We start from the raw sequence: 57,671 nt of genomic DNA, 5'->3' as shown, positions 1-57,671 counted from the left end.
GTCCAGCACGGAGAAGATCCCCACCCACTGGGTTTCGATGATCAAGCACACCCTGGCCAACCTCGGTCCTGCTGTCTCCGCCGAACGCATGCTCCACGACTACGTCAACAACCTCTACTGCCCGGCAGCCGTGTCCGGGCGGAGGGCCTCCGCAGACTCCTACCGGGAGGCGAAGGAACTCGCCGCCTGGACCACCAAGGTCCGGAACGCCTGGCCCGAGGTTGTAGTGGAACACGTCGATTCGGTGGGCCTCTCCGAGGAACCCCAAGTAGGCGACACCCTCCAGGTCAACGCGTACATCGCCCTGAACAACCTCGCACCCGAAGACGTCGCCGTGGAGGTGGCCTTCGGACGGGCCGAGGAAAGCGATGAACTCGAAGACATTGTGGTTGCCGAACTGGACCCGAAGGAAGACCTCGGCCACGGTCGGCATCTCTTCCACGGTTCACTGGTCATCAACCGCTCGGGTTCCTTCGGCTACACCGTCCGGGTGTTCCCGAAGCACGCGGCGTTGGCTTCCAAGGCTGAACTTGGGTTGATCGCGAACGCTTAGTCTTGGTTCAGCCGCCGCTGGGCGGCCGCAATCCTCGGCGCACTGGCTGGTTCCTCGCCTTTGACGTGCGCTGCCGGATCACGGCCGCCCAGTGGGCTTTAAACGATGACCAAGGTTAGGATCCACCAGGCCGTTTGCGCTTTAGTGCTGGAAGACGGCGATCACTGCCAGGTCGCGGCCGGCGTAGCGCTCTGCGTCTTGGAGGATTTCGCAGACCACCCCGAATGAGCGGTCCGTCCGGTAAGCCGCGGGGACCTGCCAGATCATGGTGACCGGAGCATCGCCATCCTCCGACAGGGAATCGGCGAAGTCATGCAGGGAGTCATTGAGGGCATCCAGGTTCACGCCGTAGTACTCAGGGAAATCCAGGACCTGGCCGAAGACCTCGAGGACGGCCTTCTTGGTGTCCGCGGGGGGCACCAGGATAGTGCGGCGGCCTGCGTCGGAAACCTGCTCCTGCAGTTCTTCGAGCGTCCAGGTGTCAGCTGAGTAGATCTTCATGGGCTCCTACTTATCCTCGACGATGAACTTGAACGATTCGTAGTGGTCCGCGGTGTAGTACTTGGCTGCGTCCCTGCCCACCACTATGCGCCGTTCTCCGCGGTTGGACTTGCCCGGCGTCGGCACCGTGTACTCCTTATAGAAGCCGCTTCCCTTCTTGGGCAGGAGTCCTTCGAAGTTACCGAAGTTTCCGTCATCTTCCCGGTATGGGTAGGGACCGCCCTTCGCGATGAGGACAAGGGTCTGCCGTGCTTCCTTGGGCAACTGGGAGGCGTTGACGGCCGGCAGTCCGGAAGGATTCTCCGGTCCCCGGCCAGCAGCAGGCGGCGCCGACGTCGTACTTACCGCGGTGCCGGGTGACTCCCCAGGTGCCGTTGGCGCCTGCTGGCCGCTCACCATTGCGACAACCAGCACGACGACGGCGATCACCAAACCTGCGAACGCCGCCAGCCTGCTGCGTTTCATGCCGGGAACTCCTCAGGTTTCAGGTGCGGTAAACGTTGATGGTGTTGGCATGCAGGATATCCCGTTCACCGGACGCTACCAGCGCACCCTTACGGCGTTCATGGAGCACTGACGTGGTGAAACGGAGCTCGAACATACGTTTCCCGACGCCCGTCTCGCTCAAAATCTCCGGCAGGACCATCCGAACGTCATGGTTGCTGCCGTTGATCACGATCAAGCCGCGCACTTGGCTGTCCTCGTCACCCATCAGAAGTTGGACACACCGGACGCCGGGATCGTTCCAGCGGGCCGGGGTCATGCGTTTGCCGTTGTCATCAAACCACTGAAGGCTGGAGTCGTCGGCCATCGCCGGGAAGCTCTCAGGCTGCTGGCTCAGGAACCATCTCCGAAGGCGGACCAACTCGCGGGTGGTCCGGAACAGTGAGTGGGCCTCGTGGGTGCGGCTCCAGTCCAACCAGGCAGTGGGGTTGTCCTGGCAGTAGGCGTTGTTGTTCCCATGCTGCGTCCGCCCTAGTTCATCACCGGCTGTGATCATCGGAACGCCAATGGACAGCAAAAGGGTAGCCATGAGGTTGCGGACTGACAGGGCGCGGGCAGCAACGATCGCCTCGTTCTCGCTGCGGCCTTCGAAGCCATGGTTGTAGCTGCGGTTATCGCCGTGGCCGTCCCTGTTTTGCTCGCCGTTGTCTTCGTTGTGCTTACGGTCGTAGCTGACGAGGTCCGCAAGGGTGAAGCCGTCGTGGGCCGTGACGAAATTTACCGACGCCAGACGCGTCCTGCCTGAAGCGGCAAACAGCTCCTGGGAACCGGCCATGATCTGCGCGAGCTTCGCCACTGACCCGCCGTGGCCGCCGGCCTCGATGGCTGCGCGATCGGAAAGCCAGAAGTTGCGGACGCCGTCGCGGAAATGGTCATTCCAGTCAGCCCAGCCGCGGGGGAACCGTCCAGTCTGCCAACCGCCGAAACCGACGTCCCACGGCTCGGCAATCAGCTTGACCGAGGACAGCACGGGATCTTCCGCGATCGCGCGCAGGAACGGGTGGTTCGGGTCGTATTCGTTTCCGGAATCGCGGCAAAGCGTCACAGCGAGGTCGAAACGGAAGCCGTCCACGTGGAAGTCGTTGACCCAGTAGCGCAACGAGTCCAAAGCCAGGTCCACCACAACGGGATCACTGAAGTCCAGTGTGTTGCCGCAGCCGGTGGTGTCCAAGTAGCGGCCGTGGGCATCGTGGCGGTAGTACCGTTTCTCCGCCAGTCCGCGGAAGCTGATGGGAGGCCCGTCCGGTCCGGCCTCGGCTGTGTGGTTGTAGACCACATCCAGGAGCACCTCGATCCCGGCAGCGTGGAGCAGCTTGACCATGCCCTTGATCTCGTCCTGGACCGCATGAGGCCCTGCGTTCCGCGCAGCTTCGGTGGCGTAGGAGGACTGCGGTGCGAAGAAAGCTATGGTGTTGTAGCCCCAGTAGTTGGTCAGGCCAAGGTCCTGAAGGTGCGACTCATCCAGGTGGAAGTGGATCGGAAGCAGCTGCACGGCCGTCACACCCAGTTCCGTCAGGTGCTGGATCATCACGGGATGGGCCATGCCTGCATATGTTCCACGCAGGTGCTCGGGGATGTCCGGGTGCAACATCGTCTGGCCGCGGACATGGGCCTCGTAGATGACCGTGTTCCGCAGCGGAGTCCGCGGCGTGGCGTCATCTCCCCAGTCAAAGTCACGGTCCATATGCACGCTCGTCAGGAATTCGCCCCGCTGGTCCACGGCGCGGCCGTAAGGGTCAAGCAACAGGGGCTGTCCGCCGTCGTCGTCAAAATCCACCGAGGGCACGGACACCGGAAGTCCGCCGCCTTCAGGAGCGGCGCGGAAACCGTAGCGGGTGCCGGGCGGAACCCCGTCCACGATGCCGAAGTGGATGCCGTCGGCCTTGTTCGGCAGAGTGTGGACGCGCCATCCCTCGCCTGGCGCCTGGTACGCCATCTCCACACGCTCCAGATCCGGGGCGAACACTGCCACGTTGACGTGACCGATGGGTGCGGAGGCAGCATTAGTCTCCCCGGACTGCGGCGAGCTCAGTCCGAGCGGCGCGGGACGGGAGGCGTCCACGGCGGCTGCTGTTTCCAAAATAGGCATGACCATTGATTGCAAGTTTAGTTCCACGCCAACTATGTGCCGCTTCCTCCTTCCATGTGACGACATACGCGGCACTTCCTTGCAGCACTGCCATACTGGGAGGTACGGAACTGGAGGTACACATCGTGCGCGTGGCACTTGCCCAAGTCATCACAGGCCGGGATCTGGACGGGAACCTGCAGATCCTGGAGGAGTATGCCCGACGAGCCAAGGAAGGCGGCGCCGGCCTTGTGGTCTTTCCGGAAGCCATGATGCGTGCGTTCGGCAACTCGCTGCTGGACATTGCCGAGCCCCTCGACGGCCCTTGGGCAGCCCGGGTCCGCGAACTCGCCAAGGAGCTGGAGCTGGTGATCGTTGCCGGGATGTTCACGCCCGGCACCCCCTCGGAGTCCGGAAAAGCCCGCGTACGGAATACCCTTGTGGCCACCGGCCCGGGCGTAGAGGCCAGCTACGACAAGATCCATCTGTTCGACGCGTTCGGTTTTGCGGAGTCGGATACCGTCGAGCCCGGTACAGACCCCGTGACGTTCGTCGCCGGTGGCCTCACCTTTGGTCTGGCCACGTGCTACGACATCCGTTTCCCCGCCCTGTTCACCGAGAACGCCCGGCGCGGCGCGGTGGTCAATATCGTCTCAGCATCCTGGGGATCCGGCCCCGGCAAAGCTGAGCAATGGCAGCTCCTTGCCCGCGCCCGGGCCGTGGATACCACCACGTTCGTCCTTGCCTGCGGCCAGGGTGATCCCGCTACCCAGGGAGTGGAAACCAAAGGCGCGGCACCCACGGGAGTGGGGTACTCCGCCGTCGTTTCCCCGTTCGGCCAAGTGCTTGAATCACTCGAAGGCGAGCCGGGACTGATTTTTGCCGACCTCGACGGGACCGTAGTACAGGAAGCCCGCCAAAAGCTCCCGGTGCTGGCCAACCGCCGCGACTTCTAGCGTTCCTCTGCCACATCCCACCCGCTTCCGCCGGTTGCTCTGGCACATCCCACCCGCTTCCGCCGGTTGCTCTGCCACATCCCACCCGCTTCCGCCGGTTGCTCTGCCACATCCCACCCGCGGCGGACGTACTGCGGGTGTCCGGGAGGCGCCGTCGTGGGCTGATCCACGCAGAACGGCAAACGCTCCCCCACCGCTTGAGGTGAGAGAGCGTGAGCCAAAACGCGTCGGGATGTGAGAGAGGAACGGGGCTAGTTTGCCGAGCGCTGCCGGGAGACCTCGTAGAGGGAGATGCCGACGGCCATGGAAGCGTTCAGGGACTCCATGGCGGAGTCGATCGGGATGGAGACGATCTGGTCGCAGTTCTCGCGCACGAGCCGGCTGAGGCCCTTGCCTTCGGAACCCACCACGATGCACACCGGTTCGGTAGCGACGGTGAGGTCCGGAAGCGAGACGTCGCCGCCACCGTCCAGGCCCAGAACGTAGATGCCCATCTCCTTGAACTGCTTGAGGGCGTTGTTCAAGTTGGATGCCCGTGCCACGGGGACACGGACGGCAGCTCCCGCGCTGGTCTTCCACGCGGAAGCGGTCACACCTACGGAGCGACGCTCGGGCACGATGACGCCGTGACCGCTGAAGGCGGAAACCGAACGAATGATGGCGCCAAGGTTGCGGGGGTCAGTGATGCCGTCCAGTGCGACGAAGAGCGGAGCGTTGGAGATGTGCCCCTTCTTCCACTTGGCTACCGTTTCTTCGGCGAGATCGTAAGCGTCCTCGTACTCGTACGGCGGAATCTGCAGGACGAGGCCCTGGTGCACGGCGTCCTCGGTCATCCGGTCGAGCTCGGACTTGCCGGCCTCCAGCAGCGGGATATTCCGTTCAGCAGCAATCTTGAGGGATTCCTTGACGCGGTCGTCCATCTCGATCCGGATGGCCACGTGCAGCGCCTTGGCCGGGATGCCGGCGCGCAGGGCTTCCACAACGGAGTTGCGGCCAGTCACCAGCTCTTCAGTGGCGCGGCCCTTGGGACCAGTGCTCCGGCGTGCGCCGGCGCCGCGGGGACCTGCACCGCGCTTGGCAGCCGAACGCTCGGCCAACTGCTTGTTCTTGTAGGCCTTGTGGTAGACGCGGTCCTCCGCCTTGGGCGTGGGGCCTTTGCCTTCGAGTGCCTTGCGGCCGTGGCCACCGGTTCCGACGGTGGGGCCCTTCTTCTTCTTGACCGACCGGTTACCGTTGTTGGCCATGGGATTCCATCCTTGATGTTGTAATGAGTCTGGAATCAAGTCTACTGACCCAATGCAATTCGGCGGACGAGCCTTCTTGTCAGCCGCGCTTGAGGCTCCACGTTGCGCCGTCGGGCCCGTCCTCAACCACGATGCCGGCTGCGGCGAGCGTGTCGCGAATCGCGTCCGACGCGGCCCAGTCCTTCGCCGCACGCGCGGCTGCCCGGGCTTCGAGCTGCGCCTCGACCAGCACCTCGAGGGCGGCGTGTTCACGGCCTTGCACGGCTTCGGGGCGTTTCACGGCGTCCAGTCCCAGGACCGAGGTCATGGCATTGACGCTGTAGAGGGCCTGCTTGGCCCCCTCAAGATCCCCGGCGGCCAGCGCCGTGTTGCCTGCACGAACCGTCTCGTGAAGGACGCCCAGTGCCTGCGGGACGTTCAGGTCATCGTCCATCGCGGCGGCAAAGGCGGCCGGCATGTTGGCCTGCGGCGCTACGGCATAAGCGTTCGGTCCGCCCATGTCGTGGTGAACCTTGGCAGACGCTTTCGCGATGAAACCGTCAATGCGTTCGACGGCGGCAGCCGCCTCCTGGAGCGACGTCGGCCGGTAGTCCAGGACAGAGCGGTAGTGGGCCTGCCCGAGGTAGTACCGGACCACCCTGGGCGAGGCCACGTCCAGCATCTCGGCCGGGCTGATGGTGTTGCCTATGGACTTGGACATTTTTTCGCCCTCGTAGGTCACCAAGCCGTTGTGCATCCAGAAGTTGGCGAAATCATCGCCCGCAGCCTGGGACTGCGCCATCTCGTTCTCATGGTGCGGGAAACGGAGGTCGAGTCCCCCGCCGTGGATATCGAAGCGCTTGCCGAGGTACTTGGTGACCATGGCGGAGCATTCGAGGTGCCACCCGGGACGGCCGGCTCCCCAGGGCGAAGCCCAGCTGGCGGTTTCCGGTTCGCCTTCCTTGAAACCCTTCCACAGCGCAAAGTCGCGGGGATCACGCTTTCCGCGGGGGTCGGCGTCGGCGGCTCCCTGCATGTCATCTACGTTCTGACGCGTGAGCGAACCGTACTTGCTCCAGGAACGGACATCGAAGTAGACGTCTCCGGAGTCATCGAGGGCAGGGTAGGCGTGGCCACGGTCGATGAGCCGCTGAATCAGAGCGTGCATCTCAGGGATGTGTCCGGTGGCGCGGGGTTCGTAGGTGGGGCGCTGGACACCAAGTGTCTCGTAGGCCTGCTCGAATTCCAGCTCGTAACGGTAGGCCAGCGCCCACCATTCCTCGTCCTGCTTGGCTGTTGGTTCGGCGTCCCAGTCAGGCCCGAAGGACCGTTCGGACTTTGCCAGGATCTTGTCATCAATATCCGTGACGTTGCGCACGACTGTGACCCGCAGGCCGCGGAATTCCAGCCATCGGGTCAGTTGGTCGAATGCGATCGCCGAACGGACGTGGCCCACATGCGGCATGCCCTGAACGGTGGCCCCACAGTAGTAGACACTCGCCTTGCCGGGTTCGAGGGGAACGAAGTCGCGGACTTCGGCGGAGGCAGTGTCATAGAAGCGCAGGGTCACCGCTCCAGATTAGCCGATGCCGGACCGTGCCCGGCTTACTTGCAGAACTCGCCGATCTTGTTGAACTGGACCGTAAGCTGCTGCTGTTGCTCCTGGGTAGCCGCTCCGAGCGACGAGGACGCGGCCTTGTCCATAATGGCCGCCATCTCCTTGATGGGGTCCGCGATCTCCGGGGCGAGTTTTTCCGAGACTTGGTGATAGTGCTCGGCCAGCTGTTTGGACTGCTGCTGCTGGTTGCCGTCCGGCTTGAAGGAATCGTTGTTCAGGAACTCGCAACTGGCTTTCACGTCCATCTTTGGAGTTCCGCCGCAGCCGGCCAGCATCAGTGCCGTCCCGAGGGCTGCTATTGCTGCAGCGGCCGGAAAACGTACGACGCCGGAACGCGGCTTACGCATCCTGCCCGCCGTTCGCGGTAGTCGGCTGCCCGGGCTCCGGCAGTTGGTAAACCAGGGCCGTGGCGATGGCCGAGATCCCTTCACCGCGCCCCGTGAATCCGAGGCCGTCACTGGTGGTCGCCGTGACGCTCACGGGTGCACCGGCGGCTTCGCTGAGGACCCGCTGTGATTCTTCCCGCCGAGGGCCGAACTTGGGACGGTTGGCAACGAACTGCACGGCCACGTTTCCGATCCCGAATCCTGCGGCACGGACAATGCGCGCGGCTTCGCCCAGGAGCTTCACTCCGGAAGCGCCTGCAAACTCGGGGCGGTCCGTGCCGAAGTGCGTGCCGAGGTCGCCGATTCCGCAGGCGGAGAAGAGCGCATCCGCGGCCGCATGGGCGATGCAATCGCCGTCGGAATGGCCTGAGAGCCCCTGCTCGCCCTCCCAGAACAATCCTCCCAACCACAGCGGCTGGGGGTCGTCGGCGGGTGCGAAGGCGTGCACGTCAATGCCGATTCCGGTGCGAGGCAGGATCGGTTCAGCTTGGTTCATCAGCCCTCCACCCAGCGCATTCCCAGGGGGCCTTCCAACAAGCCTTCGGCGATGATGAGGTCCAGCGGTGTGGTGATTTTCAAGGACTGGCTGGCTCCCCGGACCGCATGCACCGGAACTCCGAGGAGTTCCACCAACATGGCGTCGTCGGTAACCGACGCAGACTGTTGGTCATCGAAATCTGCTGCGGCCCCGTGGGCACGGCGCAGCGTTGCCAGCTCAAAACCTTGAGGCGTCTGGACTGCGCGCAATTGCTCCCGGTTGGCGGTTCCGGTGACCACTTCCGGCGCGATCTCCGTCCCTGCCCCGCTTGTAGCCGCCACCGTCTTAATGGTGTCAACCACCGGCATCGCCGGAATGACCGACTTCGCCCCGGCAGCAAGGGCATCGGCAACGCGCTGGAAGACACGCTCGGGCGCAAGGGCCCGGGCGGCGTCGTGCACCAGCACAAATTCAGTGCCTTCCTCCAATGCGGCGAGGGCGGCGCGCACGGAGTCCGCGCGGGTAGACCCTCCGTCGACGACCGACACTTCAGGTCCGCCGTCCACCAGTTCCACGGTGAAATCAGCGATCAGCTCACGCATCTCCGTATCCCCCTTGGGCACGGCAACGCAGATCTGGCGTGCAACGTCTGCCGCCACCACGCCGCGGAGGGCATGCATGAGGATGGACTCACCACCCAAAGGAACCAGGGCTTTAGGCATGCCGTAGCCCAGGCGCTCCCCTGAACCGGCTGCAACTACGATGACGGCCGTAACCGAGCGCATTGAAGGATTACTCATGCGCCAAGGTTACTGGAAGACAAAAAAGAAACCCGGCGGCGCTTTCGCACCACCGGGCATCAATTCTTAGGAAGCCAAGACCTCGTCGAGAACGCTTGCTGCCTTCTCTTCGTCTGTCTTCTCAGCCAGCGCCAGTTCTGAAATCAGAATCTGCCGCGCCTTGGCCAGCATGCGCTTCTCACCTGCGGAAAGGCCGCGATCGTGATCACGACGCCAAAGATCGCGGACGACCTCTGCCACCTTGATGACATCACCCGAAGCAAGCTTCTCCAGGTTTGCCTTGTAACGACGTGACCAGTTGGTGGGCTCTTCAGTGAACTCGGCGCGGAGGACGTCAAATACGTGCTCCAAACCATCCTTGCCCACTACGTCCCGGACCCCAACAAGGTCAACATTCTCTGCTGGAACTTCAATGGTCAGATCACCCTGAGCCACCTTGAGCTTGAGATACATCTTCTCTTCGCCCTTGATGGTGCGCATCTTGATTTCCTCAATTTTTGCTGCACCGTGGTGAGGGTAAACTACTGTCTCGCCGACCTCAAAAACCATGTGGACTTTCCCCTTTCCCGCAGACTAGTCTATCACGATTAAGGCATACGACTGGCATCGGACGGCCCCTCCTCCCGCGCAAATAAAGGGAAAAAGGCCCGAAAGGGCCCTAAAGAACCCCTTGACGAAAACTGTGAAAGATGCATTAGTCAATCGAAGTGAATGCCCGGGCTCTCACGCGTGCGCGCCAGCGGGCACGCGGTCGCACGCGGTTGTATCCGCCGTCGTGGGCGCCACAAAGGCTTCCCGAATCCTCGTTTCGCCCGATTTGCCGATAGGCTATGGCTGAAAACTTTCCAATGACTCTTGAGGAGTAGGTGTCGTGCGCATTTCTGCGATGAACACTGTCCAGCGCGGCAAGCTGGCAATTGCGGCCGCTGCAATCGGCGTCGGTCTTCTGTCCGTCACCGGCTGCGGCTTCGTCAACGCCCAGCAGACTTCGCACCAGTACTCGGCATCCGACGGGGTCAAGGCTGACCTCGGCCAGCTGCAGTTGCGCAACATCCTGATCGTGGCTTCCGGCGAGAAGGAGCCCGGACGCGTCATCGGCGCTGTCTTCAACCAGGGCACCTCGGACGCTACCCTGACCATCAGCGGCGCAAACGGCTCCCAGACCGAAATCCCGGTCAAGGCAAACTCCGAGACGTACCTGAACACCGGCTCCGACTCCGCGATCCTCAGCAGCGCCGGCGTTATCCCCGGCGGCCTGACCCCGGTGACCATCCGCAGCGGTTCCGACTCCGCCACGATCAACGTGCCTGTTGTGGACGGCACCCTTCCTGAGTACAAGGAATACCTGCCCACCCCCAGCGGTTCGGCATCGCCCACCTCTACGGAGTCCGGTTCGGCCTCGCCCTCCGCTACCTCCACCGAGTCGGCTGGAGCCGGCCACTAGGACCGCGCTCTTACAAGCAACTGCAAGGGAGGGGTTCCGCTACGGCGGAACCCCTCCCTTGTTTGTTTCTTCATGGACTTAGGGCCCATGCCCTCGGCCTACGGCTCGAACTTGTACCCCAGTCCGCGGACGGTGACCAAATAGCGGGGGGCCGAAGGATCCGGCTCAATCTTGCTCCTAAGCCTCTTGACGTGGACATCCAGGGTCTTGGTATCCCCTACATAGTCCGAACCCCACACCCGGTCGATCAACTGCCCGCGGGTCAACACCCGCCCGGAGTTGCGCAGGAGCATCTCCAGCAGTTCGAATTCCTTGAGGGGCAGGGAGACTTGCTGCCCGTTAACGCTGACCACGTGCCGTTCTATGTCCATGCGGACAGGCCCGGCCTGCACGGTGGAAGAGATGAGCTCCTCGGGCTCGCCTTGGCGGCGAAGGACGGCCCGGACACGCGCCACCAATTCACGTGAAGAGTACGGCTTGGTGACGTAGTCGTCGGCACCGAGTTCCAGGCCCACTACTTTGTCGATCTCCGAGTCCTTGGCGGTCAGCATGATCACCGGCACGCTGGAGCGTTGCCGCAATTGCCTGCACACTTCAGTTCCTGGTGTTCCCGGCAACTGCAGGTCAAGCAGGACGAGGTCTGCCCCGTTGCGATCGAACTCCACCAAGGCATCACTGCCGTTGTCCACTACTTCAACGTCGAAACCCTCCTTGCCCAATAGGTAGGACAGTGGGTCGCTGAAGGACTCTTCGTCCTCCACGATCAAAATCCGGCTCAAGCGCTGGCTCCTTGCTCTTGGGCGCCGCTGGCGCCCTCTTGTTGACTTTCATTGCGAGCGTGGCCCGCTCGTTGGGGTTCGACGGCGGCGCTCCCCTGGTGCTGTCCGGGAAGCGGAACCGGGTTGGCAGTGGAAGGCGGGAGTCCGCCGTCGTCCTGGCTTTCCAACTCGGGCAAGCGGATGGTGAACGTGGAGCCGTGGCCGGGCTGGGACCATACCGTCACTTCGCCGCCGTGGTTGGAGACAATGTGTTTGACGATGCTCAGCCCCAAGCCCGTGCCGCCGGTGTGGCGGGAGCGGGCGGCGTCCACGCGGTAGAAGCGCTCGAACACGCGCTCCTGGTCTTCGGGAGTCAGCCCTTCGCCCTGGTCCGTCACTGACACCGCGACCACGCCTTCGCGGGTCCGGACGCCCACTCCCACCTGGCTGTTTTCGGGCGAGTAGCGGATGGCGTTGTCGATGAGGTTGCGCAGTGCGGTCACCAGCAAGTCCCGGTCGCCGAAGACTTCGGTGTCCGCATGGCCTCCCACCACTATCCGTATGTTCTTGCTCTCTGCCGGCAGCTGGGAGCGGTCCACGGCCTCCAGGATCACGGCGTTGACGTCCACGGCGTTGCCCTGCTGGGCGACGTTGGCGCCTTGCAGGCGTGACAATTCGATGATGTCCTGCACCAGGGCTGCGAGGCGGCCCGATTCCTTGTGCATGCGCTTGGCGAAACGGCGCACGGCCTCCTCGTCATCCGCGGACGCTTCGAGGGCTTCGGCCAAAAGGGAGATGGCCCCTACCGGGGTCTTGAGTTCGTGGGAAACGTTGGCCACGAAGTCGTTGCGGATTTCCTCCGTGCGGGTGATCTCGGTGCGGTCGTCGGCAAGCAGCAGTATGTATTCCTGCCCGAGCATCGCTGCCCGGACCTGCACGACAATCGCGCCCTTGCCCATCGGTCCCCGCGGCAGCTCGTACTGTTCTTCCAGGATCACGCCGTCGCGGCGGACCTTGGCGGTCATTTCCAGAAGCTGCTTGTGGACCACCGTGTGCCCGCGGACCAAGCCATAGGCATAGGCGCCGGGGCTGGCCCGGACGACGCCGTCGATCGCATCCACCACCACGAAAGCACGGCCCACCACGGACAGTACTTCCGCTGCCCCTTCGGGAAGCACGGGCTCGGAGATGCCTAAGTCCTCGATCTTCCGTTGCCGCTCACTGATGCCGAAAGCGAGCATGCCGAACACGCCCAAGGACAGGCCAACCAGGCCGGCAATGACGCCTACGAGCAACGGATCCACTCGACCAGCTTATGCTGTGCAAACGTGGCGATGCATGGTTCCGGAGGCAAACCCGAACGGTTCAACTAACGTTCACCTAAAGGTGCGGAACCGTTCACGGGCTACTGTCAATGTTGCTTGTTGGACTACCCGTGGTTTTTGCGATCCCGGCCGCCGCCTGTGCCGGGTCTCGAAGGAAAGGACGCCTTAGTGCGCAAGGTTTTTCAGTCGGAGCTCACCCAGGTTGGCGACGACCTCATCGAGATCTCCAAACTCGTTCACGAAGCTATCACCAAGGCCACCACTGCTTTTGAAGGTGCCGACGTTGACCTTGCCCAAGACGTCATCGCGGCCGATGCGCGCATCGATTTCCTGCAGAACAGCCTGGACGAGCGTGCCATCGACATCCTTGCCCTCCAGGGTCCGGTGGCCAGCGACCTGCGCATGATTGTTGGCTCCCTTCGCATGAGTGCCTCGTTGGAACGGATGGGCGACCTCGCCCGGCACGTCGCCCAGCTGGCCCGGCTCCGTTACCCGGCCAACGTCATCCCCTCTTCGCTCACTGAGACTTTCCAGGCCATGGCCCGGTACGACATTGAGATCGTCGCCAAGGTCATCGAGCTCCTGGAGACCCGCGACCTCGAAGTTGCCCGCGACATCCTCAAGATCAACATCGCGGTGGACGACCTCCACCTGAGCGTCTTCAAGGCGATCGCTGCTCCCGAGTGGAAGGAATCCGCTGCCACCACGGTGGATGTTGCCCTTGCGAGCCGCTACTTCGAGCGCTTCGCCGACCATGGGGTCTCGGTTGCCCGCAAGGTCACCTACCTGGTCACCGGAGAGTGGCAGCCTGAGGGCTTCTAATACAGGGCAGTTAAATCACGACGGCGGTCCGGTCACCCAAGGTGACCGGACCGCCGTCGTATGTCCAGCGTTCTTCAGCCGGGGCGGCGAAGCCTTACTTCTTGCCCTGGTTGGCCACTGCGAGGATAGCCTCGGCTGCGGCGTCGGGGTCCAGGTAGGTGCCGCCCGGGGTGACGGGCTTGAAGTCTTCGTCCAGTTCGTAGACCAGCGGGATGCCGGTCGGGATGTTCAGCGAGGCAATGGCGTCATCGCTGATGCCGTTCAGGTGCTTCACGAGTGCACGCAGGGAGTTGCCGTGGGCCGTCACCAGGACGGTCTTGCCGGCCTTGAGGTCTTCCTTGATGTCCGATTCCCAGTAGGGAAGCAGGCGGACAAGGACATCCTTGAGGCACTCCGTGCGGGGAAGGGCATCGCCGAGGTCCTTGTAACGGACATCGTTGGCCTGCGAGAACTCGCTGTTGTCGTCCAGGGGCGGCGGCGGGGTGTCGTAGCTGCGGCGCCATTCCATGAACTGCTCTTCGCCAAACTCGGCGAGGGTCTGGGCTTTGTCCTTACCCTGGAGGGCACCGTAGTGACGCTCATTCAGACGCCAGTCACGCTTGACCGGGATCCAGCCGCGGTCGGCCTTGTCCAGGGCGATGTTCGCCGTGTTGATGGCACGCTTCAGCAGCGAGGTGTAGAGGACGTCCGGGAGAACGTTGTTCTCGACCAGGAGTTCCCCGCCGCGCGCTGCTTCCTTGCGGCCTTGGTCGTTCAGGTCAACGTCCACCCATCCGGTGAACAGGTTCTTGGCGTTCCATTCGCTGTGGCCATGGCGCAGCAGAATCAGCTTGTAAGTCATGGTTTTCATCCTAGCCGAGGCGTGTTCCCTCCCGCCGGGCATTACGCCGTGCACCGGGCCCTGGGCTCCGGGGCTGGGCTCCGGGCTCTGGGCTCCGGGCTCTGGGCTCTGGGCGGCGGTGTGGTCCGTTGGGCGCCCGGGGAGCACGGGTTCTTCGTGGGCGGCCGCACCCGTTTCCGCCTGGCGCACCCCTACTTCGGCGCCATCGCACCCGTTCACGCACAGCGCCCCCATAACCACGGGAGCGGAAGGCGGCAAAGGGGGGCGCCCAAGACAAGCCCACCCCAGCCCCAAGCCCGCAGCCCCCAGCGGCCACCCCGGACCACCCTTAACCACGACGCCGCGGCGCCCCACTCCCCCTGCCCCGCGCACCGCCAGGGCCGCACCGATACAGTGGAGCCGTGGTGCAAAAAGCTGAACGGGTAGCCTCTCCCCGGAGCCGGGGCGGGAAGCCGGTGGGCAACGTGACCCGGGGCACCACGAATCCCAACAGGATGCGTCGGTTGGACAGGTGGTTGGCCGGCCCGCAGGCGTGGCGGCTCCGCACCGCCGTCGAGCCCCTTGTCATCGACCTGGGCTACGGCGCCTCCCCGACCACCGCCGTCGAACTTTTTGAACGGCTGCAAGCAGTGCGGCCGGACGTTCGCGTCTGCGGAATCGAGATCGAACCTGAGCGGGTGCGCACCGCGAAGCCGTTGGAACGGCGGGGCCTGAGCTTCCATGTGGGAGGATTCGAGATCCCTGTCCCCGGCAAGCCGGTCATTGTCCGGGCCTTCAATGTGCTCCGGCAGTACGAGGAAGCCGACGTTCCGGAGATCTGGCACCTGGTTCAGTCGCGGCTGGCGCCGGGTGGTTTGTTCATTGATGGAACATGTGACGAAATCGGCCGTCGGGTCACGTGGGTGGCTTTGGACCCGGCCCGACCCCTGAGCCTGAGCTTCTCCGTGCGTTTCGGCAGCTTCGAGCAACCATCGGACGTGGCGGAGCGGTTACCAAAGGCCCTCATCCACAGGAACGTGCCGGGCGAGCCGATCCACACGTTCCTGCAGGCCATGGACCGGGCGTGGCTGGAGGCCGCGCCGCTGGCGTCGTTCGGGAACCGGCAACGTTGGACGCAGATGTGCCGGACATTGCGCGACGCCGGTTGGCCGCTGTTGGACGGACCGTCGCGGTGGCGGCTGGGTGAATTAACAGTGGCGTGGGATGCCGTGGCGCCCCGCCGGGAGGATGCTTACCAGGGTCCGTAAGGTCCGACGTTCCGGCTGCCTCCGCTGCCTGCCTCGCGGACAGCAGGACGCACGTCGGCGAGGTACACGCAAGCCGCGGTCACGGCGGCGATGCCGAAGAGTCCCAGTCCCCCTCCACCACCGAGCAAGCTCAGCGCGCCGATAGCGAACGCGATGCCGGTGAGGGCGGTCCAGAACGTCTTGGTGCGCTTGGAGGCAGCGACAAAGAGGGTGGGGCGGTGGCGCAAGCAGTCCACGAATGCCCAGACCTCAAGAGCCAAGGCCACCAATCCCAAGATGAAGTAGACCCCGCTGGTGACAATGCCAATCAAGTATTTTCCGTCCACGCCTTTTAGCCTAGCTGCCCAGCGACTTCAGCGCTTGCTCGAGGTCGGCCCAGAGGTCCTCGACGTTCTCGATGCCGACGCTCAGGCGCACCAGGTTCTCCGGAACGCTGAGTGGCTCTGCCGTGTGCCGGCGTCGACGTTCAATGAGGGATTCAACTCCGCCCAAGGATGTAGCAGGGAGCCACAGTTCAAGGGCCCGGACCAGTTCATCGGCCGCATCGGCCCCGCTGCGGGCGGCGTCACTTGCGATCTGGATACACAGGATAGAGCCGAAGCCCTGCATCTGGTCCTTGGCACGTTGGTGGCCGGGATCGGACGGGAGGCCCGGGAACCGGATTGCCTCAACACGGGGGTGAAGGCTTAGCCGCTCGGCCAGGACCGCCGCCGAGGCCTGCGACCGCTCAATGCGAAGCGCCAGTGTCCGCAGGCCCCGCAGGGCAAGCCACGCCTCGAACGGACCGGCGATTCCGCCGTGGATGATGCGGTGGTGCAGAAGGGCGGCGCGCAGTTCCGGATTGGACGTCACCAAGGCGCCGAGGACGACGTCGGAGTGCCCGGCCAGGTACTTGGTCACCGAATGGAGTACGACGTCGGACCCCAGGCTGAGAGGCTTCTGCACCAACGGCGTCGAGAAAGTATTGTCCGTAACCACGATCGCGCCCACCGCGTGGGCAGCCTCGGTCAGGGCCCGGATGTCGGCGATGCCGAGCATGGGGTTGGTGGGGCTTTCGAGCCACAGCAGGTCGGCGGGTTTGCCGTCTGCAGGATCGATCAACGCTTTGACGGCCTCGGTATCCGCGATGTCCACGGTCCGCAGTTCAAGGACGCCTTTTTCTGCCAGCTCCGTGGCCATGACCAGCGAACCCGCGTAACTGTGCGAGGGCATGACCACGACGCCGCCGGCCGGCACCAAGGAGAGTGCGGAGCTGACTGCAGCGAGGCCGGAAGCGTACAGCAGGCCGGGGAGCTCCGCGCCTTCGAGCTTGGCAAGGGCTTCCTCGAACGGATCCCAGGTGGGGTTCGCGTAACGTCCGTAGCCGCGGTCCCCGTCGCCGAGCGAACCAGTTCCGAAGTATGTGGAGGACAGGACGATGGGTGGATTGACCGGTTCATCGTGCTTGCGTTCAGGCCGCCCGGCAGCAACCACAAGGGTTTCCGGGGACAAATCGGCAGCATGGTGATCGGAAAGGCTCATGGATTCAGGGTACGGCTGCCGAACCCTGTGGATGAAAGGCATTACGCATCTTTATGTCAGGGAAGCTCGGTAGGCTAGACGGGTGAGTATCCAGAGCCCAGGTCTTTTCATCGCGTTCGAAGGCGGGGACGGAGCGGGCAAGTCCACGCAGGCCGCCCGGCTCTTCGACGCCCTCGAATCCAAGGGCCTCACGGTGCTGCGGACACGCGAACCCGGCGGAACTCCCATTGGCGAGAAGCTGCGTTCCCTGGTGCTGGACCACGGCCACGGGACCATAGATGCCCGCACGGAGGCGTTAATGTTCGCCGCTGCCCGTGCTGCACACGCCAGCCAGGTGATCCGTCCGGCCCTGGCGTTGGGCCACGTGGTCATTACCGACCGCTACATCGACTCCTCCGTCGCCTACCAGGGCGCTGGTCGAGGGCTGGGCGCCGAGGACGTCAGGTCGCTCAACGAGTGGGCAACCGAAGGGCTCCATCCGCACCTCACGGTACTGCTCGACGTCGAGCCCTCCGACGGTCGCGAACGGCGGACGGCGGGTGACGCCGCCGAGGACCGGCTGGAATCCGAACCCGACACTTTCCACACAGCAATCCGGGATGCCTTCCTCCAGTTGGCTGCCGCCGCGCCGGACAGCTACCTGGTGCTGCCCGCGGCCTTGGACATCGAGACGTTGGCTGCACGGATCCTCGAACGGGTGGAAGCCCTGTTGGGTGATCGGGTCAGCCAATGAGCGTATGGGATGACCTGCAGGGACAAGCCCCGGTAGTCGCACAGTTGAAACAGGCCGCCCAGTCAGAGAGCGGCCTGACCCATGCGTGGCTGTTCACGGGTCCGCCCGGATCCGGCCGTTCCAATGCCGCCAAGGCCTTCGCTGCGGCCCTCAACTGCCAGCAGGACGACGTCACTTTGCGGGGCTGCGGCGAATGCCCCGCGTGCCACACCATCCTTGGCGAAACACACTCGGACGTTACGTTCGTGCGGACCGAGAAAGTCACCATCACCATTGACGAGGCCCGGGAATTGGTGGCCAAAGCCGGCGACCGGCCTTCCACCGGCCGTTGGCGCATCATCGTGGTGGAGGACGCCGACCGCATGGCCGAACGGACCACCAACGTGCTGCTCAAAGCCATCGAGGAGCCCACTCCCCGGACCATATGGATGCTGTGCGCACCCTCCCCGGCAGATGTGCTCGTAACCATTCGTTCGCGATGCCGCCCGGTGACCTTGCGCTTGCCTCCTGCCTCCGACGTCGCCGATCTTTTGGTGAGGCGCGACGGAGTCGAACGTGGCCTTGCCGAGCGGGCCGCACGCGCGGCACAGAGCCACATCGGCATCGCCCGGCGACTGGCACGCGACGCCGACGCCCGGGAACGCCGTTTGGAAACAGTCCGCATTCCGCTTGGCCTGCGCGGAGTAACGGCAGCGGTGATGATGGCCGAAAAGCTGGTGAAGATCGCCACGGAAGAGGCCAACAGTTCCAACGACGAACGCGACGCTGCGGAAAAAGTGGCATTGTTGGCAAGCCTCGGGGCGCCCGAATCCGGCACCCTTCCGCCGTCGATGCGCAGCCAGGTCAAGCAGCTGGAAGACGACCAAAAGCGCCGCGCCAAGCGCTCCGTCACGGATTCGCTGGACCGGACCCTGACGGACCTGTTGTCCTTCTACCGTGATGTCCTCATCATCCAGCTTGGGAACGCGGTGGACTTGGTTAACGTTGAGCTACAAAGCGAGCTGGAAGAGTACGCGCGCCAGTCCGCCCCCGAAACCACGCTCGCCCGGATGGACGCCATCAATAAGGCACGCGTCCGCATCACCACTACCAACGTGGCACCGCTGTTGGCAGTGGAGTCAATGGCTACAAGCCTGATCCAGCAATAGGAGAATCCATGAAGTCCGCACCCCGCCGGTTCGCCGCGTTCTGCCTCGCCATGGTGTCCATGCTGGTGCTCAGCGCATGCTCCCTGCCGTTCCTTCCCGCCCCCACAGCCAAACCTTCCACCAGTACGGTGGACCCCTCAATCGCTGCGTCCGCGCCGGAAGGACTGGAGAAGTTCTACTCCCAGGGGGTGGAGTGGAGTTCCTGCGAAGACGGGTTCGAATGCGGCAAGGTGCAGGTCCCCCTGGATTACGGAAAACCGGATTCGGAGGAGATCACCCTCTCAGCCATCAAGCTCGCAAGCAACGGCAGCAAGAAAGGCACGGTCCTGATCAACCCGGGCGGGCCGGGCGGCTCCGGCGTCGACTTCGTCAAGGACAGCGGAAAGTCGCACTTCACCCAGAAGCTGCGCTCCAACTACGACATCGTGGGTTTCGATCCCCGCGGCGTTAAGAGGTCCGCACCTGTGACCTGCATGTCCTCGGATGCCGAACGGGACGCCGCCCGTGAGAAGGACTTCCGGAAGGACACGGACGAGGGACTGGCCGCTGCGCTGGCCTTCAACAAAACGGTGGCCAAGCAGTGCGCCGAAAAGACCGGGCCGGTCCTTGAACACATTGATACCGTGAGCGCCGCCAAGGACCTTGACGTCCTCCGGGCCGTGGTCAACGACGCCAAGCTCAATTACCTCGGTTACTCGTACGGAACGTTCCTGGGCTCCACGTACGCAGACCTGTTCCCGGAGAACGTCGGGCGGCTGGTCCTCGACGGCGCGGTTGATCCCTCCATCAGCAACGAAGAACTCACCGCTGGTCAGGCGAGGGCGTTCGAGAAAGCCATCCGGACCTACGTAGCCAACTGCCTGGGCCAAAACAACTGCCCGCTGAGCGGCGGAGTAGACAACGGCGTCCAAGAGATCCGGGACCTCATCAATGCGGTGGACGCGAATCCGCAGACTGCCCGGGACGGACGGCTCGTCACGGGAACCGAATTCGTGAACGGCCTGATTCTGCCGTTGTACGACAACCAAAGCTGGCCGGCTTTGACCCAGGCGTTGGAGACCGCTTTCTCCGGAGATGTCTCCCAGATGCTCCGCATCGCGGACCTCGGCGCGGACCGGGACCCCAGCGGAAAATACACCTCCAACTCGGCCTTCGCCTTCACCGCCATCAACTGCCTTGACTACCCCATGGTCACTGACACCGCCGGGATGCGCGCAGAAGAAGCCAAGCTCAAGCAGGACTCCCCCACATTTGGCAGCTTCTTCGCCTACGGCGGCCTGACGTGCAAGGAATGGCCGTACCAGCCAAAACGCCAGCCGGCAGCCGTCGATTACACGGGTTCCGCACCCATCGTGGTGATCGGCACCACCGGTGATCCGGCCACGCCTTTGGAATGGTCGGAGTCCCTTCGCAAGCAACTGGAAAACGCCGCCCTGGTGACCTGGGAGGGTGAGGGGCACACAGCTTACGGCCGCTCCAACTCCTGCGTCAGCACCGCCGTCGACGACTACTTTGTAGACGGCAAGCTGCCGCAGGACGGCTTGAAATGCTAGGGCTCCTGCCCGTTTTGACCCGGGCCGCGTGACTCTATTACAGTTATGTCTTGCGTGATCGGCCGGAAACGGCAGATGGACGCGGTGCTTCCTTAGCTCAGTCGGTAGAGCGTTTCACTCGTAATGAAAAGGTCATCAGTTCGATTCTGATAGGAAGCTCGGTTGAACCCCGGATAGCCCTACTTCAAGGGCAATCCGGGGTTTTTTATTGACCGTCTTACTCGCGGGCTGCTCCGGAAGCCACGCCCTACTTGAGGCTTAACACCTCGTCGATCGGCCGGTTGTTGACGAACACCTGCGCGCTCGTCGCTCCGGACGCGGCCATGGCGGTGTATTCCAGCTGGGCCTTCGCGCGCGGGACATCGCATACGCCACCCAGCATGAACTGCCCGGAGAGCCAAATGGTGATGCCGCTGCCGTTCAGCTCGCCGCCAAGGTAACTGAGGTTGGACTGGTACAGCACGTTGATCAGCCCGGAGAGGCCGACGTCGCGGCTCTTGTTGGCAAGAAGGGCGTTGATGCTCGGGCCCACCTGGTCCGTGAAGGTGACCGGCGCCGTCGTGGTGGCCACCACGCTGTCACCGCACCCGATGCGCGGCCCGGAGACGCCGTTGTCGCCGACGGCCACGTAGTAAACGGTGAGCGGTCCGGTCTGTTCAGGGAGACCGGACGGCACTGGTTCCTGCGTGGCTGGCGGGCTTGCGGGGGCGGACGACGGCGGCGCGACAGGCGTGGAGGCGGCCGGGGCTGAGGTGGTGGCCGACGCCGTCGTGCCCGCTGTTGAGGTGGGGCCGGTCGTCGCGCTTGGGCTGGCGCTGCTCGTGGTGGGCGACGGACTCGGCGGCCCGAAGCAGGCTGTCAGGACCATCAGGCTGCTGAGCCCGAGAATGCAGAGTGCCGAGAACCTGGGCCTGGTCATGATGCCCCCTTGAAACCTGACGACGCCGTTGCCGGCGCCACTTTCAAGCTACGCCTGAGGGTTATTCCATAACAGGGACTAAAGTCCGGGCTGTTGGGGCCGCCTGCATGGCAGGCGGGGGCTTTGTGCCCTGTTTACGGTCCGGGACCGGTCCTAGCCTGAGTTAAGCAGCGCGGTGAAGGGCCGGCTGCCGGATCCGGGAGGCATACGGTGAAATCGGCAAACGCAAGCATCATCGCAGGCGTCGTCATCATTGTGCTGGGGGTCCTGCTGCTGCTGGACAGGGTGGGCATCATGGACACCGCATCTTTCGTGGCACCGCTGATTTTCGCGGCCGTTGGGGTCGTGTTCCTTGCCCTGTTCATCCGTCGTCGGGCGAACTGGTGGGCGGCCATCCCCGGGTCCGTGTTCCTGGGCCTGGCTGCGGTTATCACCACCGCCCAGCTCACGGGCGGCGCCTGGGGTGCAGCCTTCCTGTTCGTCTTCATGGGTGCCGGCTTTGCCGCCGTGTTCCTCCGCGAACCGGGCAACTGGTGGGCCCTGATCCCTTCCGGCGTCATGTTCACCTGGCGGTCATCGTGGCCTCCCGCAGGAACTGCAGGGTACCCCTACCGCCGCCATCCTCTTCCTGGGTTTGGCGGCCACCTTTGGTGTGCTTTCGCTGGTTCCGGTGCGCGTCGATGAAACCAGCGACCACAGGAAACGGATGAAATGGCCGTTGATTCCGGCCGGGGCACTGGCGGTGATGGGGCTGATCTTCATCCTCCAGGCCACGGTCCTGCTGATCCCTGCGAATTTCGCCTTCCCTGTGGTCATGATCGTGGCCGGCGCCGCCCTGGTGGTGTTCGCCTACCTGTCCCACCGGGACGGACGGCGGAAGGCGCACGACCCCGGCCCGCGGGCAGGCTGAAGAACCCGGAACTGCGGATTTCCGGGGGTTTCTTTGGTTTACAACGCCCTTCCGGGATCATCAACGGTCTGCGCCTTCTCACGGTTCCGGTTTCAGCCTGCGGCGCACAAGAACGCCACGGTCCTCAACCAACCCGTAGAATGACGACATTATGGATGACCCTCCTTCACATATGCCCAGGCCCCTCTGCCCGCTGACCGGATTGCCGGTCTCCCAGGGAGAGGGGCGCCCGAATGTATGAATGGATCATGCTCGGCATAGGCCTCGTCCTCACTGTCGGCACTGGATTCTTCGTCGCTTCGGAGTTCGCTTTGGTCAATCTGGACCGGACCGAACTTGAAGCCCGCCAAGCCCGCGGCGAAAAGCGGCTGGGGCCAACCATCAAGGCCCTCAAGATCACCTCGACGCACTTGTCCGGCGCGCAGCTCGGCATCACGCTGACCACGCTGCTCACCGGCTACACCTTTGAGCCCGCCATCAGCCGGATGCTCAGCGAGCCCCTGCAGTCCTGGGGCCTCCCGGCTGATGTGGTTCCCGGGGTGGGGGCAGTTGCGGGGATTTTCCTTGCCACTGTGTTCTCGATGGTGATCGGCGAGCTGGTCCCCAAGAACTTCGCTTTGGCCTTGCCCCTCGCAACAGCCAAAGTGGTGGTTCCTTTCCAGGCGCTGTTCACCGCCGTCTTCAAACCCGCAATCCTGCTGTTCAACAACACCGCAAACAAGATCATCCGGTCCTTCGGCATCGAGCCGAAAGAGGAGCTCTCCGGTGCACGCTCAGCAGAGGAGCTGTCCTCGCTGGTGCGGCGGTCCGCCATGGAAGGCCTTCTGGATCAGGACCATGCCGAGTTGCTGAACCGAACCCTCCGGTTCTCGGAGCACACGGCCGGTGACGTCATGACTCCCCGTGTCCGTATGATGGCGGTGGATGCTGACCAAACTGCCGCCGAGATCGTGGAGTTGGCCTCTGCTACGGGGTTTTCGCGCTTCCCGGTGATTGGCCGGGACCGGGACGAAATCCTGGGCGTCCTGCACGTGAAACAGGCCTTTGCCGTCCCCTTGGAGCAGCGCGATGCAGTGGTGGCGACGTCCCTGATGACCGAACCGTTGTATGTTCCGGAGTCCAAGGACGTGGACGCCTTGCTGGTATTGCTCCGCAAACAGGGCCTGCAGGTAGCGATCGTCTCTGATGAACATGGCGGAACAGCAGGGATAGTGACCCTCGAGGACCTCGTGGAGGAAATCGTGGGCGAACTCGAAGATGAGCACGACCGGGCACGCGCAGGTGTGGTCCGGGTGGGACGCTCCATCACGTTCGACGCGTCCCTGCGGCCGGATGAGCTGCTGGACCGGACAGGGATCGTCGTCCCCGAAGGGGAAGAGTACGACACCGTGGCCGGGTTCATGTCCGACCAGCTGGACCGGGTGCCTGAATTGGGCGATGAAGTTGAGGTGGCCGGGGGCGTGCTGCGGGTGGAAAGAGTGGCCGGCGCTCAGCTGGGGCGCATCCGTTTCACTCCGGACCCCGACACTGAACACATCAGCACCCATGACCAGATCATCAACAAGATCTCCGAGGAGCTTCGGCCATGAGCGAGTACCTTCCCGGCATCATCTGGCTGGTCATCCTGCTGGTAGTGAACGCGTTCTTCGTGGGCGCCGAGTTTGCCGTGATTTCGGCCAGGCGGTCACAGATCGAGCCCAAGGCCGAGGCCGGCAGCAAAGCAGCGAAGACCACACTGTGGGCCATGGAGCATGCCACCTTGATGCTGGCCACCAGCCAGCTTGGTATTACGGTCTGCTCGCTGGTGATCCTGAATGTCTCCGAACCGGCCATCCACCACTTGCTGGAGATCCCGTTGGGCCTGACGTCCCTTCCGGCGGAAGCCATTGGCATCATTGCCTTCGTGGTGGCCCTGGTGTTGGTGACGTTCCTCCACGTGGTGGTGGGCGAGATGGTTCCCAAGAACATCTCCTTCTCGGTCCCAACCCGCGCCGCCCTCATCCTCGCTCCCCCGCTGGTTCTCGTGGCAAAGGTGTTCAAGCCCGTGATTTGGACGTTGAACGGGATCGCGAACTCCGTGTTGCGCCTGTTCCGCGTGGAGCCAAAGGAGGAGGCCACCAGCGCCTACACCTTGGATGAAGTAGCCACGATCGTTGAGCAGTCCACCCGCGTGGGTACATTGAATGACACCAGCGGCACCTTGACCGCTGCTTTCGAGTTCACGTCCAAGACGGTGGGCGAGGTTGAAGTACCGATTGCCGACATGGTGTTGTTGCCGGATTCTTCAACCCCGGCCGACATCCAAAGGACAGTAGCGGAGCATGGGTATTCCCGTTACATCCTCACTGACCGGGACGGCCAACCCTCCGGTTACCTGCACTTGAAGGACGTGATGGACCTGACCACCACGGAAAAGTTCAACCGTCCGGTGCCCGAGAAGCGAATCCGCCGCCTGGCCTCGGTCTATGTGGGCAGCGAGCTTGAGGATGCCTTGGCCTCGATGCGCAGAAGCGGCGCACACATTGCCCGCGTCTTCAACTCCGACGGCGCCACCACCGGCATGCTGTTCCTGGAAGACATCATCGAGGAACTGGTAGGCGAGGTCGAGGACGCCACCAGCGTTTAAGGCCACCACGGCAAGGCCCGGTTTGCGCTCCACCATGACGACAGGACGCGCGGACCGGGCCTCACCTGTGCGGGCACGTTAGTCTGGCCCTATGGGGACAGATACCTTGAAATCCGGCGAGCAGCTCGACAAACAGTCCCGCATCCTCGAAGCGGCCTTGGAGTTGCTCTCCCGGCACGGTATTTCCGGGGTCAGCATGCGTGCTGTGGCCCGCGAGGCCGGAGTGGCCCTTGGCCTGGTGAACTATTACTACGACGACAAAACCAGCCTGATCCGGGCGGCCTTGCAGCACGTTGATGAACACGACCTCCTCCTCGTGGCACCAGACCCAGCCGCTGACCCCGTGGAGCACCTCCGCCGCGCCCTCCGCCGGGTGGCCGGCGCCGACCTGTTGACTACCCGTTATTTGTCCCTGCGCCTGCATTTGTGGGCCCTCGCGCAAGCCGATGAGGGCTACGCCGAGATCAACGCTGCCGCGTTTGACCGCTACCTGGACGGTTTGGCGTCCCTGATCTCCAATGCCAAGCCCGGGCTTTCCTGGGGTGAATGCCGCGACCGGGCCGCCGACGTCGTCGTCATCCAGAACGGCATGTGGCTGACCTCCCTCCTCGGCATCGACGCGGCCGCCATCGAGCGCAGCATCGCCCGCACGGAAGAGATCGCTTTCGCCCCGGCGCCTGAAGCGAGCTGACGCCGACGCCGGATCGCCTGCTAAAAGTCACAAACTCACGGCTTGATATATCTGATGCCGCAAAGTCTTGAACGATCGTTCAAAGTGTTCTACTGTCTTTCTATGACCTACGACACACTCAGTCCAGGCTCCTAGCACCACAGGCCACCGCTGCATCGCAGCCAGGCACGCCACATACAGACCTTCGTGCCGGATCAACGGCTCGTAACTGCAACACCACAGGCAACACGCCAAAGCCATACAAGGCCCGGCCGCGCCGTGCCCGAATCCTGGCGGACCCCGCTCTCCAAGCCCAGCACTTTGCCCGATTCATAGGGAGAACAATGTCAACAACAGCATCCACGCTCTTCATCAACGGTTCATGGGAGGCAGCTGCTTCCGGTGCCGCCCGGGAGATCCGAAACCCGGCTGACGGTGAAGTTGTCGCCACCGTTTCCGAAGGTGGCAAGGAAGACGCCGAACGCGCGATCGCCGCAGCCCGGGCAGCCTTCGACTCAGGCGTCTGGTCTTCCGTCCCCGCCCCCGAGCGCGGCTCCTTCCTGCTCAAAGTCGCAGCCGGACTGCGCGAACACCGCGAAAAATTCGCACGGGCCGAATCCTTGGACACCGGAAAACGCATCATCGAGAGCCGCATCGACATCGATGACATCGCTGCGTGCTTCGAATACTTCGGCAAGCTCGCGGGCCAGCAGCCGGGCCGGGTGGTGGACGCCGGGAACCCCGACGTCGTCAGCCGGATCGTCTACGAGCCCGTCGGCGTCTGCGGCCTCATCACCCCGTGGAACTACCCCCTTCTCCAAGCGGCGTGGAAGATTGCACCGGCACTGGCCGCAGGCTGCACGTTCGTCCTCAAACCAGCAGAGTTGACCCCTTCCACCAGCATCCTGTGCATGCAGCTCATGAAGGACCTGGGACTGCCCGACGGCGTCGCGAACCTTGTCACCGGTCCCGGGCGGAAGGTGGGCGCACCGCTGACGGAACACCCCGACGTCGACCTCGTTTCCTTCACCGGCGGCCTGGAGACCGGCAAGAGCATCGCCGCGGCCGCTGCCGCAACCGTCAAGAAGGTGGCGCTGGAACTGGGTGGCAAGAACCCCAACGTGGTCTTCGCCGACGCGGACTTCGACGCCGCCGTCGACAATGCGCTCAACGGCGCATTCCTGCACTCCGGGCAGGTTTGCTCGGCAGGCGCACGGCTGGTGGTGGAGGAATCCATCGCCGAACGCTTCGTCGACGAACTGGTCCGCCGCGCAGAAGCCATCCGTTTGGGCGGCCCCTTCGACGAGGACGCGGAAACCGGCCCGCTGATCTCTGCCGACCACCGCGACAAGGTCCACGAGTACGTCCAACGCGGCATAGCCGAGGGTGCCCGGTTGCGGACCGGCGGCGGGGCGCCGGAAGGCGATAAGTACGACGCCGGTTTCTACTACCGGCCGACCGTCCTGGACCGCGTCACGCGGGGAATGTCGGTGGTGACCGATGAGGCATTCGGCCCGGTAGTGACCGTGGAAACTTTCCGCACCGAAGACGAAGCCGTGGCAACCGCCAACGACACGATCTACGGGCTGGCCGGAGCCGTGTGGACGCAGGACGCCGGGAAGGCGCAACGGGTGGCGGGCAGGCTCCGGCACGGCACCATCTGGATCAACGACTACCACCCCTACCTCCCGCAGGCGGAGTGGGGCGGCTTCGGACAGTCGGGAGTGGGCCGGGAGCTCGGCCCCACGGGACTGGCCGAGTACCAGGAAGCCAAGCACATCTACCAGAACACCAGGCCGCAGGTAACCGGCTGGTTCGCTGACCACAGCAAGGAGAACTAGATGCACTTCGACACCATCGACGCCCTCGGCGAGCGCACGTTCGACTACGTCGTCATCGGCGGCGGATCTGCGGGAGCCGCAGTGGCCGCCAGGTTGAGCGAGGACCCTGATGTCACTGTCGCGCTGGTGGAAGCCGGCCCGGACGACCGCAACATTCCTGAGGTCCTGCAGCTGGACCGCTGGATGGAGTTGCTGGAATCCGGCTACGACTGGGACTACCCGATCGAGCCGCAGGAAAACGGAAACTCCTTCATGCGCCATGCACGTGCCAAGGTGATGGGTGGCTGCTCAAGCCATAACTCCTGCATCGCTTTCTGGGCACCCCGGGAAGACCTGGACGAGTGGGAGTCCAAGTACGGTGCCAGCGGCTGGAACGCTGATGCTGCCTGGCCGCTGTACAAGCGGCTGGAGACCAACGAGGACGCCGGCCCGGAGGCTCCGCATCATGGTGATTCGGGCCCGGTACACCTCATGAACGTCCCACCTGCCGATCCTGCCGGCGTTGCCCTGCTGGATGCTTGCGAGCAGGCGGGCATTCCCCGCACCAAGTTCAACACAGGCACCACGGTGATCAACGGAGCGAACTTCTTCCAGATCAACCGCCGTGCGGACGGTACCCGGTCCTCCAGTTCGGTGTCCTACATCCACCCCATCATCGAACGCCCCAACTTCACCCTGCTGACAGGGTTGAGGGCGCGCCAACTGGTGTTCGACGCAGGCAAGCGCTGTACCGGCGTCGATGTTGTCGATTCGGCTTTCGGCCGCACGCACCGACTGACGGTCAACCACGAGGTCATCCTGTCCACAGGCGCCATCGATTCCCCCAAGCTGTTGATGCTCTCCGGCATCGGCCCGGCGGCCCACCTCGCCGAGCACGGCATTGAGGCTTTGGTGGACTCCCCCGGGGTGGGCGAGAACCTGCAGGACCATCCCGAGGGCCTGGTGCAGTACGAGGCCAAGCAGCCGATGGTGCAGACTTCCACGCAGTGGTGGGAGATCGGCATCTTCACTCCCACGGAGGATGGCCTGGACCGGCCGGACTTGATGATGCACTACGGTTCGGTTCCGTTCGACATGAACACCCTGCGCCACGGCTACCCCACGACGGAAAACGGCTTCAGCCTCACTCCCAACGTCACGCACGCCCGCTCCCGCGGCACGGTACGCCTCCGCAGCCGGGACTTCCGGGACAAGCCCATGGTGGATCCCCGCTACTTCACGGACCCGGACGGACATGACATGCGCGTCATGGTGGCCGGTATCCGGAAGGCCCGCGAGATTGCCGCGCAGCCTGCCATGGCTGAATGGACGGGACGCGAGCTGTCGCCCGGCGTTGAGGCCCAGACGGACGAGGAGCTGCGGGAGTACATCCGCAAGACCCACAACACGGTGTACCACCCGGTGGGAACCGTGCGGATGGGCGCGTACGACGACGACATGTCACCTTTGGATCCCGAGTTGCGGGTGAAGGGGGTCACCGGGTTGCGGGTCGCCGATGCGTCGGTCATGCCCGAGCATGTGACCGTGAATCCCAACATCACCGTCATGATGATCGGCGAGCGGTGCGCGGACCTGATCAAGGCTGCCCGGGCTGAAGCGAACCTTGCCGTCTCTGTTACCGCAGAGGAGGACTTCACGCCGTCGTACGCCTAAGGGGCCCCCCAACGGGGGCGCCTCCTAGGGGGGATAAGTATCCACAGCAAAAATTTTCGATTCCGCCGCGCCCCAGGGCGGCCGATCCGATCTTGCTTTTCTGATGAGGAGTCCACAGTGGAACCCAGCAAGAGTAATGATTCAAGCGGCATGGACGAATTTGGCTACACGCAAACCCTCGACCGCAGCATTGGCAAGTTCGCCAGCTTCGCTGCCGGCGTCAGCTATATCTCCATCCTTACCGGTGTTTTCCAGCTTTTCTATTTCGGTTATTCCATGGCCGGCCCGGCCTACGCCTGGTCCTGGCCCATAGTCTTCGTAGGCCAGCTCATGGTGGCCCTTTGCTTCGCCGAGCTCGCCGGACGTTACCCGGTAGCCGGTTCGGTCTATAACTGGGCCAAGCGGTTGTCGACCGGGACGATGTCCTGGTTGGCCGGTTGGCTGTTGTTGCTGTCCTCGATCATGGCCCTGGGTTCTGTAGCACTGGCGCTGCAGATCACCTTGCCGCAACTGTGGTCCGGGTTCCAGTTCGTCGGAGATGGCAGTGGTCCCTTCGACTTCGCCATGAACGGTGTGGTTCTGGCGACGATCATGATCACCCTTTCCACCCTGATCAACGCCTTCGGCGTGAAGCTCATGACCCGCATCAACAGCATCGGGGTCTTCGTGGAGCTGATCGCCGCGGTGCTGCTCATCCTTGCCTTGGGCTGGCACGTTGTCCGGGGTCCGGAAGTCTTCTTTGATACTGCCGGCTTCGGTGAAGGCCACGACCTTGGCTTCTTCGGCGTCTTCCTGATCGGCGCCATGGCATCCGGGTACGTGATGTACGGCTTTGACACGGCCAGCTCCCTGGGCGAGGAAACGAAGGATCCCAAGAAGACAGCACCCAAGGCGATCCTTCGCGCCGTCACGGCGTCGTTCCTGCTGGGCGGACTGATGCTGTTGTTCGGCATCCTGGCCGCTCCCGACCTCAGCGACCCCAAGGTGGGACACGCTGACGGCGGCCTGCAGTACATCGTCCTGAGCGTCCTCGGCGGACCCTTCGGCAAAGCCTTCCTGGTGTGCATCGTGGTGGCTGTCGTGGTCTGCACGCTCGCCGTTCACGCGGCGGCGATCCGCATGATGTTCGCCATGGCAAGGGACAACAACCTGCCGTTCAGCCGGCAGCTCAGCAAGGTTGATCCGGTCCGCAGGACGCCCACGGTGGCTGCGATCGTCATCGGGGTTATAGCGGTAATCCCACTGCTCATCAACGTGATGCAGCCCGCGATCTTCACCATTCTTTCCAGCATCAGCATCGTGTTGATCTACATGTCCTACCTGCTGGTGACAGTGCCCCTGCTGCGCAAGCGGTTCCTGAAGAAGTGGCCGCTTGCCAACGACGGATCCGAGCCCGGGTTCTGCATGGGCAAGTGGGGGCTTCCGGTGAACATTGTGGCCGTGCTGTGGGGTGGGGCCATGACGCTGAACCTCATCTGGCCCCGACAGGAAATCTACAACTCCGTTCCGCCTTTTGAGTGGTACCTCCAGTGGGGCGGCGTGATCTTCGTGGCCACGGTGACTGTTGGCGGCGCGCTGCTCTACCGGCTGAAGATCAGGCACCAAACGGGTGTGCTGGCCGAGCATGCAGCGGCCGTCGCCGCGCACCCGGCCTCAGGCGAGCAGGCCAGGCCCGCAGGCGAGGCAGCGAACCCGTCCGCCGCCGTCGTACCTTAACTCCGGTTCTTAACCAGAACGCCCCCACCCGTGTAAGTAGCAGTAGTGCGCGTTTTGAGCGATCAAAACGCGCACAACTGCTACCCAGTTGGGTGGGGGCGCCTGTTTAAGAATCAGGCGAAGTCGGAAACTGCGGGATCCGGTCCGATGCGGCCTTCAGCGCCGCGGTCCAGGCCGTTGATGGCCTCGACGTCGGCTTCATCCAGCTTCACGGACAGCGCGGCGAAGTTTTCCTGAATACGGGATTCGGTGACGGACTTGGGAATGACCACGTTGCCGATCGCGAGGTGCCAGGCAATAACCACCTGTGCGGGGGTGGCATGGTGCTTGGCGGCGATCTCGGCGATAGTCGCGTTCTCGAGCAGCTCGCCGCCCTGGCCCAGCGGCGACCAGGCCTGCGTGAGGATGCCCTGTGCGGCGTCGAAAGCACGCAGCTCGGACTGGTTGAAGAACGGGTGCAGCTCCACCTGGTGGATGGCCGGTACTACTCCGGTCTCGTCGATGAGGCGCTGCAGGCCCTCGATGCTGAAGTTGGACACGCCGATGGACTTGACCCGGCCGCGCTTCTGAAGCTCGATCAGGGCCTTCCAGGTGTCAACGTACTTGTCCTGCTTGGGCTGCATCCAGTGGATGAGGTAGAGGTCCAGGGTTTCCAGGCCCAGGCGGTCCATGGAGTCCTCGAAGGCCGCCAGCGTGGACTCGTAGCCCTGGTCAGCGTTCCACAGCTTGGTGGTGATGAAGATTTCCTCGGCGGAGAGGCCGGAGGAGGCAATGGCACGGCCCACACCGGATTCGTTGCCGTAGATCTTGGCGGTGTCGATGTGGCGGAAGCCGGCTTCGAACGCCTGGCGGACCACCTTTTCGGCTACATCGTCTTCAACCTGCCACACCCCGTAGCCGAGCTGGGGGATGGTGTTGCCGTCGTTGAAAGTCAGTGTTGGTGAGGAAGTCATGATGCCATCCTGCCAGCCTCAGGCCGCTCTGCGCGCCCGAAAACAGGAAGATCAGCTATCCGCTTAACTCATTGCACCAAGGGAATAAGGGCGCACGCGGGTAGTTGCATGCGCCGCACGCTTTAGGGGTTTTCGCCTTGCTCATTCATCAGCCGCTCAGCGTCAGCGACCTGCTCGAAGACGGCCTCCGCGCGGCGGTGCACGGACAGGGCGCCCACAGGAACCGGCCCCACGGCGAGGCGAAGCATGGCTGCCGCCTCGGCGGTGGTGGCCAAGGCATTTCCTGCCTTGGACAGCGCCCGGTGCACTCCTGCCAAAGCACCGGGAACATCCAAGCCGTCGCTGGGTGAGCGCTTCTGGGCTTCCACGCACACCGCCCGAACCCGGGGCAGCAAAGCGGCCAAGGAATTTGCGATCTCTACCAGCTCGCCGTACAGCTGATCGTCCTCGACACCCTCAAGGACCTGATGGTACCGGTCCAGCCCGCGTTGAAAACGGTCATGGGCCCGGCGCCACAGGCCCTTGCCAAGCTCAAGATCATCCTTCCGCCCTTGCCGGACGGCCCCAAAGAAACTCATGGACGAGCTTAGAGGTACTGGCCCGGACCGTGGTCGGGGTCCTCGGGACGTCCCGGGGACTCAGGCGCCGCGGCTCCTGGAGCAGCAGCCCTCTGCGGTTGGCCGTTCTCGCCAATAATGATCCCCGGCGCGATCACCGTACCCGGGGGCAACTGGCGCAGCTGCCGCTGGGCTGCTGCGTGGTCGCGCGCGGCCTGCTGGGCGGCGATGGCGGCTTGGATGCCGTGGAACAAGCCTTCAAGCCAGCCAACGAGCTGGGCCTGGGCGATCCGAAGCTCGGCGTCAGAGGGTGCTTTTTCATCGGGGAACGGCAGGCTGATGCGTTCCAGCTCTTCAATCAGCTCGGGCGCCAGGCCATCTTCCAATTCCTTGATGGAGCGTTCGTGGATCTCGGCCAGGCGGCCCCGGGCAGCTTCGTCCAAGGGAGCGCTCTTCACTTCTTCCAACAACTGGCGGATCATGGTTCCGATCCGCATCACTTTGGCCGGTTCATCCACCAGTTCCTGCAGGTTGGAGCCCTTCGGCTTACCGTCCCCGGCGTCGCCCGGTTTCCCGTCGGCCGCGGCCGGGGCATCCCCGTCCAGCGCGTTGCCCTCCACGGGAGTGCCCTCAACAGGGGTGTCGTCCGAAGCCTCATCCTTGGGCTGAATGTCGTTCAGATCGCTCATGGGTTTCATACTCTCACGCCCAAGCGGACCAACCGGGGTCGGTCGGCCTTTTTGGACTTCGTTTGTAGCGAAACTCCCATGGCCACCGGGATTCAGCAGCAGCGGCCTTGGGGGTTGGTGTCCTGCCGGTCCATCCGGTCCCGCCAGAACTCGCGTTCAGTCATGACGGGACCGGAATGGCCTACAGCTTCGAAGTGCTCAACGTACTTTTGGTACGCGTCGGCGCCCATGACCGCCCGGAGGTAACCGGCGAAGCCACGGAGGCCCTTGAGGACGGCATTCATCAGTGATGCCCGGCCTTCTCCAAACGCTTCTCCGGCGGCAGTGCGTTCCATGTTGCCTGCAACTCCTTCTCCGCTGCCGTCGGGATCAGGCCGGCGGGGGCGAACACCTTGGAGGGGAGGGCAGGGTCCTCATGGTCCTCGCCGCCTCCGGCGCGCAGGGCCCGCACCGTCGCGATGATGGCTGCGACTATCACAATGATGCTGAGGGTCACGAAGATGACCGACAACACTCCCTGGATCATGGTGTTGCGGACCACGGCTTCCATGGCCGCTACGGTCTTGGCCGTGCCGAACTCCGTCTTTCCGTCCGCCAAAGCCTTGCTGAAGGCTGCGTTGTTCGCGAAATAGCCGACGGCGGGAACAGGCGAGAAGATCTTGTGGAAGCTCGCCGTAATGGTCACGACGGCGGCAAAGGCCAACGGGACGGCCACGATCCACAGGAACTTGAACGTTCCGCGTTTCGCCGCGATGGCCATGCAGACCGCCAAGGCAATGGCAGCCAGCAACTGGTTCGCAATGCCGAACAGCGGGAACAGGGTGTTGATGCCGCCGAGCGGATCCGTGACGCCCATCAGGAGGACGGCGCCCCACGCTGCCACCATGATGGCTGTGCAGATCCAGGCACCCGGGCGCCATGACGCTTCCTTGAACTTGGGAACAAAGTTGCCGATCGAGTCCTGCAGCATGAAGCGGGCTACGCGGGTGCCTGCATCGACGGCCGTCAGGATGAAGAGCGCCTCGAACATGATTGCGAAGTGGTACCAGAACGCCATCATTCCCGGACCGCCGATGAACTGCTGCATGATGTGCGCCAAGCCAACGGCCAGGGTGGGAGCACCGCCGGAACGGGAGATGATGCTCTCCTCCCCCACGTCGCTCGCGGTCTGCGCCAGGACGTCGGGGGTGATGTTCACATTCGCCAGGCCCAGGCTGTTCACCCACTGCGCAGCGGACTCAACCGTTCCGCCGGTGAGCGCCAAGGGTGCGTTCATGGCGAAGTAGATGCCCCGGTCGATCGAGATTGCGGCCACCAGGGCCATGATCGCGACGAAGGACTCCATGAGCATGCCGCCGTACCCGATGAACCGGGTCTGCCGTTCCTTCTCAATGAGCTTCGGCGTAGTGCCGGAGGAGATGAGGGCGTGGAAGCCGGAGAGGGCACCGCAGGCAATGGTCACGAAGAGGAACGGGAACAGCGCACCGGAGAAGACCGGACCGTTCTCACGGCTGGCGAACTCGCTGAAGGCCGGGACGTTGATCTCCGGACGGACCACGATGATGGCCACGGCCAGCATGGCGATCACACCGATCTTCATGAAGGTGGACAGGTAATCGCGGGGCGCCAGCAACAGCCACACCGGCAGGATGGCGGCGATGAAGCCGTAGATGATGATGCCCCAGGCGATGGTCACCTTGTCCAGGTGGAAGAAGGCTGCGCCCCATTCCGTTCCGGCCACGGCGCCGCCGCCGATGATGGCTGCCATGAGCAGTACGAAGCCGATGATGGACACCTCCATCACCCTTCCGGGACGGATGAAGCGAAGGTAGACGCCCATGAAGAGCGCGATCGGGATGGTCATGCCCACCGAGAAGACACCCCACGGGCTCTCACCCAAAGCGTTGACCACAACCAGCGCCAGGATGGCGACGATGATGATCATGATCAGCAGGGTGGCCACCAGGGCGGCGGTTCCGCCGATGACGCCAAGTTCCTCGCGCGCCATTTGGCCCAGGGACCGGCCGCCGCGGCGCATGGAGAAGAACAGCACCAGATAGTCCTGCACGGCACCGGCCAGTACGACGCCGATGATGATCCAGATAGTGCCGGGGAGGTACCCCATCTGGGCTGCGATGACAGGTCCCACCAGCGGCCCGGCACCGGCGATCGCGGCAAAGTGGTGCCCGAACAGGACGTTCCGGTCCGTGCGGACGTAGTCCTTGCCGTCGGCTTTGTATTCGGCCGGGGTGGCACGACGGTCATCCGGCTTGGTCAGATACCGTTCAATGACCTTGGAGTAGAACCTGTAGCCGATCAGGTAGGTACAAACCGCTGCGAAAACGAACCAGATGGCGTTGACAGTCTCGCCGCGGACCAGGGCCAGCATCACCCAGGCGACGCCGCCCAGCAGCGCAATGGCTACCCAGAGACCGATCTTGGCGGGAGTCCATTTCCGTTCCTCGGCTTCGCGGACTGAATCGTCCACTGCCGGCGCGGGCAGCGTGGGGTCCAATCCCTCCACGAGTCCGGTTTGCTCAGGTAACTTGCCCATTTTCTCCTCCTTGAGACCTGCCGCGGCGCTGTGCTGCCTGCGTTGGCGTCATGATGCCGTGCGCGGACACACGGCAAGCGCACGCTAGCAAGGAGGTTCCCCGGGGAAGGGCGACCCACCGCCCAGGCCCGTCCGGGTGCGGTGAACGGTAGTGATGCTGCGATGAACGGCGGTTAGTTGGAGTGGTTGCGGCCTTGAGCCTGCACCATCCGGGCTTCGCACAGGTCCAGCCAGCGGACCTCGGCTTCCGCTTGGAAGATCAGGGAATCCAGGACCAGGAGCCAGGCCGTATCCGCCGGGCGCTGACCCGCCGAGGCCGCCTTCCTGGCCTGGGTGTAGTCCTGCAGGGCGCGCAACGAAACCTCGCGCTGGGATTGGATCACCGCGGAAGGATCGACGTCGGGAAGGGTGACGGCGAGCGCCAGCTTGATGGCGATCTCGTTGCGGGGCGGGTTGCCGCGCTCAACCGCATCCTCAAACCAGGCATCCACCTCGGCTACCCCGGCGTCAGTGATGCTGTAGACGACGTGTCCCCCGCCGTCGTCGCCGTCTTTGCTGACCAGCCCGTCCCGCTCAAGGCGGTCCAGGGTTGTGTACACCTGCCCGATGTTCAACGGCCACGCGGCGCCGGTGCGTTCTTCGAATTCCGAGCGCAGCTCGTAGCCGTACCTGGGCTGGCCCTGGAGCAAGGCCAGGAGGCTGTGCCGGATGGACATGGGGCTCCTCGCTGTAGTGGACGGGTCAGAGCAGCAGCAGGACTTTTCCTACGTGGTCGCCGGAGTCGAAGTACTTGTGCGCCTCCCCCACCTGTTCCAGCGGGAACGACTTGGCCACGAGTGGTTTGATTCGCCCGTCGGCGAGCATGGGCCACACCACCTCCCGGACGGCGGACATGATGATGCCCTTCTCCGCCACCGGCCGGGGGCGCAGCGCCGTAGCGATGACGGCAGCCCTCTTGCTCAGGAGCTGTCCCAGGTTGATCTCGGCCTTGGTGCCGCCCTGGAGCCCGATGATCACCAGCCGGCCGTAATCGGCCAGTGCATCGATGTTCTGCTGGAGGTACTTGGCGCCCACGACGTCGAGGATCACGTCGGCGCCTTTGCCGCCGTTTTGTGCCTTGAGGCTTTCGACGAAGTCCTCTTCGGCGTAGTTGATGGCGATGTCGGCACCCAGGAACGCTTTGGCGGTGCCCACTTTCTCATCAGTGCCGGCAGTGGTGGCCACCTTGGCGCCGTAGGCTTTGGCCAGTTGGATGGCCATGGTGCCGATGCCGCCCGTCGCGCCGTGGATGAGGACCGTCTCGCCTTGCTGGAGCTGTGCCGTCATGACGAGGTTCGAGTAAACAGTGGCCGCCACTTCCGGAAGACCCGCCGCCGTCACCAGGTCCACGCCCTCGGGTAGACGCAGCACTTGTTCGGCCGGTACCGCCACCTGCTGGGCGTAGCCGCCGCCGGAGAGCAGCGCGACTACCTTGTCCCCCAAAGTAAAGGCCTTGGTGACACCAGGCCCGAACCCGGCGATACGGCCCGACACTTCAAGGCCGGGAATCTCCGAGGCCCCTGGCGGCGGCGGGTAAAAGCCCCGGCGCTGTTGGACGTCGGCGCGGTTGAGGCCTGCGGCTACGACGTCGATCAGCACCTCGCCCTCGCCGGGCACCGGTGCCGGTACTTCCCTTACTTCGAGGACTTCGGGTCCGCCTGGTTCGGAAATAAAGACGGCTTTCATGACGAACTCCCGTTTTCTTGCTGCACTAACCGGCTCCGGGGCCTGAAAGTACGTGATGTTTTGGTACAGCCAACTCCCTATGAAACACTACTAGGCAGGGAAGGTTGTCCGAGCGGCCTAAGGAGCTGGTCTTGAAAACCAGTGTGCGGTAACCCCGTACCAAGGGTTCAAATCCCTTACCTTCCGCGTAACAAGTGCCCCGGGTGCCAGAACCCGGGGCACTTTCTGCTTTCCAGCCCTCTTCGCCGCCGCTGCCGTGCGATTATCTGAGAACCTGCCCCCGGATAACCATTGAAAGTGTCTAAGGCCGCACATAGTGTTCTATCGGGCAACCTTCCGCTTACCGGCAGGCAATGCCCCATTCATCCGTTCGCGCTGAGCTAGACCCGAGGCAGCTTTACCCGGAGCAACTTCCGGTTCATCGTCCGCGCCATGGAACGTGGACGCCCTCAGCGAGCCCGGCTGGGCTCCCTCACGAAAGTAAGAGCGGATGCGACGTAAGCACTGGAAATTCCTGGCGGGCACTGTCCTGTCAGCGGGGTTGGCAGCGGCCCCACTGACAGCTGTGCCGGCCCTCGCAGCAGATGACCCCGCGGCTCCTGGTTCGCCGGTAGTCGTCAATGAGGCGTATTTGCTGCAGCCGGAGTCCGGCACCAAGACCATCGCCGAGATCCAAGGCACCGGCCCCGCCAGCCCACTCGTCGGCAGCACCGTGACCACCCGCGGCAAGGTGACCGCGGCCTACGCCACCGGCGGCCTGAACGGCTACTACGTCCAAAGTCCGGGGACGGGAGGCGACAGCAGCGGGGCGGCCAGGACGGCGTCGGACGCTTTGTTCGTCTATTCCCCTACGACGGCGGGTTCCGTTCAGCCGGGCGACTACCTGGAACTGACCGGCGTCGTGAGCGAATTCGCGAACCAGACCCAGATCACGGTGCAAGCGGCGGGTGTCACAAAACTGACTGATCCCGCCCCGGAAGTGAAGGCCACACCGCTGTCCCTCCCGGCCAACGAGGTCGCACGCGAGCGCCTCGAAGGGATGCTGATCGCACCCCAAGGCGACTTTGTGGTGACGGACAACTACGCTCTGAACCAGTACGGCGAAATCGGCCTCGCGGCCGGCACATCACCCCTGGTGCAGCCGACGGCGGTAGCCCCGTACGGTTCGGCAGAGTATTCGGCGGTTGTGGCTGACAACGCGGCGCGCGGCATCAAGCTCGACGACGGCGCGTCCACCAACTTCCTTAAGGACGCCACCACCAAAGCCCAACAACTGCCCTACCTCACTCCGGAAAACCCCGTCCGGGTAGGTTCGGCTGCCACGTTCACGACCGACGTTATCCTGGGCTACGGCAACAACTCCTGGAAGTTTCAGCCCCTCGCGCCCCTGACTGCGGCCACTGCGGACGGGGTGCAGCCCGCGTCCTTCACCGTTTCACGCCCTGAAGGCCCTGCCGACGTGGGCGGCAACCTCAAGCTGGCCTCCTTCAACGTCCTGAACTACTTTCCCACCACGGGCGATCAACTCAGCGGCTGCGTGTACTACACCGACCGTGATGGCAACCCCATCACCGTCAAGGAAGGTTGCAACGCCCGCGGCGCCGCCAACGCGGAGAACTTCCAACGCCAGCAGGCCAAGATCGTCGCCGCCATCACCAAGTCCGGGGCCGACGTTGTCTCCCTGGAAGAGATCGAGAATTCGGCCCAGTTCGGCAAGGACCGCGATGCCGCTTTGGCAACACTGGTGGACGCCCTGAACGCGAAGACCCCCGGGGTGTGGGACTACGTCCGCACGCCGGCGAATGCTCCTCCGCTGAGCGATGAGGACATGATCCGGACGGCCTTCATTTACAAGAAAGCCACGGCCGAACCGGTGGGTGGCTCCGTGATCCACAACGACACCGATGCCTTTGCCAGTGCCCGCAAGCCTTTGGCCCAGGCCTTCAAGCCCCCAGGCGCAGCAGATGACACCAAGTTCATCGCAATCGTCAACCACTTCAAGTCCAAGGGATCCGCCGCCACGCCGGAGGACACGGACAAAGGCCAGGGTGCATCGAACCTTGCCCGGACACGCCAGGCCGAGTCGCTGCTCGCTTTCGCCAAGGACCAGCAGGTTTCCATGGGCACGGACAAGGTCTTCCTGATGGGCGATTTCAATGCCTACGCCAAGGAGGACCCCCTCAACGTCCTCACCGGCGCGGGCTACACCAACCTTGAAGCAGGGCCGGGCAAGCATTCCTACTTGTACGGCGGAATGGTCGGCTCGCTGGACCACGTTCTGGCTTCTCCCGCCGCCCTCCCGACAGTCACGGGAAGCGACATATGGAACATCAACTCCGTGGAGTCCGTGGCACTGGAATACAGCCGGTATAACAACAATGTGACCAACTACTATGCGTCGGACGAGTTCCGGGCCAGCGACCACGATCCCGTGGTGGTCGGCCTTGACCTGGCACCAAGTGCGCCGCAGACCGTAGACCTTCAGTTCCTGGGGATCAACGACTTCCACGGCAGGATCGATTCCAACACCGTACTGTTCGCCGGAACGGTGGAGAAGTTGCGTGCTGCCGCGGCACCGGGCGCCACGGCGTTCATCTCGGCCGGGGACAACATCGGAGCATCACTCTTTGCCTCCTCCGTGGCGAAAGACCAGCCCACTATCGACGTCCTGAACGCCCTCGAGCTGCAAGCCTCCGCGGTTGGCAACCATGAGTTCGACGGCGGCTGGGAGGACCTGCGCGACCGCGTCGCCGCGGGTGGCACCAACGCTAAGTTCGCCTACCTTGGCGCGAACGTCTACCAAAAGGGCACCATCACTCCCGTCCTGCCCGAGTACAAGGTGCTGGAACTCAACGGCCTGCGCGTGGCAGTGATCGGCACCGTCACCCCGGAGGTTCCTTCCCTGGTGACTCCGGCGGGCATCGCAGACCTGGAGTTCGGTGATCCGGTGGATGCCATCAACCGGGTTGCGGCGAAGATCAAGGCTGAGGGCGCCGCTGACCTGATCATCGTCGAAAACCACGACGGCGCAGCGTCCGGAACGCCCGACGGCGCCACGTTGGAGGAGGAAGTTGCCGCCGGAGGACCGTTCGCGAAACTCGTGAACCAAACCACGCCCGACGTCGCGGCAATCTTCACCGGCCACACCCACAAGGAATATGCCTGGGACGCCCCGGTGCGGGACGCCGACGGGCAAGCCACCGGAAAGACCCGGCCGATCATCCAGACCGGCAACTACGGGGAGAACGTGGGAACCGTGACCTTGACCGTGGACGTGGCTTCCAAGACGGTCACCGCCTACGAAGCATCGATCGTGGAGCGCACCACCGACACTCCCGAAAGCCTCGTTGCCGCCTACCCCCGGGTGGCAGCCGTGAAAACGATCGTGGACAAGGCCTTGGCTGACGCCAAAGAGATCGGCAACCAGCCGGTAGGGGCAGTGACCGCTGATATCACCACGGCGTTCACGCCGGACCCCGAAGGCGGCGCCCCCAAGCGGGACGACCGCGCGAGCGAGTCCACGTTGGGCAACCTCGTGGCGGACTCACTGGTGGACACGCTCAAGGCGCCGGAACTGGGTGCAGCGGAGATCGGCGTCGTGAATCCCGGCGGGCTCCGCAACGAGCTGTACTACGCCCCGGACGGAACCATCACCTATGCCGAGGCGAACGCGGTGCTGCCGTTCGTCAACAATCTCTGGACGACGTCCCTTACTGGCGCGCAGTTCAAGACGCTCCTGGAACAGCAGTGGCAGACCAACCCCGACGGAACGGTTCCGAGCCGCCCGTACCAGCAGTTGGGGTTGTCCAAGAACGTCAACTACACCTACGACGCCGCCCGCCCGGCAGGTGAGCGCGTCACCGGGATCTGGGTGGACGGTACGCCGATCGATCCGGCCAAGCAGTACAGGATCGGTACCTTCAGCTTCCTAGCCACCGGCGGTGACAACTTCCGCGTCTTCCAGGAAGGCAGCAACACCAAGGACACCGGGCTGGTGGACCGGGATGCGTGGATCAAGTACCTCCAGGCGCACAACCCGGTATCGCCCGACTTCGCGCGCCGTTCCGTAGCTGTTGCCAACACAACAGCCAGCGACGTCACGGCCGGAGATGCCCTGAGCCTGGCCGTTTCCAAGCTGGACCTGACGTCCATCGGCAGCCCGGCGAACAAGACCCTCAAGGCCTCGTTCGTCGACGCCGCAGGCACCACCGTGGAGTTGGGCGATGTTCCGGTGACCTCCGGTGCCGCGAACGTCAACGTCACGGTTCCCGCCACAGCAGCAGCCGGTACCGCGACGCTGGTGCTCACCGCCGTCGAAACCGGCACCACGGTCAAGGTCCTGGTCACGGTGGCGGAGAGCGTCCCGAATCCGCCGCAATGCACGGCACCGGCCAAACCATCCAAGTGGTACGACATTGCGGGCTGGCTCCGCTACGCCATCGCCTGGTTGGAATATCAGAGGTGCCTGAGGGGCTGACAAACCCCGGTTGGCAGTGAAGGGGCCAGGCCCCGCGTCCGTGTGGTCGCGGGGCCTGGCTTTTTGTGTCCTACTTGCGTGCGGGTTCAGGCTCGGGAAGCCGTTCAGCGTCCTCTTGCAGGCTCGCGCGGAAAGCTTCAAACCGGGCCACGTGGGCCGGCCGGCGGCGCAGGATGGCCCACGCGATGCCCAACGCCACGAACCACACCGGCGTGACAAGCAGCGCCATGAGGGTGTCCGGCTGCGTGGTCAATGCCCACATGATGAACCCGAAGAACGCGAAGACCACCCAAACCATCACAACACCGCCGGGCATCTTGAACGCGGAGCCATCGTGCAGTTGCGGACGACGCTTCCGGAAGGCGAGGTAGCTCGCCAGGATGATCGACCAGACGAACACGAAGCACACGGCCGACACCGTGGTGACCATGTCGAAGGCCTTGCCAACGTCCTGGCCGGCGTACATGAGGACGACGCCGGAGAGCAGCAGCACGCAGGAAAGGAACAGCGCGTTGCGGGGTACTTTGCGTCCGGAGAGCGCACTGAAGACTGCGGGCGCGTCGCCTTCCTGCGCCAAGCCGTAAACCATGCGGGACGTGGAGTAGATCCCGGAGTTCGCGGAGGACATCGCCGAGCTCAACACCACGAGGTTGACGATCGTGGCTGCGGCCCCAAGCCCGGCAAGCGAGAACATGGCGATGAAAGGGCTGTGGCCGGCCGCGAACTGCGTCCACGGAGTAACGGACATCAGGATGATGAGGGCGCCTACGTAGAAGAGCAGCACACGGATGGGAATGGAGTTGATGGCCTTGGGAAGGTTTTTCTCCGGATCCTTCGCTTCGGCAGCGGTGGTTCCCACCAGTTCAATACCCACGAACGCGAAGACTGCGATCTGGAAACCGGCCACGAACCCCATGAATTCGTTGGGGAAGAAGCCTCCATGGGACCAGAGGTTGGTGAAGCTGGCAGGGCCGGCATCGGACTGGAAGCCACTGAAGATCATGAACAGGCCCACGATGATGAGCGCCGCAATGGCCACGATCTTGATGAGGGCGAACCAGAATTCCGTCTCGCCGAAGGCCTTCACGGTTGCCAGGTTCAAGAGCAGGAGGATGCCGATCGTGATGAGTCCGGGAATCCAGAGGGGCAAGCCCGGCCACAGCTCTTCCGAGTAGCCGGCTATCGCAATGACGTCCGCGATGCCCGTGATAACCCAGCAGAACCAATACGTCCATCCAGTGAAGAATCCCGCCCACGGACCCAGAAGGTCTGCGGCGAAGTCGCTGAAGGACTTGTAGTTCAGGTTGCTCAACAGCAACTCGCCCATGGCCCGCATGACGAAGAACAGCATGAAGCCGATGATCATGTAGACGAAAATGACGGAGGGCCCGGCGGCGGAGATGGTTTTCCCGGAGCCCATGAACAGGCCGGTTCCGATGGCACCGCCAATGGCGATCAGTTGGATGTGGCGGTTGCTGAGTTGCCGTTCGAGGTGGGGCTCATGGTTGTTGTCTGTTGGCGGGCGCTGAATCGTCATGAGGAACTCCATTGTTCAGGCGGCACCGGAATGCCACGATGATTCGGGTTCCTCCCCGCTCTGTCATTGACCTGAGAGTTTCCGCGTGCCTGCAGGCAGGAACGCTTGCACCTTCGGTGAGCCCGGTGGGAACCGTGCTTCTTTCCAGAGTTGCCTCGCCGCGGCGGTACAGGGTGCCTGAGAGATTCCTGGGGAGGGTTTGCTCCTACGGCGCCTGACGGGATGTACCGGCAGGACTCTCCCGCCGCGGATCACTAGCGCGCATCACCAGCCGGTGACGCAGATCACACACTAGCGAAGGGCGGGCACCCGCTGCAAACGCCCGGCATCCACGGTCGTCATAAAAGGGGTTAAAGCCCCAGGATGCTCCGCGCGATCTCGTCGGCGTCGCGCAGCGTCCGCTGTCCGCTGGTGTAGGCCTGGCCCGTTGCCGGTTTCGCCTCGGCAGCGATGGCGGTCCCCCACTGGGTTGCCGACAGCTGAAGGCCCAGCACGTACAAACCCTCGGTTACCGAGCCGTTCGCGGCCACGGGCCGGTAAGGATGTGGTTCCACATCCAGGCCGGTGGTCTGCACCGGCGTCCCCTCGACGCTCATCATGATCTTGGTTCGCACCAGGCCGTCCTCCATGAGCTGTTCCAGCAACGGGGAGACGTTGATACCCACCCGGTTGGCGGGCGACATCGCTTCAATCAGGGTCCTCGCCTGCACGGGCGCATCCCGCACCCAGGGCGAAAAGGCGCGGAAGACCTTGGCGTTTCGGTCCACGCTGAATTTCGGGTCCGGCCCCACGAAACTCACGACGCCGGCACGCGCCAAGGCGGCCAGCTGCTCCGAACGAAGTGCGGGAGGCCCGCTGGCCAGTCCCTCGACGAAGGATTCGAACCAGCCGCGCAGCTCCGCCACCCACGACTCATCCGTGATTCCACCGTCCGCCACCACGGTCTTAAGGATCGCGCGGCCCGTATGGAGTGCGCCGATCGCCATCTTCACAGGATCGGCTTCGCCGAGCTCCGAACGCAGGGCATCATCATCCAGGTAATCGGTGATGGCCTTGTCCAACTCGCGGCGGGAGGCGAAGGTCCGGCCCGCCAACGGGGCGGCGAGCGCCCGAAGGTTCAGCCGGCGCGAAGCCACCACGTGTTTTTCGACCAGCGCCCCCACTTCGGTTTCCCAGTTGCCCGTTGCGTGCGCATGCGGCTGCAGCGCGTCCTCCAGGTCGGCCAGGAATTGGGCCGAGTCCCGGATCGCGGCCGGTTGGGACCGTGCCAACGTTGCGTAGTACGCCCACAACGCGTCCCGGTGCAGGAGCGGCCACAGATCATGGTCGAAGCCGGGCTGGATCCCCGCAGCCCGGAAGCGGTCGACGGCGGCTTCCGTCAGGTAGCGGAGGGTGATGCTCGTGGCGTAGTAGCCGGACAGCCCGGCTTTGGCCCGGTACGGGGTGCCTCGCCTGGACGCTGCGATGATTTTCGGTTCGCGCCCGGAAGCACGGTACTCCAGGGCGCCGGTACCCGGGGCGACGGCGTCCACGAATTTGCCGCCGCGGCCCTCGGTCAGCTGCCCCATGACGTCGAAGAAGTTCAGGCCCATTCCCCGGACCAGCACGGGTTCGTTGTCCGGCACTATGGACCAGTCCACGTCGGCCGGAGGCGCCGGAGGGAAGTACAGCAGTCCGTGTTCTTCGGCGGCCACCTGGAAGGAGCGTTGCTCGGGGTTCAGGCGGGCTTCAATGTGGCCAAGGGCGAGCACCACCGAATCGACGGTGAGGGTACCGCCGTCGGCCAGTTCGACGTCGAACGCCTTACCCGCCGGGCGGGCCGCCACCGCCGACGTTTCATGGAAGGTGACGTCCACGCCGTCGGGCACCCGCTGGAGCAGCTCAGCCAGCGTCTGCTGCAGGTAACGCCCGTACAGGGCGCGGCTCGGGAAGTTGTCGGACGCCAGCGCGGACAACTCGGCCTTCTCGGCGTCGCTGAGTCCCTGGCCGTCACGACGCCGGGTCACGCGCCATTCGTCGAACGAACCGCCCGCCAGAGGCGGGGCAAGCTCCGGTTCCTGGGGAATCAGGGTGGGATAGAACGACTGCGTGTTCATCAGGTACAGCCGGGACTGCCCGGGCTGCCAAACGTGCCCCGAACCGGCCGGATAGGGGTCAATGACGTGGATGTGGAGCGTGCTTCCGCCGTTCCCTGCCGCCGCCCGGTTCGCGAGCAACCGCTCAAGGACGCTGGTACCCCTGGGACCAGCCCCGACAAGGGCAACACGGTTGGTTTGGGAAGTAGCCACGCTCAAGCTTAACTTCTGCATGACTTGCTTCCCTTTTACCTGTGTTGCTTGGATGGGGCGATGACCACCACAGCAGCTGATCAATCGCCCTTGCCCGAAGAACGCGAGCAGCCAGGGCCCCGCCACGCCGACGTCGCACCCGAGCCAACGGATGAGTTTGTCTGGTTGGAGGACATCCACGGCGAAGAACAGCTGGCATGGGTCCGTGAACAAAACGCCCGAACCGAAGAACTCCTGGAAGACGCCGGATACGCGGCGGTGGAAGCGGGCATCCTGGAGGTCCTGGACTCCACCGACCGCATCGCCATGGTGAACAAGCGGGGGGACTTCTACTACAACTTCTGGAAGGACCGGGAACACCCCAAGGGCCTCTGGCGCCGCACCACGTGGGAGAGCTACCTCTCCGACGCACCGGACTGGGACGTGCTGCTGGATGTGGACGCCTTGGCAGCCTCCGAAGGTATCGAGTGGGTGTTCCACGGGGCCGGCTTCCTTCGCCCGTCCGACGGTTCCGACTACCGGCTCGCCATGGTTTCCCTCTCCCCCGACGGCGGCGACGCCAACCGGTACCGCGAATTCGACCTCGCCACCAGGACGTTCGTGGACCCGGCCGATGGTGGCTTTGACCTACCCACCGCGAAGGGCCATGTCAGCTGGCTCGATGCAGACACTCTCCTGGTCTCCAGCACCGCCGACGGACTACCCGCAACTTCCTCCTCCTACGCCCGAACCGCGGTGAAGCTGCGCCGCGGCGAATCCCTGGCATCAGCGGAACAGATCTTCGAGATCCCCGAAGACCACATGCTGGCCATGGTCGCCCACGACTCCACGCCAGGCTTTGAGCGCACTTTCGCCGTGGACTACATCGACTTCTACAACCAGCGGACGTCGCTGCTCCATGACGGCGCCTGGATGGACATCGACGTCCCGACGGACGTCAACATCAGCGCGCACCGCGAATGGCTGATGTTCCGTCCACGGCACGACTGGTCCGTTGCCGGCGTCCAATACCCTGCCGGCTCCCTCCTCGCGGCAGGCCTTGAAGAGTGGCTGGCCGGCACACGCGACGTGGTGGTGCTGTTCACGCCCGACGACCACACGTCCCTGCAGTCCTGGAGCTGGACCAGGGACTACCTGCTGCTGAACCTGCTGCGGGACGTCTCCTCCGAGATCCGGGTGCTGGACCCCTCAAAGCCGGACGACTCCGGTTCCTGGGCCTGGAGCACCCTGGACGCCTGTCCCCCGCTCCATGACGTCAACGCCTATGCAGTGGACGACGAGGACGAATCCGGCGCCGGAAACGACTACTGGTTGGTGGCCACAGGTTTCACTACTCCCACGACCCTCACGCGCGGCTCACTCGGACCTGCCGGGAGCCACCACGAAGAGGTGAAGCGCTCGCCGTCGTTCTTCAACGAAGCCGGGTACGAGGTCCAACAGCACTTCGCTGTTTCGGCCGACGGCACCCGCATCCCTTACTTCCAGGTCGCTTCCAAAGATCTGGTCCTGGACGGTCAGAACCCCACGCAGCTCTCCGGCTACGGCGGGTTCGAGGTCTCCCGCACCCCTGCCTACAGCGGAACGATCGGCCGGGCATGGCTTGAACGCCGCACCACCGGGGAGGACGCCCACGTCCGCGGCGGGGTCTACGTGGTGGCCAACATCCGCGGCGGAGGCGAATACGGACCGTCCTGGCACCACGCAGCCCTCCGGGAAAACAGGCACCGCGCTTACGAGGACTTCGCAGCGGTTGCGCAGGACCTCATCTCGCGGGGAGTCACCAGCCGGAAACGCCTGGGGTGCGTGGGCGGCTCCAACGGCGGGCTGCTGGTGGGCAACATGCTCACGCAGTACCCCGAACTGTTCGGGGCGATCTCCTGCGGGGTGCCGCTGCTGGACATGCGCCGATACACGAAGCTGTCCGCCGGATACTCCTGGATTGCCGAATACGGAGATCCCGATGTGCCCGGGCAGTGGGAATTCATCCGCACGTTCTCCCCGTACCACTTGCTCCGTGACGGAGTGGAATACCCGGAAACGTTCATCTGGACTGCGACCTCGGACGACCGCGTGGGTCCCGTCCAGGCCCGGAAGATGGCCGCCCGGATGCAGGCCATGGGCATCCCCAACGTCTGGTTCCACGAAGCCTTGGAGGGCGGGCACGCCGGAGCTTCGGACAACAGGCAAGCCGCCGCGCTGCAGGCCAGGAGCAACCACTTCCTCTGGCGGGCGTTGGCCGGGGGCGAGTAAGGCCCAGGCTTGGTTGACGGCTGTTTTGCACTGTGCCGCACGTTCTGCGTATCCTTGGTGGGCTAGCAATAGCAATTGGAGACGTGCCAGAGCGGCCGAATGGACTTCACTGCTAATGAAGGGTCGGGGTTAAACTCGACCGGGGGTTCAAATCCCCCCGTCTCCGCGAAGTGGTCCCGGTTTTCGAACCGGGACCTTTTGGGTTATAGGACAAAACGTGTGTAAATCCCGGGCGTGTTAGGTGCGTCCTGCCCAGCCGGTGCGGTGCCAGAGGCCTTCGTCTGGGCTGAGGCCGGTGCTGTAGAGCTCTGGGCCTGGTTCTTGTTCCTGCAGGGTCTGGGTTGTTCTCTTGGCTGGTCGGTAGTAACTCGTTTCGATGAGCGCGGCCGGTGGGCGGGGTTGCTCGCTGTGTAGGTAGAGGTACCACTCGATCGCTCGCTTTTGGTGTTCCTCGCCCATGCCGCGGTGAGTCCGCAGGATCAGCCGGAGTTGGGCGTTGGTGCCGCCTTCGATCCTGTTCGTTGTCGAGGCGATGTCCAGCCCGTTGTATTCACGGCTCAGGTAGGTGAAGAGCGTGCCGGCCTGGCCGAGGCGTTCGAGCAGCCGGTAGGCCTTCCGGAGCCTGTCGTGGGTGTACCACCAGGCCTGATTCGATCGGACCCATCCCGGAGCAACGGCCGTCGCGGCGCGGTAGGTGCGGGCTTTGACCAGGGCCCCGTGTTCCTGGTGCCAGGCATTGAGCCCTGCCAGCCATGCTGCTGCTTCGGCCGGGGCGTTGATCCGTGTCAGCGCCCGTCCTAGCCGCAGCAATGCCCTGCCTGCCTCTGTTCTGGGCCGGCTGGTCAGGTAGGTGCGGACGTTCCGCTGGACATGGACCAGGCAGCGTTGGACCGCGGTTTCGGACCAGCACTCCGACAGGGCAGCGGCGATCCCGGACCCGCCGTCGGTGATCACCACCCGTGGTGCCGGGAACCGTTGCAGCAACGCCGCCCACGCGGTCTTCTTCTCGGTGTCACACCACTGCCAGCCCAGCACATGTTCCCCGGCAACAGCGATCAAACAGCACCACGAGCCGACGTAGATCCCATCGACCTGGATCTGGTCATGGACCTCACCGGTGGCAGGGATCCGCGGGACGATGTTCCAGCACCAGGCAGTGCGCCGACGGAAGGACCGGGCCGTGCCAAACGAGGCAGCAGCGGCCTGGCCGGTGGTGCCCATCAACCAGCCAAGGAACGCTTCCAACTCGGCCCTGCGACTGACATCCGGGCGTTCACCAGAGCGGCTCGACCCGCAGTTCAGGCACCGGTAGCGTTGTTTGCCCGCTGACGTTTTCCCGTTCCGAACCAGCGTTTGGCCACACACCAAACATTTCCCAGATATGCAAGCACCCCAGCCACACTAAGCTCCAAAAGCTTAGCTACCCCGAATTTCGCCCGCCGATACTGAGAAGCAAGCCCCTCCGTTACACACGTTTTGTCCTATAACCCGACCTTTTGCGTTTAACCCGGGGTTGCAGGACCCCCTTCGAGGGTTAGCGGCGTTAGCGGGGTTGGCGGCCACGACCGCCTGCACTGACCTCCGCGCCGGCATCCCGGTGAAGCATCAGGCTGTCCACGGTACTCACGAGCATCAGTACTGCCATGGCCAGGAAGGCCCCTTTGTAAGCGGTGTTCTCCCCACCCAGGAACCCGGCGGTTTCGAACAACCGGAGGAACAGTGCTCCCACGGCAATTCCGGCACCGGCCGCCAGCTGCACCAGCGTGGCAGAGATGGCATTGGCCGACGGCAGTTGCTCAGGGACGATATCCGCGTACTGCACCGAGGCGTACGCGGAGAAGCCGATGGACCGGAAAGCGCCGCTGAGCAGCAGCAGGCCGAAAATTACCGGCTCGGGAGTCTCGGCCGACAGGAAGGCGCACAGAACAAACGTCACCGCCGAGGCGAAAGAGGCAAAGACCAGTACGGGCTTGAACCCGAACCGCCGGATGATGGGGGTGGTAGCCGGTTTGATGCCGATGTTGCCCACAAAGACCGCCGCCACCATGACACCGGCCTTCAGGGGATCCCAACCGAATCCATCCTGGAACATCAACGGCAGCAGGAAGGGAACCGAGCTGATGGTGAGCCGGTAGATGAAGCCGCCCGTGGACGTGGCACGGAAAGTCCTCGTTCCGAAGACCCCAAGGTTGAACAGCGGGACTTTTGCCCTGGTCATCCACCAGACCGCTCCGGCCAAGGAAAGGACGCCGCCTCCAACCACTACCGCAGCCACCAGCCCCGGTGTGTGGCCGCCCAATGTTTCAAGGCCTACCACCAGGGCACCCACGCCAAGCGTCGTCAGCAACAGTCCCAGCCAGTCAAGCCTGCGTTTATCCCCGACGGCGGTCCGGGGAACCAAGCGCAGCGCGGCGATGAATGCGGCCAGGCCCAGCGGGAGGTTGATGAGGAAGATCCAGTGCCAGGAGAGGAACGTCGTCAGCGCTCCGCCGACCATCGGGGCCAACACCGGTGCAAGAAGGCCCGGCCACACGAGGTAAGCGGTGGCACGGAGAAGCTCGGACTTCGGCGTTCCCCGGAGGACCACCAGCGTCCCGACCGGAACCATCATGGCCCCGCCCGCACCTTGGGCCACCCTGCTGAGCGTGAGCATCGTCAGGTCCTGGCTCACCGCGCACAGCAGGGACGCGATCGTGAATACTGCAATGGCGAAGCAAAACACCCTCCGGGCGCCCATTCGTTCCGCCAGCCAGCTGCTCAACGGTATCCCCATGGCCACAGTCACCAGGTAGGCGGTCATGGTGATGTTGACATCTGCTGCGGGCACGCGGAAATCGGAGGCGATGCTCGGGATCGCGGTGGTCAGGACGGTTCCGTCCAGGAACTCCATGAAGAAGGTGGCCGCCACCAGCAACGCGAGCTTTGGCTGCCACATGCTCTCACTTGGGGCTGCGACGTCGGTGCGGTTCGATTCTGTGCTCATGGCTCCGGTCCGGATCAAACGGTATCCCGCGCTGGGAAGCGGGTGTGTTTCATCGATCCTATAGACGGGATGTGGGAGCGATCACAACATGACACAACCTGGCCGGGCATGACACGGGTCCTGCAGCGGTCCTGTCCGCAGCAAGGGGCGGCGGCCGCTATCCAGCCTGGGCCAACGCCAGGGGAAGGACCGCCCCCGCACCTGCTTCCCGGAGGCACCGGCCGGCCACCGTCATGGTCCACCGACTGTCGATGAGATCGTCCACCAGGAGCACAGGCTGTCCTTGCGCGCCCACCAACGCCTGGCCAAGTTCTTCACCCACCGCAAACCGTTCCCATACTCCCGCAAGGCGGTAAGCGCTGTTGCCACCCCGGGCTCCAACGGGTCCGCCATGTTGAGGTTGCAGGGCACCCAAGTACGGCATGCGGCCTATGCCGGCGATTCCCCGGGCCAGCGAGTCCACCAGCTGTGGTTTGCTCCTGGAAGGAACACTCACAACGGCCACCGGACGGCCCGCTCCACTCCACGCCGTCCCGCCCTCGGCACCGGACCACTCCCGCAGCACCTGAACGCAGGCTTGGAGCATGGCAGGGTCCACTTGGCGGTCCGGAGCGCCGGCGGCAAAGAGTTCACGCAGCGCTCCGCCCCAGCCCAGGTCGGTCAGGCGGGCCAGGACACGCCCTTCCGCCACGGACTGGTCCGGCTTGATCTTGCCCTTCACCGCCACACCCAGCCGGTCCATTCCGGACGGCCACTGCAGCCTCGGCTCCACCACAATTCCCGCCCGGCGAAGCGTTTGCCCCGCAGCGTCAGCGGCTGCCTCGGCAATGTCCTTCGGGAACCACTGCCCGGCACAGTTGTCACAACGGCCGCAAGGTGCCGCGGTTTCATCGTCAAGGACTGAGGTGATGTACTCCATGCGGCACCCCGAGGTGTCCTCGTAGACGATCATCGATTCCTGCTCGTCCACGCGTGCCTCGGCAATGCGGGAGTAGCGTTCAGCATCGTAGGCCCAGGGTTGCCCGGTTGCCTTCCAGCCACCTCCAACCCGTTCCACCGCTCCATCCACGGCGAGCACCTTGAGCAGCAGCTCCAGGGGCGTCCGGCGCAGGTCCACCCTCGCTTCCAAGGCCACCGTGGAAAGGGCGGAACCAGCTTCATCCAGGACGTTCAGGACGGCCTGCGCTTTCTCGGCCGAAGGCATCGAAGCGGTGGCGAAGTATTGCCAGATCTCGCGGTCTTCGGAGCCGGGAAGCAGCAGGACGTCGGCATTCGCAGCGCCACGTCCGGCACGGCCCACCTGCTGGTAGTACGCGACAGGCGACGACGGCGCGCCCAGGTGGATGACGAAGCCGAGATCGGGTTTGTCGAACCCCATGCCCAAGGCTGACGTCGCTACCAGCGCTTTGACCTGGTTGTCCTTCAATAATTGCTCCGCGCGCTCCCTGTCCGCGGGATCGGTGCGTCCTGTGTAAGCCAGGACGTTGTGCCCCGCCTCGGCAAGCAGGCGGGCGGTGTCCTCGGCGGCGGAAACGGTCAGGGTGTAGATAATCCCGCTGCCGGGCAGATCGTTCAGATGCGTGAGCAACCAGCCAAGGCGGTCCCGGGAGTCAGGGAGGTTAAGCACTCCCAACCGCAGGGATTCCCTGCCCAAGGGGCCGCGGATGGTCAGTACCCCTTCCCCGAGCTGCTCCTCGATGTCATGGACAACACGCGAGTTCGCCGTGGCCGTGGTGGCCAACACGGGGACGGTTTCCGGCAATTGCGTGATCAGGTCCGCGATGCGGCGGTAGTCCGGCCGGAAATCGTGGCCCCAGTCCGAAATACAGTGCGCTTCATCAACCACCAGCAGACCCGTCCGCCGGATCAACTCGGGAAGCTGGTTCTCCCGGAAGGAGGGATTGGTCAGGCGTTCCGGGGACACCAGCAGGACATCGACCTCGTCCGCCGCCAGCTGGGCCAGGACCGTATCCCACTCCAATGCATTTGCCGAGTTGATGGCTACGGCCCGTACACCTGCCCGGGCCGCAGCAGCCACCTGGTCCCGCATGAGCGCCAGCAAAGGGGAAACAATCAAGGTTGGCCCCGCCCCGCGCCTGCGCAGCAACAGGGACGACACGAAATAGACGGCGGACTTCCCCCACCCGGTACGCTGCACCACCAGGGCCCTGCGTCCAGCGTCCACCAGCGCTTCGATGGCCTCGAATTGTCCGTCATGGAACTCGGCTTGGGGATTCCCGACGAGCTCCCTGAGGCATTCAAGCGCCTGCTGGCGTGTAGGCGACTGCACAGGAAGAGCGACATTTTGCGGGATGTTGGCCATGTCCCCAGTATTGCAGCAGGGCCTGACAGCGATAACGGGCAGGAAGGGCTATGTGGACAACCGTTCTCCACATAGCCGGGAGGCGGTTCATGCCCATTTGCACCCTCACAGTAGGATTGAGCGCGTGACTAGCGAGCAGACTAAGACCTTTGACCTCTCGGCCTCTTTCAAGGCGTATGACGTCCGGGGCATCGTGGGGGAATCAATCACGGCCGAGATCGTAGAGGCCGTGGGTGCTGCATTTATCGACGTCCTTGGGTTGGAGGGTGAGACCGTTCTGGTTGGCGGGGACATGCGGCCTTCCTCGCCCGAGTTCAGCCAGGCGTTCGCCAAGGGCGCTGCCACCCGCGGCGCCAACGTGCAGTTGCTGGACCTTATTTCCACGGACGAGCTGTACTACGCCTGCGGCGCGCTTAATGCAGCCGGCGCGACGTTCACTGCCAGCCACAACCCGGCCGAGTACAACGGCATCAAGATGTCCAAGGCCGGAGCCCAGCCCATCTCTTCGGAGAGCGGTTTGAAGGAGATCCAGGCCCTGGCAGAGGAATACCTGAACCAGGGCAGCATCCCGGCCGCCGCCACGCGTGGCCAGGTCGGTGTGCGGGATGTCCTGAAGGACTACTCCGAGTACCTCCGCAAGCTCGTGGACCTTTCCGGTTCCCGGCCGTTGAAGGTTGTTGTCGACGCCGGCAACGGCATGGCGGGGTTGACCACCCCTGCGGTCCTGGGTGACAAAATCCTCCCGGGCCTGCCTTTTGAGATTATTCCGCTGTACTTCGAGCTTGATGGATCGTTCCCGAACCACCCGGCCAACCCGTTGGAGCCGGAGAACCTGCGTGATCTGCAGACCGCCGTGGTCAAGCACGGTGCGGACATCGGTTTGGCTTTCGACGGCGATGCTGACCGGTGCTTCGTTGTTGACGAGAAGGGTGACCCGGTGTCTCCTTCGGCGATCACCGGCATGGTGGCCCGCCGTGAAATCGCCCGGGCAAAGGCCGCCGGGGAAGAGACTCCGGTGATCATCCACAACTTGCTCACGTCCAAGGCCGTGCCGGAGCTCGTCGCTCTTGATGGCGGCCGTGCTGTCCGCACCCGGGTGGGCCATTCCTTCATCAAGGCCGTGATGGCTCAGGAAAGTGCCGTGTTCGGCGGGGAGCACTCCGCCCACTTCTACTTCCGGGATTTCTGGAATGCGGACACCGGCATGCTGGCTGCCATGCACGTGCTTGCCGCGTTGGGCGAGCAGGACGGTCCGCTCTCCGAGCTGGGCCGCCAGTACGAGCCCTACGTTTCCTCCGGTGAAATCAACTCCGAGATCGAGGACAAAGCCGCAGCGGTAGAGCGCGTTCGGGTCGATTTCGAGTCCGAGGACGTCGAGATCGACAACATGGACGGCAGCACATTTACCGCCAAGGACGGCAGCTGGTGGTTCAACCTGCGCCCGTCCAACACCGAGCCCTTCCTTCGTCTGAACGCCGAAGCGAAGGACCAGCCCACCATGGAGAAAATCCGCGACCGCGTCCTGGCCATCGTCAGGGCATAGGGGAGCCATCATATGAGCCACGAACCTCAAGCAGCGGGGAATGCGGCGGAGCAGGAACTCAGGGACACCTTGGGCACAGCCATTGGCACGGCCCAGGAACACCTCCTGCAGAACGGCGGCTTCCTCCCCTTCGGAATCACCTTGTCCAATGACGGTGAACTCAGGATCGTCCTGGTAACCCCGAATGAGCCGGACGAAGACGGTCACCTCGATGCTGAGCAGATGCTTGCCGACGTGCAGGAGCTCCTCAAGCAGGGGCGAAACGACTACCGCGCGGTAGCCGTTGCCTACGATGCCAGCCTGCCGGAACATGGTTGCGATGGAATCACCGGCGCGGCCGAACACAGGGACGGCACCGTACTTGCCGCGATAGTTCCCTATCATGTAACAGACGATGGGTTCACCTTTGAGCCCATGGAGCCGGACACCCACGAGCCGTCAGTCTGGGTGGACTAGACCCGCACTACCTTAGGTGAAGCGATGAAGATCAACGCGTTCGCAGATGTAAGCCTCCGCGCCATCATGGTGTTGGCAGCTGCGCCCGAGGGGACTTTGCTGACCACTCAGGCTGTGGCGAATGCCGTCGGCACCCCGTACAACCACGTGAGCAAAGCAATGGTCCGGCTCCGCGAACTCGGCCTGATCGACGTCGAACGTGGCAGGCTTGGCGGCTCCCGGCTCAACGCTGCCGGTCGTAAAGCAACCGTGGGGCAGCTCCTCCGCCACCTGGACAGCAGGCAAGACCCGGCGGAGTGCCAATCCCCCAACGGCGACTGCCCGCTGCTGACCGAGTGCGGTTTGCGCCATGCCATGAAGCGGGCCAGGGAAGCTTTCTACAAGGAACTCGACACCGTGGTGATCGCGTCCCTGCCCCACGCCCGCCAGATGAATCCGGTCTTCGCTACCATCGGCTTGCGTCCCCAGTTCGGCACGGATCCGTCACCCGCTTCCCAGCCCGCCGTCACCACGGCGTGAGACCTCCGGCGTAACGAACCCCCTCGATTTGCACTTCTTTTCTACGGGGAGTAGAAATTGATCTAAATACAGGTATTTGAAATACATGTATTGATCCGGTCCGGCGCAGGTGCACGGACCCCAACCCCAGGAGAACCATGCTCTCGGAAAAGTCCCGCCCCGTCATCGAAGCCACCCTTCCGCTGGTCGGATCGAGGATTGGCGAAATCACCGCCGATTTCTACAACCGCTTGTTCACAGCACACCCCGAACTCCTGGATGGTCTTTTCAGCCGATCGAACCAGCGTTCCGGCGAGCAGCAGAAGGCTTTGGCCGGGAGCATTGCCGCTTTCGCCACGCACTTGGTGAACAACCCCGGCACGCTGCCGGAAAAGGTCCTCTCCCGCATTGCGCACAAGCACGCTTCGTTGGGCATCGTCGAGGAGCAGTACGGCGTGGTTTACGAGCACCTCTTCGCAGCCATTGCCGCCGACCTGGCCGATGTCATCACCCCGGAGATCGCAGAAGCATGGACCGAGGTGTACTGGCTCATGGCGGACGCCCTGATCAAGTTGGAGAAGGACCTCTACGCAGCGCAGGCCAACACCCGCATGTGGATGCCGTGGCGCGTCGTCAGCAAGGAAGCAGCAGGCAAGGATGCCATGACCTTCACGCTGGAACCGGCCGATGAAACCCCCATCACGGAAGCCAAGCCAGGACAGTACGTCAGCGTCAAGGTCACCCTTCCTGACGGCCTCCGCCAGGTGCGCCAGTACTCGCTGTCCGGCGACGCCGGCACCAGCCGGATCTTCACCACCAAGCTCAACGACGGCGGTGAGGTCTCCACCGCCCTGCACACCGCCGTCGAGCCCGGGGACATCCTGGAGATCTCCAACCCCTATGGCGAAATCACGCTCAAGGACGAGGCAGGCCCGGTGGTTCTCGCTTCGGCCGGCATCGGCTGCACGCCCACCGCTTCCATCCTGCGCTCCCTGGCAGATACCGGCACTGACCGCGATGTAGTGGTGCTGCACGCCGAACGTTCCATGGACAGCTGGGCGCTCAGCGGCCAGATGACCGCCGACGCCGCCAGGATCGATGCCGACCTGCAGCTGTGGCTTGAGACTCCGCAGGCCGGCGCCAAGGAAGGTTTCATGTCGCTTCGCGAAGTCGATCTTCCGGCAGATGCCTCGCTCTACCTGTGCGGCCCGCTGCCCTTCATGAAGAAGATCCGCGACGAGGCCATCGAAGCGGGCATCCCGGCAACGCGGATCCACTACGAGGTCTTCGGTCCGGACGTCTGGCTCGCCAACTAAGGCAAGGAACGACGGCGGCCTGTCACCTTTCGTACAAAAGGTGACAGGCCGTCGTCGTTCACTCAGGGACGCCATTGTCCCTAAGAGGTTCTGCACCTCCGGAGGTTCCTACCTCCGGAGGTTCTTGCTTCCCGAGGTTTAGGCCAGGCGGCTCTTCAGGCCGTCCAGCTCGGACTTCAGCGCCGCCGGGAGCGATTCGCCGAAGTTGGCGAACCACTCTTCAATGGAGGCCAGCTCGGTGGTCCATTCGTCGGCATCCACACGGACGGCTGCCTCCACCTCTGCCGGGGTCATGTCCAGGCCCTCGAGGTCGATGGATTCACCGGTCGGCACGAAGCCGATGGGGGTCTCCACGGCGTCGGCCTTGCCTTCGAGCCGCTCGATGGCCCACTTGAGCACGCGTGCGTTGTCCCCGAAGCCAGGCCAGGCGAAACCGCCGTCAGCCGTGCGGCGGAACCAGTTGACCAGGAAGATCTTGGGCAAACGCTCGGGATTGGCCTTCGCTGACAGGTTCACCCAGTGGTTCAGGTAATCGCCGGCGTCGTAGCCGATGAACGGAAGCATCGCCATCGGATCGCGACGGACTACGCCCACGGCACCGGCCGCTGCAGCGGTGGTCTCCGACGAGAGGGTGGCGCCCATGAAGATGCCGTTTGACCAGTCGCGGGCCTCGGTGACCAACGGGATGGTGGTCTTGCGGCGGCCACC

The 57,671-nt window shown here is 63.9% G+C and carries 50 protein-coding genes, 3 tRNA genes and 1 riboswitch (2 of these 54 only partly in view); of the genes, 25 read left to right on the top strand and 28 right to left on the bottom strand.

Translation table 11 applies throughout. The annotated features are described in order from the left end of the window. Positions 1-553, top strand: the 3' end of a protein-coding gene (gene glgP / locus AUR_RS14405) for an alpha-glucan family phosphorylase (protein WP_197521500.1). Its footprint begins 2,072 nt before the window's first position; the window shows 553 of its 2,625 coding nt (coding positions 2,073-2,625); the start codon falls outside the window, past its left edge; the stop codon is at positions 551-553. A gap of 141 nt (positions 554-694) precedes the next feature. Here glgP and AUR_RS14400 read toward each other — a convergent pair whose 3' ends face one another. Genes AUR_RS14400 through glgX form a run of 3 tightly spaced genes read right to left on the bottom strand, consistent with a single transcriptional unit; the run spans position 695 to position 3,653 of the window. Further along, the gene (locus tag AUR_RS14400) at positions 695-1,054 is read right to left on the bottom strand and encodes a barstar family protein (protein ID WP_062095291.1); all 360 of its coding nucleotides are present in this window, start codon (positions 1,052-1,054) and stop codon (positions 695-697) included. Between the two features lie 6 nt (positions 1,055-1,060). Further along, positions 1,061-1,519: a guanyl-specific ribonuclease gene (locus tag AUR_RS14395; RefSeq protein WP_021474277.1), complete on the bottom strand. Its 459-nt coding sequence runs from the start codon at positions 1,517-1,519 to the stop codon at positions 1,061-1,063. A gap of 19 nt (positions 1,520-1,538) precedes the next feature. After that, on the bottom strand, positions 1,539-3,653 hold the full coding sequence (gene glgX / locus AUR_RS14390) for a glycogen debranching protein GlgX (protein ID WP_062095289.1): 2,115 nt from the start codon (positions 3,651-3,653) through the stop codon (positions 1,539-1,541). Positions 3,654-3,772: 119 nt separating this feature from the next. Between glgX and AUR_RS14385 the strand changes: the two genes are divergently transcribed. Then, entirely contained in the window at positions 3,773-4,582 is an 810-nt protein-coding gene (locus AUR_RS14385) for a carbon-nitrogen hydrolase family protein (protein WP_021474275.1), read from the top strand. A 251-nt stretch (positions 4,583-4,833) separates the two neighbouring features. Here the strand turns inward: AUR_RS14385 and rlmB are convergent, their stop codons facing one another. The 6 genes from rlmB to AUR_RS14355 form a co-directional block, all read right to left on the bottom strand. Continuing rightward, on the bottom strand, positions 4,834-5,826 hold the full coding sequence (gene rlmB, locus AUR_RS14380) for a 23S rRNA (guanosine(2251)-2'-O)-methyltransferase RlmB (RefSeq protein ID WP_021474274.1): 993 nt from the start codon (positions 5,824-5,826) through the stop codon (positions 4,834-4,836). Positions 5,827-5,905: 79 nt separating this feature from the next. Beyond that, the gene (cysS, locus tag AUR_RS14375; RefSeq protein ID WP_021474273.1) at positions 5,906-7,375 is read right to left on the bottom strand and encodes a cysteine--tRNA ligase; all 1,470 of its coding nucleotides are present in this window, start codon (positions 7,373-7,375) and stop codon (positions 5,906-5,908) included. A gap of 35 nt (positions 7,376-7,410) precedes the next feature. After that, on the bottom strand, positions 7,411-7,770 hold the full coding sequence (locus tag AUR_RS14370; RefSeq protein ID WP_021474272.1) for a hypothetical protein: 360 nt from the start codon (positions 7,768-7,770) through the stop codon (positions 7,411-7,413). Then, on the bottom strand, positions 7,763-8,305 hold the full coding sequence (gene ispF / locus AUR_RS14365) for a 2-C-methyl-D-erythritol 2,4-cyclodiphosphate synthase (protein ID WP_021474271.1): 543 nt from the start codon (positions 8,303-8,305) through the stop codon (positions 7,763-7,765). Before ispF ends, AUR_RS14370 begins: the two co-directional genes overlap by 8 nt. Next, positions 8,305-9,087: a 2-C-methyl-D-erythritol 4-phosphate cytidylyltransferase gene (ispD, locus tag AUR_RS14360; protein WP_031217134.1), complete on the bottom strand. Its 783-nt coding sequence runs from the start codon at positions 9,085-9,087 to the stop codon at positions 8,305-8,307. The genes ispF and ispD overlap by 1 nt, the downstream gene beginning before the upstream one ends. Positions 9,088-9,153: 66 nt before the next feature. Beyond that, the gene (locus tag AUR_RS14355; protein WP_009357288.1) at positions 9,154-9,636 is read right to left on the bottom strand and encodes a CarD family transcriptional regulator; all 483 of its coding nucleotides are present in this window, start codon (positions 9,634-9,636) and stop codon (positions 9,154-9,156) included. Positions 9,637-9,973: 337 nt separating this feature from the next. On the opposite strand from AUR_RS14355, the gene AUR_RS14350 reads away from it, so the two are divergent. Then, positions 9,974-10,531: a hypothetical protein gene (locus AUR_RS14350; protein WP_062095287.1), complete on the top strand. Its 558-nt coding sequence runs from the start codon at positions 9,974-9,976 to the stop codon at positions 10,529-10,531. Positions 10,532-10,629: 98 nt separating this feature from the next. On the opposite strand, the gene AUR_RS14345 is transcribed toward AUR_RS14350, so the two are convergent. Then, a complete protein-coding gene (locus tag AUR_RS14345) occupies positions 10,630-11,310 on the bottom strand; it encodes a response regulator transcription factor (RefSeq protein ID WP_021474268.1) in 681 nt (226 codons plus the stop codon). Continuing rightward, on the bottom strand, positions 11,307-12,584 hold the full coding sequence (locus tag AUR_RS14340; protein WP_197521596.1) for a sensor histidine kinase: 1,278 nt from the start codon (positions 12,582-12,584) through the stop codon (positions 11,307-11,309). The genes AUR_RS14345 and AUR_RS14340 overlap by 4 nt, the downstream gene beginning before the upstream one ends. Before the next feature lie 198 nt (positions 12,585-12,782). On the opposite strand from AUR_RS14340, the gene phoU reads away from it, so the two are divergent. Beyond that, positions 12,783-13,436, top strand: coding sequence for a phosphate signaling complex protein PhoU (gene phoU, locus AUR_RS14335; RefSeq protein ID WP_062095285.1), 654 nt, complete (start codon positions 12,783-12,785; stop codon positions 13,434-13,436). A gap of 94 nt (positions 13,437-13,530) precedes the next feature. Here phoU and AUR_RS14330 read toward each other — a convergent pair whose 3' ends face one another. Beyond that, the gene (locus tag AUR_RS14330; RefSeq protein ID WP_062095283.1) at positions 13,531-14,277 is read right to left on the bottom strand and encodes a phosphoglyceromutase; all 747 of its coding nucleotides are present in this window, start codon (positions 14,275-14,277) and stop codon (positions 13,531-13,533) included. A gap of 401 nt (positions 14,278-14,678) precedes the next feature. Here AUR_RS14330 and AUR_RS14325 point away from each other — a divergent pair, with 401 nt between their 5' ends. Beyond that, positions 14,679-15,524: a class I SAM-dependent methyltransferase gene (locus AUR_RS14325; protein WP_206616254.1), complete on the top strand. Its 846-nt coding sequence runs from the start codon at positions 14,679-14,681 to the stop codon at positions 15,522-15,524. Here the strand turns inward: AUR_RS14325 and AUR_RS14320 are convergent. Together AUR_RS14320 and AUR_RS14315 are read right to left on the bottom strand one after the other, a co-directional pair. Continuing rightward, complete coding sequence (locus AUR_RS14320; RefSeq protein ID WP_062095280.1) at positions 15,509-15,850, bottom strand: DUF2516 family protein; 342 nt, start codon at positions 15,848-15,850, stop codon at positions 15,509-15,511. The genes AUR_RS14325 and AUR_RS14320 overlap by 16 nt on opposite strands. A 10-nt stretch (positions 15,851-15,860) precedes the next feature. Next, complete coding sequence (locus AUR_RS14315; RefSeq protein WP_062099024.1) at positions 15,861-17,045, bottom strand: trans-sulfuration enzyme family protein; 1,185 nt, start codon at positions 17,043-17,045, stop codon at positions 15,861-15,863. Positions 17,046-17,127: 82 nt separating this feature from the next. Between AUR_RS14315 and tmk the strand changes: the two genes are divergently transcribed. From tmk to AUR_RS14295, 4 genes are all read left to right on the top strand, one after another. After that, positions 17,128-17,778 (top strand): dTMP kinase, encoded by a 651-nt coding sequence (tmk, locus tag AUR_RS14310; protein WP_062095278.1) that lies wholly within the window; start codon positions 17,128-17,130, stop codon positions 17,776-17,778. Continuing rightward, positions 17,775-18,926: a DNA polymerase III subunit delta' gene (locus AUR_RS14305; protein WP_021474260.1), complete on the top strand. Its 1,152-nt coding sequence runs from the start codon at positions 17,775-17,777 to the stop codon at positions 18,924-18,926. The genes tmk and AUR_RS14305 overlap by 4 nt, the downstream gene beginning before the upstream one ends. Before the next feature lie 8 nt (positions 18,927-18,934). Then, the gene (locus AUR_RS14300; RefSeq protein WP_021474259.1) at positions 18,935-20,479 is read left to right on the top strand and encodes an alpha/beta hydrolase; all 1,545 of its coding nucleotides are present in this window, start codon (positions 18,935-18,937) and stop codon (positions 20,477-20,479) included. Between the two features lie 86 nt (positions 20,480-20,565). Continuing rightward, positions 20,566-20,638: transfer RNA gene (locus AUR_RS14295), tRNA-Thr, on the top strand. Positions 20,639-20,726: 88 nt separating this feature from the next. On the opposite strand, the gene AUR_RS20580 is transcribed toward AUR_RS14295, so the two are convergent. Then, the gene (locus AUR_RS20580) at positions 20,727-21,398 is read right to left on the bottom strand and encodes a GerMN domain-containing protein (RefSeq protein ID WP_062095276.1); all 672 of its coding nucleotides are present in this window, start codon (positions 21,396-21,398) and stop codon (positions 20,727-20,729) included. Positions 21,399-21,608: 210 nt separating this feature from the next. Here AUR_RS20580 and AUR_RS14285 point away from each other — a divergent pair, with 210 nt between their 5' ends. The 8 genes from AUR_RS14285 (at position 21,609) to AUR_RS14255 (ending at position 30,814) form a co-directional block, all read left to right on the top strand. Beyond that, the gene (locus tag AUR_RS14285; RefSeq protein WP_241650930.1) at positions 21,609-22,082 is read left to right on the top strand and encodes a hypothetical protein; all 474 of its coding nucleotides are present in this window, start codon (positions 21,609-21,611) and stop codon (positions 22,080-22,082) included. Between the two features lie 22 nt (positions 22,083-22,104). Next, positions 22,105-22,308, top strand: coding sequence for a hypothetical protein (locus AUR_RS20575; RefSeq protein WP_241650929.1), 204 nt, complete (start codon positions 22,105-22,107; stop codon positions 22,306-22,308). Between the two features lie 233 nt (positions 22,309-22,541). Next, entirely contained in the window at positions 22,542-23,897 is a 1,356-nt protein-coding gene (locus AUR_RS14280) for a hemolysin family protein (RefSeq protein ID WP_062095275.1), read from the top strand. Beyond that, positions 23,894-24,934, top strand: coding sequence for a hemolysin family protein (locus AUR_RS14275; RefSeq protein ID WP_062095273.1), 1,041 nt, complete (start codon positions 23,894-23,896; stop codon positions 24,932-24,934). Before AUR_RS14280 ends, AUR_RS14275 begins: the two co-directional genes overlap by 4 nt. 91 nt (positions 24,935-25,025) lie before the next feature. Continuing rightward, positions 25,026-25,625 (top strand): TetR/AcrR family transcriptional regulator, encoded by a 600-nt coding sequence (locus AUR_RS14270; protein ID WP_062095270.1) that lies wholly within the window; start codon positions 25,026-25,028, stop codon positions 25,623-25,625. Between the two features lie 323 nt (positions 25,626-25,948). Further along, on the top strand, positions 25,949-27,445 hold the full coding sequence (locus AUR_RS14265) for an aldehyde dehydrogenase family protein (protein ID WP_128397194.1): 1,497 nt from the start codon (positions 25,949-25,951) through the stop codon (positions 27,443-27,445). Beyond that, positions 27,446-29,098 carry a GMC family oxidoreductase gene (locus AUR_RS14260; RefSeq protein WP_062095266.1) on the top strand — a complete coding sequence of 551 codons (1,653 nt, stop codon included), beginning with the start codon at positions 27,446-27,448 and terminating at the stop codon, positions 29,096-29,098. A gap of 150 nt (positions 29,099-29,248) precedes the next feature. Beyond that, complete coding sequence (locus tag AUR_RS14255) at positions 29,249-30,814, top strand: APC family permease (RefSeq protein ID WP_062095264.1); 1,566 nt, start codon at positions 29,249-29,251, stop codon at positions 30,812-30,814. Positions 30,815-30,927: 113 nt separating this feature from the next. On the opposite strand, the gene AUR_RS14250 is transcribed toward AUR_RS14255, so the two are convergent. The 7 genes from AUR_RS14250 to AUR_RS14220 form a co-directional block, all read right to left on the bottom strand. Next, positions 30,928-31,767 (bottom strand): aldo/keto reductase, encoded by an 840-nt coding sequence (locus AUR_RS14250; RefSeq protein ID WP_021474249.1) that lies wholly within the window; start codon positions 31,765-31,767, stop codon positions 30,928-30,930. A gap of 122 nt (positions 31,768-31,889) precedes the next feature. Next, positions 31,890-32,345, bottom strand: a complete 456-nt coding sequence (locus tag AUR_RS14245) for a hypothetical protein (RefSeq protein WP_021474248.1) — start codon at positions 32,343-32,345, stop codon at positions 31,890-31,892. Between the two features lie 8 nt (positions 32,346-32,353). Then, entirely contained in the window at positions 32,354-33,013 is a 660-nt protein-coding gene (locus AUR_RS14240) for a bacterial proteasome activator family protein (RefSeq protein ID WP_128397193.1), read from the bottom strand. Between the two features lie 92 nt (positions 33,014-33,105). Next, positions 33,106-33,297, bottom strand: a complete 192-nt coding sequence (locus AUR_RS14235) for a YbdD/YjiX family protein (RefSeq protein ID WP_021474246.1) — start codon at positions 33,295-33,297, stop codon at positions 33,106-33,108. Beyond that, on the bottom strand, positions 33,297-35,567 hold the full coding sequence (locus AUR_RS14230) for a carbon starvation CstA family protein (RefSeq protein ID WP_062095260.1): 2,271 nt from the start codon (positions 35,565-35,567) through the stop codon (positions 33,297-33,299). Before AUR_RS14230 ends, AUR_RS14235 begins: the two co-directional genes overlap by 1 nt. A 173-nt stretch (positions 35,568-35,740) precedes the next feature. Next, on the bottom strand, positions 35,741-36,283 hold the full coding sequence (locus AUR_RS14225) for a PadR family transcriptional regulator (RefSeq protein ID WP_021474667.1): 543 nt from the start codon (positions 36,281-36,283) through the stop codon (positions 35,741-35,743). A gap of 25 nt (positions 36,284-36,308) precedes the next feature. Beyond that, the gene (locus AUR_RS14220) at positions 36,309-37,292 is read right to left on the bottom strand and encodes an NAD(P)H-quinone oxidoreductase (RefSeq protein WP_021474668.1); all 984 of its coding nucleotides are present in this window, start codon (positions 37,290-37,292) and stop codon (positions 36,309-36,311) included. A 98-nt stretch (positions 37,293-37,390) separates the two neighbouring features. Here AUR_RS14220 and AUR_RS14215 point away from each other — a divergent pair. Both AUR_RS14215 and AUR_RS14210 read left to right on the top strand, forming a co-directional pair. Continuing rightward, positions 37,391-37,478 (top strand) — tRNA-Ser (locus AUR_RS14215). Between the two features lie 304 nt (positions 37,479-37,782). Then, positions 37,783-41,769 (top strand): ExeM/NucH family extracellular endonuclease, encoded by a 3,987-nt coding sequence (locus AUR_RS14210; RefSeq protein ID WP_128397192.1) that lies wholly within the window; start codon positions 37,783-37,785, stop codon positions 41,767-41,769. 70 nt (positions 41,770-41,839) lie between these two features. On the opposite strand, the gene cycA is transcribed toward AUR_RS14210, so the two are convergent. Further along, positions 41,840-43,306 (bottom strand): D-serine/D-alanine/glycine transporter, encoded by a 1,467-nt coding sequence (gene cycA / locus AUR_RS14205; protein WP_021474670.1) that lies wholly within the window; start codon positions 43,304-43,306, stop codon positions 41,840-41,842. A gap of 154 nt (positions 43,307-43,460) precedes the next feature. Continuing rightward, positions 43,461-43,560, bottom strand: a riboswitch (glycine riboswitch). 96 nt (positions 43,561-43,656) lie between these two features. Further along, positions 43,657-45,594, bottom strand: a complete 1,938-nt coding sequence (locus tag AUR_RS14200) for an FAD/NAD(P)-binding protein (protein WP_031217320.1) — start codon at positions 45,592-45,594, stop codon at positions 43,657-43,659. Positions 45,595-45,654: 60 nt separating this feature from the next. Between AUR_RS14200 and AUR_RS14195 the strand changes: the two genes are divergently transcribed. After that, complete coding sequence (locus AUR_RS14195; RefSeq protein WP_062095258.1) at positions 45,655-47,844, top strand: prolyl oligopeptidase family serine peptidase; 2,190 nt, start codon at positions 45,655-45,657, stop codon at positions 47,842-47,844. A 77-nt stretch (positions 47,845-47,921) separates the two neighbouring features. Then, positions 47,922-48,010 (top strand) — tRNA-Ser (locus AUR_RS14190). A 71-nt stretch (positions 48,011-48,081) separates the two neighbouring features. Here AUR_RS14190 and AUR_RS14185 read toward each other — a convergent pair. From AUR_RS14185 to AUR_RS14175, 3 genes are all read right to left on the bottom strand, one after another. Continuing rightward, the gene (locus tag AUR_RS14185; RefSeq protein WP_164888660.1) at positions 48,082-49,209 is read right to left on the bottom strand and encodes an IS1249 family transposase; all 1,128 of its coding nucleotides are present in this window, start codon (positions 49,207-49,209) and stop codon (positions 48,082-48,084) included. 178 nt (positions 49,210-49,387) lie between these two features. Then, complete coding sequence (locus AUR_RS14180) at positions 49,388-50,827, bottom strand: MFS transporter (protein WP_031217322.1); 1,440 nt, start codon at positions 50,825-50,827, stop codon at positions 49,388-49,390. Between the two features lie 157 nt (positions 50,828-50,984). Next, positions 50,985-53,150, bottom strand: a complete 2,166-nt coding sequence (locus AUR_RS14175) for a RecQ family ATP-dependent DNA helicase (protein ID WP_021474674.1) — start codon at positions 53,148-53,150, stop codon at positions 50,985-50,987. Between the two features lie 124 nt (positions 53,151-53,274). Between AUR_RS14175 and AUR_RS14170 the strand changes: the two genes are divergently transcribed. The 4 genes from AUR_RS14170 (at position 53,275) to AUR_RS14155 (ending at position 56,963) form a co-directional block, all read left to right on the top strand. Then, positions 53,275-54,693 (top strand): phosphomannomutase/phosphoglucomutase, encoded by a 1,419-nt coding sequence (locus tag AUR_RS14170; protein ID WP_062095254.1) that lies wholly within the window; start codon positions 53,275-53,277, stop codon positions 54,691-54,693. Positions 54,694-54,705: 12 nt separating this feature from the next. Continuing rightward, the gene (locus AUR_RS14165; RefSeq protein ID WP_021474535.1) at positions 54,706-55,149 is read left to right on the top strand and encodes a hypothetical protein; all 444 of its coding nucleotides are present in this window, start codon (positions 54,706-54,708) and stop codon (positions 55,147-55,149) included. Positions 55,150-55,173: 24 nt separating this feature from the next. Then, on the top strand, positions 55,174-55,668 hold the full coding sequence (locus tag AUR_RS14160; RefSeq protein ID WP_021474536.1) for an RrF2 family transcriptional regulator: 495 nt from the start codon (positions 55,174-55,176) through the stop codon (positions 55,666-55,668). Between the two features lie 137 nt (positions 55,669-55,805). Continuing rightward, a complete protein-coding gene (locus AUR_RS14155) occupies positions 55,806-56,963 on the top strand; it encodes a globin domain-containing protein (protein ID WP_021474537.1) in 1,158 nt (385 codons plus the stop codon). A gap of 138 nt (positions 56,964-57,101) precedes the next feature. Here the strand turns inward: AUR_RS14155 and AUR_RS14150 are convergent, their stop codons facing one another. Next, positions 57,102-57,671, bottom strand: partial view of a phosphoenolpyruvate carboxykinase (GTP) gene (locus AUR_RS14150; RefSeq protein WP_062095252.1) — the 3' portion only. 1,257 nt of this gene lie beyond the right edge of the window; only the last 570 of its 1,827 coding nucleotides appear in the window; its start codon lies off the right edge, out of view — the gene reads right to left on this strand; its stop codon occupies positions 57,102-57,104.

The sequence above is a fragment of the Paenarthrobacter ureafaciens genome (assembly GCF_004028095.1).
Lineage (GTDB): Bacteria > Actinomycetota > Actinomycetes > Actinomycetales > Micrococcaceae > Arthrobacter > Arthrobacter ureafaciens.
This window is presented reverse-complemented; position numbering and strand designations above follow the sequence as displayed.

Bases quoted from the DNA above. Each gene is read 5' to 3' on its own strand.
- AUR_RS14400 (WP_062095291.1), bottom strand. From the start codon at position 1,054: ATGAAGATCTACTCAGCTGACACCTGGACGCTCGAAGAACTGCAGGAG.
- AUR_RS14395 (WP_021474277.1), bottom strand. From the start codon at position 1,519: ATGAAACGCAGCAGGCTGGCGGCGTTCGCAGGTTTGGTGATCGCCGTC.
- glgX (WP_062095289.1), bottom strand. From the start codon at position 3,653: ATGGTCATGCCTATTTTGGAAACAGCAGCCGCCGTGGACGCCTCCCGT.
- rlmB (WP_021474274.1), bottom strand. From the start codon at position 5,826: ATGGCCAACAACGGTAACCGGTCGGTCAAGAAGAAGAAGGGCCCCACC.
- AUR_RS14370 (WP_021474272.1), bottom strand. From the start codon at position 7,770: ATGCGTAAGCCGCGTTCCGGCGTCGTACGTTTTCCGGCCGCTGCAGCA.
- ispF (WP_021474271.1), bottom strand. From the start codon at position 8,305: ATGAACCAAGCTGAACCGATCCTGCCTCGCACCGGAATCGGCATTGAC.
- ispD (WP_031217134.1), bottom strand. From the start codon at position 9,087: ATGAGTAATCCTTCAATGCGCTCGGTTACGGCCGTCATCGTAGTTGCA.
- AUR_RS14355 (WP_009357288.1), bottom strand. From the start codon at position 9,636: ATGGTTTTTGAGGTCGGCGAGACAGTAGTTTACCCTCACCACGGTGCA.
- AUR_RS14350 (WP_062095287.1), top strand. From the start codon at position 9,974: ATGAACACTGTCCAGCGCGGCAAGCTGGCAATTGCGGCCGCTGCAATC.
- AUR_RS14330 (WP_062095283.1), bottom strand. From the start codon at position 14,277: ATGACTTACAAGCTGATTCTGCTGCGCCATGGCCACAGCGAATGGAAC.
- AUR_RS14315 (WP_062099024.1), bottom strand. From the start codon at position 17,045: ATGAGCCTTTCCGATCACCATGCTGCCGATTTGTCCCCGGAAACCCTT.
- AUR_RS14305 (WP_021474260.1), top strand. From the start codon at position 17,775: ATGAGCGTATGGGATGACCTGCAGGGACAAGCCCCGGTAGTCGCACAG.
- AUR_RS14300 (WP_021474259.1), top strand. From the start codon at position 18,935: ATGAAGTCCGCACCCCGCCGGTTCGCCGCGTTCTGCCTCGCCATGGTG.
- AUR_RS20580 (WP_062095276.1), bottom strand. From the start codon at position 21,398: ATGACCAGGCCCAGGTTCTCGGCACTCTGCATTCTCGGGCTCAGCAGC.
- AUR_RS20575 (WP_241650929.1), top strand. From the start codon at position 22,105: ATGAAATGGCCGTTGATTCCGGCCGGGGCACTGGCGGTGATGGGGCTG.
- AUR_RS14280 (WP_062095275.1), top strand. From the start codon at position 22,542: ATGTATGAATGGATCATGCTCGGCATAGGCCTCGTCCTCACTGTCGGC.
- AUR_RS14275 (WP_062095273.1), top strand. From the start codon at position 23,894: ATGAGCGAGTACCTTCCCGGCATCATCTGGCTGGTCATCCTGCTGGTA.
- AUR_RS14270 (WP_062095270.1), top strand. From the start codon at position 25,026: ATGGGGACAGATACCTTGAAATCCGGCGAGCAGCTCGACAAACAGTCC.
- AUR_RS14265 (WP_128397194.1), top strand. From the start codon at position 25,949: ATGTCAACAACAGCATCCACGCTCTTCATCAACGGTTCATGGGAGGCA.
- AUR_RS14260 (WP_062095266.1), top strand. From the start codon at position 27,446: ATGCACTTCGACACCATCGACGCCCTCGGCGAGCGCACGTTCGACTAC.
- AUR_RS14255 (WP_062095264.1), top strand. From the start codon at position 29,249: ATGGACGAATTTGGCTACACGCAAACCCTCGACCGCAGCATTGGCAAG.
- AUR_RS14250 (WP_021474249.1), bottom strand. From the start codon at position 31,767: ATGACTTCCTCACCAACACTGACTTTCAACGACGGCAACACCATCCCC.
- AUR_RS14245 (WP_021474248.1), bottom strand. From the start codon at position 32,345: ATGAGTTTCTTTGGGGCCGTCCGGCAAGGGCGGAAGGATGATCTTGAG.
- AUR_RS14240 (WP_128397193.1), bottom strand. From the start codon at position 33,013: ATGAGCGATCTGAACGACATTCAGCCCAAGGATGAGGCTTCGGACGAC.
- AUR_RS14235 (WP_021474246.1), bottom strand. From the start codon at position 33,297: ATGAATGCCGTCCTCAAGGGCCTCCGTGGCTTCGCCGGTTACCTCCGG.
- AUR_RS14230 (WP_062095260.1), bottom strand. From the start codon at position 35,567: ATGGGCAAGTTACCTGAGCAAACCGGACTCGTGGAGGGATTGGACCCC.
- AUR_RS14225 (WP_021474667.1), bottom strand. From the start codon at position 36,283: ATGTCCATCCGGCACAGCCTCCTGGCCTTGCTCCAGGGCCAGCCCAGG.
- AUR_RS14220 (WP_021474668.1), bottom strand. From the start codon at position 37,292: ATGAAAGCCGTCTTTATTTCCGAACCAGGCGGACCCGAAGTCCTCGAA.
- AUR_RS14210 (WP_128397192.1), top strand. From the start codon at position 37,783: ATGCGACGTAAGCACTGGAAATTCCTGGCGGGCACTGTCCTGTCAGCG.
- cycA (WP_021474670.1), bottom strand. From the start codon at position 43,306: ATGACGATTCAGCGCCCGCCAACAGACAACAACCATGAGCCCCACCTC.
- AUR_RS14195 (WP_062095258.1), top strand. From the start codon at position 45,655: ATGACCACCACAGCAGCTGATCAATCGCCCTTGCCCGAAGAACGCGAG.
- AUR_RS14180 (WP_031217322.1), bottom strand. From the start codon at position 50,827: ATGAGCACAGAATCGAACCGCACCGACGTCGCAGCCCCAAGTGAGAGC.
- AUR_RS14175 (WP_021474674.1), bottom strand. From the start codon at position 53,150: ATGGCCAACATCCCGCAAAATGTCGCTCTTCCTGTGCAGTCGCCTACA.
- AUR_RS14165 (WP_021474535.1), top strand. From the start codon at position 54,706: ATGAGCCACGAACCTCAAGCAGCGGGGAATGCGGCGGAGCAGGAACTC.
- AUR_RS14160 (WP_021474536.1), top strand. From the start codon at position 55,174: ATGAAGATCAACGCGTTCGCAGATGTAAGCCTCCGCGCCATCATGGTG.
- AUR_RS14155 (WP_021474537.1), top strand. From the start codon at position 55,806: ATGCTCTCGGAAAAGTCCCGCCCCGTCATCGAAGCCACCCTTCCGCTG.